Origin of the sequence: Fodinicola feengrottensis (assembly GCF_039530045.1) — a bacterium.
In the GTDB taxonomy this organism is placed as follows: Bacteria; Actinomycetota; Actinomycetes; order Mycobacteriales; family HKI-0501; genus Fodinicola; species Fodinicola feengrottensis.
The window spans coordinates 514,916-571,267 of the sequence record NZ_BAAANY010000008.1 but is presented as its reverse complement, the minus strand read 5'-3'; the positions used below and the strand labels follow the sequence as shown (position 1 = coordinate 571,267).

Genomic DNA, 56,352 nt, shown 5'->3' with positions numbered 1-56,352 from the left:
ACGGTGGGCATCGGCTGGTCTGAAACAAACTCTCGCCCGGCCGTCAAGGGAAGCGACGGCCGGGCGGGTGCTCAGAGTAAGGCCTGACTGCCCATGGAGGCTACTACCCAAACAGCCCAGCGTGTCTCAACTTATCGCCGATGCAGACATTTCACTCCGGCTCGGCGGACCGGGTAGGGTTAGTCGACTTCGCTGGAGGGACAATGGATCTGGGCCTCGCCGGCAAGGCCGCCTTCGTCACCGGCGGCAGCCGCGGGATCGGCCTCGCCATCGCCCGCGGACTGGTCGCCGAGGGTGTCTCGGTGGCGGTGTGCGGCCGAGACCCGGAGAGTTTGCGCAAGTCCGGCGAATTGTTCGGCATCACCGCGGACGTGACAGATCCTGAACAGTTGGCATCGGCCGTACGAGCCGCCGCTGACCACTTTGGACGGTTGGACCTGCTGGTTGCCAACGCCGGCGGGTCCACCGGCGGCGGGCTGCTCGAATCGTCGTACGAGGACTGGGAACACACCTACCGCCTCAATGTTCTGCACGCTGCCCATGCGGTCCGCTGCGCTACCCCGCACCTGGAGAAGGCCGGCGGCTCGGTGCTGATCGTCTCGTCGGTGACCGGCTGGAAACCCGGCCCTTCCTCGTCGTACGCGTCAGCCAAGGCCGCCGAGATCCATCTCGCCGCGACCCTCGGCCAGGAACTCGGCCGGCGCGGCATCCGGGTGAACGCGCTCAGCCCCGGCTCGACGCTGTTTCCGGGCGGTGGCTGGGAAGATTTCGGGCGCCAGCAGCCCGAGCGGATGGCCGCCTTCGCGGACGGCGAGTTCCCGACCGGGCATCTGGTGGAGGTCCAGCAGGTCGCGGACACGGCCTGTTTCCTGTTGTCGCCGCGAGCCGCCGGTATCAATGGCGCGAACATCTGTGTCGACGGCGGCCAAGGCCGCCCGACCGCCGGCCGTTTCTGGTAGTCAGGCAGGGCAAACTCGCACCTGGGCACCACTGAACAAGAGGTCTGGCTGCGGAGTCGTCGGTGTGTCGGCTGGAATAATCCGCGCCTGGGGCGCATGGTGGTGCAGCTCCTCAAGAAACGTCTGCACCGCGATCCGGGCGATCCACTGACCCGGGCAGACATGCTCGCCCTGTCCGAAGGTGAGCGGCTGCGCGCCCCTGCGATCGGGCTGAAAGTCGTTCGGGTCGGCGAAAATCCGCGGGTCCCGGTTGGCCGCCTCGATCATCGTCAGGATCGGCCCACGCGGCAGCTTCGTCCCGCTCTTCAGCGTCACCGATTCGCGGGCACCGGCCTTCCAGCCCACCAAACCCGGATACATTCGCAGGCCCTCACGGCCGATAACCCGCGCTCTGGCCGGATCCCCGAGCTGGTTCCACTGCGTCCGAACCGGATCGGACAACAAGCCATGGACTGTCTTCTCGATCGTACCGCTGACCGTGAAAACCCCGGCCGCCAACGAATTCGCGAGCGCGGCGACCACATATCGCGGCGGAATATCCCTGGCCAGCAGATGACTGGCGAAATCATCAGCCGGCTCACGCATGCGTCGCCGGACAATCCGGTCGCTGACCGTGAAAAGGTTGCCGAGCCCGCTGACTGCCCGCGCCTGCTCCCGGAGGTTCGCGTACGTCCGGCCCAGCAGCCCGGACTGCGCGCGGCTCCAGACCTGCACCAACTCCGCACTCTCAGGCGGCAGCCCGGCCCACTGCGTCATCACCTGGGCGGAGAATTTCGGTGCCACCATCCCAGAAATGTCAATTTCTGCGGCCACGCTGCCGCTGTCAAGCGCCTCGGCGAAGTGCCGCTTCATGTCCGCCTGCGCGGCAGCCGAGTCCGGTACCCGGAAATACCCCTCCGGGCCAGCCATCGCACCCCAAATCCGGCCATGCAGCTCCGGATCGGTGTTGTTCGCGGTCGCCGGCGCCGGCGGCGGGACGAGGTGGCGTACAAACGGTGGGATGGCGAATGGATTCCGCGCGATATTGCCGTAACCGTGCAGCGGATCGAGCGAGTTCTTCTTTGTCAACCCGGAAGTTCTGGCCTCCAGCACCTCCTTCACGTCCTCGTAGCGCCATACGAACGTCAACCCGCTGCGGGAGTGGTAGTAGGTGGATTCCGCCAGCTCATGCAGCCGCTCGTAGCATCTGCTCAGCTCACCGGCCGGCACAGTGTTCGGCGTGGCCTCGGCAAAGGGAAACGGCTCACTCACGGGCTCTCCAGCGTGGGGCGATCACAGATCCCCCAAACTACTGCCTCCACGCCAGCCAAGACCAGTCCCATCGCCGATCGGCCACACCTTCAACGCAACTCGTCCAGGGAATTGGCAGCCCAGACCAGACGACATGCCTCTCGCCGATCGAGCGCGCTCAGCCGAGCGGCAATCAACACAATCCCAGGATCGGCCCCAAAATGCTCCTCCAGCATGGTGACTATCATCTCGGCACGTCCCTCAGCACGTCCCTCAGCACGTACCTTGGCCACTCCCTTCGCCACTCCCTCCGCGTATACATGACGATAGATCTTTCCCTCGCTAAGGGGCCACATCTTCACCGCAGGTCGTCCAGAGATTCGGCTGCCCAGACCAGACGATATGCCTCTCGCCGATCGAGAGCGCTCAGCCGAGCAGCAATCAACACAATCCCAGGATCGCCCCCAAAACGCTCCTCCAGCATGGCGACTATCATCTCGGCGCGTTCCTCGGCACGTCCCTTGTCCTCTCCCTCCGCGTATACATGGCGATAGATCTTGCCCTCGGTCATCGGATACAGCATCGCGCTCTCCTTCCAAGCGACCTCTACCTCTTCAAAGGTGAGATATATTTCCGCCAACGTGGCGGCCATCTCGACGAGAGTTTTCCGCCGTCCCTCGTCATAGTCGAAGTCCCAAATGGCCTTCAAAACCCTGGTGAGCAGAGCCAGCCTTCCGGCGGGCTCAGCGCAGGCAAGCACCGCAAAAGGAGCGGTCGCAGGCCGGGCAAGCAAGGAATCCGGGTCCTGCTCGCGCAGCTTGTGAACCCGATAGCGCACCCGAGCGCCACCCAGCTCCCATTCCTCAGGTGGGTTCCCGTCAGCCAGGACCACTACGAACTGCTCGATGTGGTAACCGCGATGCCGTTCCTGCAATCTACCGAGGTAGCAGAACATCCGGCGGCCAAGGTCAGCAGTCGGTCGACGCTCGAACTCCACGTGCGTCAACTGACGCTTTCCGGTGTGCATTAGGTAGTCCACTCGCAGCGGGTTCGCGGCGAGATCCTCGCTGGCAACTCGCGCCAAGGACGGCACAGTCGCTCCCAACCACCGACACAGCTCTGCCCGCTCATCCGCGCTAAGAAGCTTGGTGGCGTTGTCGTACCGAGATCCGTGGCCTTTCACGTCGTCGAACTTTGGTTTTCCGGTGGTTTCCATGGTCTTCATGGCAAAATCATCTCCTTTCTACTCGCTATGGCCGGCCAATGACAAAATGCGAACGCTGATCGCTCGTCCGATGAACCGGGGTTCTCTCAGGGATGGGAAGGCGGAGAAGCTCTTCCAAGTCGCCGGCAGATTCGATAGCGGCCACCGCGTCGGCCGGAGCCAGCCGGCCGAGGTGGCGCGCTGCCCGCTCAGTTGTCGGGTCATCGGGGAACCGGGACCGCAGCATCGCCTCGAAAATGGTCTCCGCGGCCTCCACGCCACCATCGAATGCGCCGTCGTCGTACATCTGTTCCAGCAAGGTGGGACGGGACGTACGCGCGTCCTTCTCCGTACCCAGGAAATCGTCGAATTTCTCGAACCGCACGAATATCTGCGCGATCCACCGGGTCTCGTCGTCGCGGAAGCGCAGCGCGACACGGCGTGCATACGACTCGATGTCTGGCCTCGCATGAAATCGCGCCCGCACCAGTTCGGTCAGCAGTTCGACTATCCCGTGGGTTCTCCCCTCGGCGAGACCTTCCAGTCGGCCGAGGGCGCGGCCACGGCTGAAAGCCTCATACATTGGGTCTGGACTCTCCCTCACGACCGACATTCCGTCTCCCCTCCCTTGACTAAGGCGATCCCCATTGAGGCACCAGCGTATCCCAATGACGTCTGCCGAACTGCCGGCAGTATCCAAAGTTTCCTGGACTTTCCTGGGAAACTCGGGCATCTATTAAGACCTACTGCTCCTCGGCCAACACCTCGCGCGGCCAGGCCGCCAGACCAGCGACAAATCCAGCCTGATCACGCGGAGAGAGCCTGTCCAAGGCACGCCACAAGGCCGCTGAGCGGAGTGCGACGAAGGCCTGGAACGGTCGGCAATATTCCGGCGCCAAGGAAACCAGGACACGCCGGCGGTTGGCCGGATCCGCGTGTCGTTCGGTCACCCCGGCGCGACTGAGGTCAGAGACCAGCTCGCTCGTGGTCGACGGCGTGCCGCCGAGCCGCTTCGCGAGGTCACCGACACTGAGCGGCTCGATCCGCGTTTTCCAGCGGCGGTCGTCGCGACACAGCCACGGATCGACCGACGGCCCACGGTCGGCCTTGTCCTTCGAAACATTCCGGCCAGATTTGGCAATGACCAGACTTTCCCAGATACAGACCGGCTACATTTTCTCCATTTACATCGTGGGTACGTTTATTCACGAGTCGAAATATGGCGAATAGTCGGTTGGGAAGATCTTGCGCGCTTTGCGTTGCCTGGGTAGCTTTGCTCCCGACCGAGTGATGACGGTCACCTCGGAATTCCGGTCCGCGTCTCCCCTTTCATTTCGGTGGCCACCGCAGGGACTGCAGCCCTTGCGGGTGAGCTCCGCTGACGATGGGAAGTGTTGCGTCATGTCCACTCTCAAAGAAAAATTCGTCAAGGTCGCTGCCGTACTCGCCTTCGCGACCGCGGCCGTCGCGACCGCACCAGCGATGGCCAGCGCGCATACCACGATCGCCGCCTCGGTCATCGCCCCGAACTCCGCTGCCGACGGCACGCCGTCCGGAGCCGTGCAGTGGTATCAGAACCACATCGGCTCCACCGGCTGGGAAGGCTATTGCGAGATGGCGGCCGAAAACTCGTACGGCACCACCGGCGTGTGGGCGTCCGCCAACGCACATTGGTTCGGCGCTCCCGAACATCCCGGCGACTACAGCCCGCCGCTGGGCGCCTTTGTCTACTGGAATGTCGGCTCGTACGGGCACGTCGGCATCTCCGACGGAGCCGGCGGCTTCTACGCGAGCAGCGTGAACGGTGCCATCGGTCATATCACCAAATCCGGTGGCGGCTACGACTACTGGCGCAATGTCGCCGGCTGGAACGCGACCTACCGCGGCTGGACCCCGGGCGCCGTTCCCCACCAGTAGCCAACCCCAAAATCGGGGGACCCGGCCACCACCGGGTCCCCCGACTACTCTGACAAACAAAGTGACTCCAGCCCGATCAGTGCGGCGTCTGGCCGTATTGCCACGCTGCGGGTCTATCACCAGCCTATTTGGCTCGGAGTCCGTCGAAGGCGACCGCGCACAGGTTCTCCGCCAAATGCTCAGCGGTCAGACCGCCGCGCGGGCGATACCACTCGATCAGTGAGTTCACCAGGCCGAAAAGCAACCGCGCGGTGACGGACGGATCGATATCGGGGCGTACGTCCCCTTCCGCGGCGGCCTGCTTCACGAGGTCCGTGACGAGATGATCGAATTCCCGCCGGCGCGCCAGCGCGGCCCGCTCGACCTTCGTGTTTCCTCGTACGCGCAGTAGAAGTGTGACGAAGGGAAGCTGGTCAACCAGCACGGCCACGCTGGCGCGGACCAGTCGTTCGAGTCTCTCAATGGACGGGCCGTTGGAGCCCTCGATATCGGCGGCGGCCGCGAAGAGGCCATCCAGGGCACGGTCAAGCGCGAGCCGCAGCAGCTCCTCTTTACTGGAGACGTGATGATAGATCGCCGATTTGGTGATGCCCAGTTTGCGGGACAAGTCCTCCATGCTGGTGCCGTCATAGCCGCGCTCGTTGAAAACCCGCACGGCTACCCGCAGCAACGACTCCTGGTCGTAGCCGGGCCTTCCGCGTCGCACCGGGATGGTCGTCATGTCAGTCGACTTTACGGCGGTCGACAATGCGCTTCAGCTTGCCGACCGACCGCTCCAGCGTGTCCGGGTCGACGACCGCCACATCGACCGTCACGCCGATCCGGTCCTTGATCTGCCGGACCAGATTTTCGCTGGCTTCGCCCCGAAGGTCGGTGGACGCCTCCGGCCGCGCCTCCACTCGTACGGTCAGGTGGTCCATTCGGGCCTGGCGGCTCAAAACCAACTGGAAATGCGGCGCCAGACCAGCCATCGGAAGCACCAACTCCTCGATCTGGGTGGGAAACAGGTTCACCCCACGCAGGATGATCATGTCGTCCGTACGGCCAGTTATCCGCTCCATACGGCGAAACGAGGGTCGGGCAGTGCCAGGCAGCAGTCGGGTGAGGTCACGCGTACGATAGCGGATCACTGGCATCGCCTGTTTGGTCAGCGAGGTAAAGACCAACTCGCCCTCTTCGGCGATCTCGGCGGTCACCGGATCGATCACCTCGGGGTAGAAGTGGTCCTCCCAAATGTGCGGACCGTCCTTGGTTTCCACGCATTCCTGCGCGACGCCAGGGCCGACCACTTCGGACAGTCCGTAGATATCGGTGGCATCGATGCCGACCCGTTCCTCGATCTCTCTGCGCATCTCGTCGGTCCACGGCTCCGCACCGAAAATCCCCAGCCGCAGCGAGGTTTTCCGCGGATCCAGGCCGGCTCTGACAAACTCGTCGATCATGGTCAACATGTACGTGGGCGTCAGCATGATGATGTCCGGCTGGAAGTCGGTGATCAGCTGCACCTGCCGGGCGGTCATGCCACCGGACATCGGGATCACCGTGCAGCCCAGCTTTTCGGCTCCGTAGTGAGCACCCAGGCCACCGGTGAACAGCCCATACCCATACGCCACGTGGACCCGGTCGCCGGGTCGACCGCCGGCCGCCCGGATCGAGCGGGCCATCACAGTCGCCCACATGTCGATGTCCTGCGCGGTATAGCCAACCACGGTTGGCCGGCCAGTGGTGCCGCTGGACGCGTGCACCCGACTGACTTGTTCCATCGGCACCGCGAACATGCCGAACGGGTAGTTGTCTCGCAGGTCTTGCTTGCTGGTGAAGGGAAAACGCGCGAGGTCAGTGAGATCGCGACAGTCGTCCGGATGGACCCCGGCGGCGTCGAATTTGGCTTTGTACGCTGGCACGTTCTCGTACGCGTGCCGGAGCGTCCACTGTAGACGTTGGAGCTGCACAGCGCGCAACTCGTCGACCGACATCAGCTCAGCGTCATCCCAGGCTTTTGGGTCCGACGGGCTCATTTCACTTCTCCCTCACGCCGGATCGTCCGACTGCGACCACGAAACTCCGCGATAACATCCCCGTCGACACGGACCACGGTGACGTCATAGACGCCACTTCGGCCGTACGTCACCCTTTCCTGCGCGGTCGCGGTGAGCACATCGCCTTCCCGGGCCGGTGCGACGAAAGTGATGTCGGCGCCGGCCGCGACGGCGACCGGCCCGTACGAGTTGCAGGCGCAGGCGAAAGCTGTGTCCGCCAAGGTGAACACGAAGCCGCCGTGCGCGATCCCGTGACCGTTGACCATCGCGCTGGTGATCGTCATCCGGGCCGCGGCCCGGCCGGCGGTGACCTCCACCAGCTCGATGCCCAGGCCTGCCGATGCGCGGTCGTCGGCCAGCATCCGTCGAACGGCGTCGTTCCCGGTTCCCTCCAGCACTCGCCCAGGGTAGCATCAACTGAACGAACGGACGGTCAGTAATTCAGACACGATCGAGGCATGGGAGGCGGGTCGGATGGCGCCGCTGCGCAGCTATGTGGCCGGAAACTGGTACGAACCCACCGAGTCGGGCAGCCCGCTGCACGATGCGGTCACCGGGGAAGAAGTCGCCCGGATCACCTCGGCCGGGATCGACATGGCTGGCGCACTGGACTACGGTCGGCGGGTCGGCGGGCCGGCGCTACGCGAGCTCACGTTCCACCAGCGGGCCGCGCTGCTGAAGGCGCTCGGGTCGCACCTGCGCGAGCACCGCGAGGAGCTTTACGCACTGTCCGCGAAAACCGGCGCCACCGCCTTCGACTCGAAGTTCGATATCGACGGCGGCATCGGCGTTTTGCTTTCGTACGCCAGCAAGGGCCGCCGTGAGTTGCCGAATGACACCGTCTACGTCGACGGCGACGTCGAGCCGCTGAGCAAGGGCGGCACCTTCCTGGGCCAACACATCAGCACTTCGCTACGCGGAGTTTCGGTGCAGGTCAACGCATTCAACTTCCCGGTCTGGGGGCCGCTGGAGAAGTTCGCGCCAGCATTCCTGGCCGGCGTGCCCAGCCTGGTCAAACCTGCCAGCCTGACGGCATATCTGACAGCTCGGATGATCGAGTTGGTGATCACCTCCGGGTTGCTGCCGGAAGGGTCCGTGCAGCTCGTTTCCGGCGGCGTGGGCGACCTCTTCGACCATCTGACCGAACAGGACGTGGTCGGCTTCACCGGCTCGGCGTCGACCGCCGCGCGGTTGCGGTCACATCCCTCGGTGATCCGCAACGCGGTCCGGTTCAACGCCGAGGCCGACTCACTGAACATGTCCATCCTTGGCCCGGACGCGACCCCGGGCACCGCCGAGTTCGACTTGTTCGTCAAGCAGCTCGTCACCGAGATGACCGTCAAGGCAGGGCAGAAATGCACCGCGATCCGCCGGGCGTTCGTGCCGGCCGCGATCGTCGACGACGTGGTCGCCGCGACTTCTGAGCGGCTGGCCAAGATCGTCATCGGCAACCCAGCGAGCAAAGACGTGCGGATGGGCCCGCTCGCCGGCCTGGAGCAACGCGAAGAGGTCCGGCGGTCGCTGAAATCGCTGCTGGAGGCCGGAAAGCTGGTCTTCGGCGATCCGGAGCGGACGGACGTGGTAGACGCCGACTTCGAGCGTGGCGCTTTCCTGTCGCCGCTGCTGGTGCGTTGCGATGACCCGAATGCGGCCGCCCCGCACGAGGTCGAGGCCTTCGGCCCGGTGAGTACGGTGCTGCCGTACGAAAACGTCGAGCAGGTCATCGATCTTGCCGCCCGGGGCAAGGGAAGCCTCGCCGGCTCGATCGTCACCGCCGATTCGGACTTCGCCCGCCAAGTGGTGCTGGGTGCGGCTCCATGGCACGGTCGCCTGCTGGTGCTGGACTCCACCGACGCGGCCGAATCAACCGGTCACGGCTCGCCGATGCCAGCGCTGGTGCACGGCGGACCGGGCCGGGCCGGTGGCGGCGAGGAAATGGGTGGCATCCGCGGAGTCATGCACTACCTGCAGCGCACCGCGGTCCAAGGAAGTCCCGCCCTGCTGGCAAAAATCACCGGACGCTGGGTGGCTGGCAGCGACCGGTCCATCACCGACGTGCATCCCTTCCGCAAGAGCCTCGCACAGTTGCGGGTCGGGGACGCGGTGGTGGCTGGCCCTCGTACGATCACGCTGGCCGACATCGATCATTTCGCCGAATTCACCGGCGACACTTTCTATGCGCACACCGACGAACAAGCCGCCAAGGCCAACCCGTTGTTTGGCGGGATCGTCGCGCACGGCTATCTGATCGTCTCCATCGCCGCCGGACTTTTCGTCTCGCCCGAACCAGGGCCGGTGTTGGCCAACTACGGTCTGGAAAACCTGCGGTTCCTGACGCCGGTCTATCCCGGCGACGAGCTGACTGTGACGCTGACCGCCAAGCAGATCACGCCGCGGGAAAACGCTGACTACGGCGAGGTTCGCTGGGACGCGGACGTGACCAAGCAGGATGGCTCGTCGGTCGCCAAATACGACGTGCTGACTTTGGTGGCCAAGTCATGACTTCCGCGCTGCAGGAGTATTTCGACGCGACCATCGCGAACGAACAGCGGATCGAGCCGCGCGACTGGGTGCCGGACGGCTATCGCAAGACGATGGTCCGCCAGATCGCCCAGCACGCGCACTCCGAGATCATCGGCATGCAGCCGGAGGGAAACTGGATCACCCGGGCGCCTTCGTTGCGGCGCAAGGCGATCCTGCTGGCCAAGGTGCAGGACGAGGCCGGTCACGGCCTCTACTTGTACGCAGCGGCCGAGACGCTCGGCGCGGATCGTACCGAGCTGACCGAAAACCTGATCGCCGGACGGCAGAAATACTCCTCGATCTTCAACTACCCCACGCTGACGTATGCCGATGTCGGAGTGATTGGTTGGCTGGTCGACGGCGCCGCCATCTGCAACCAGGTGCCGCTGTGCCGCAGCTCGTACGGGCCGTACGCGCGGGCCATGATCCGGATCTGCAAAGAGGAGTCTTTCCACCAACGGCAGGGATACGAGCTGCTGATGACGATGATGCGCGGCACCCAAGCGCAGCGGGATATGGTTCAGGAGGCCACTAACCGCTGGTGGTGGCCGGCGCTGATGATGTTCGGGCCACCGGACGCGGATTCCACCAACACCGCGCAGTCCATGGCCTGGAAGATCAAGCGGCACACCAATGACGAGCTGCGGCAGCGGTTCGTGGACATGTCGGTGCCACAGGCGCGGGCCCTTGGCGTCAGCCTGCCGGATCCCCAGCTGCGCTGGAATCCCGAGCGCGAGCATCACGATTTCGGGGATATCGACTGGGTCGAGTTCAAGCGGGTGGTGAGCGGCCACGGGCCGTGCAATGCCGAGCGGGTCGCGATTCGCAAGGCAGCGCATGAAGAGGGCGCCTGGGTCCGCGAGGCGGCCAGCGCGTACGCGGAAAAACACGCTCGTGAGGAAGTGATGACGTGAAGAACGAGTGGCCACTGTGGGAGGTTTTCGTCCGCGGCAAGCGTGGCCTGAACCACGTCCATGTCGGATCGCTGCGCGCTTCGGACGGCGAGATGGCCGTCCGGCACGCCCGCGACCTCTACACCCGGCGCAACGAAGGCGTCAGCATCTGGGTGGTGCCGGCCGCCGCGATCGTCGCCTCCAGCCCAGATGAGAAAGACCCGTTTTTCGCCCCCTCGGCCGACAAGGTCTACCGGCACCCGACTTTCTACGACATCCCCGACAACGTTCCTCACATGTGAGCAGACCAATGGGCTTTGACAACGCGTACGAAGCGATCATCGAGGAGAACGACGAGGCTCGTTGGGCGTACGGCACCGGCTTCACCGACCCGCTCGCCGGGCTGGACACCACCGTGCCGTCCGATGTGGACGGCGGTGACCTCGCGGCGTACTGCCTGATGCTCGGCGACGACGCCCTGATCGCCTCACACCGGCTGCAGGAGTGGTGCACTCACGGCCCGGAGTTGGAGGACGAGGTCGCGCTCGCCAACATCGGGCTCGACCTGCTCGGTCAGGCCAGGTTGTTGTTGACACGCGCCGGAAAAGCCGATGGCACCGATCGCGACGAGGACGCTTTCGCGTACTTCCGGGCCGAAGGCGGCTTCCGCAACACCCGCCTGGTCGAGGCGCCCAACGGTGACTTCGCCTTCTCCATGGCCCGGCTGCTGGTCTTTTCCGCCCACCGCCTGGCACTGCTGGACCGGCTCACGGATTCCCGCGACCCGGTGCTGGCCGCGGTCGCCGCCAAGGGCGTCAAAGAGGTGACCTACCACCGTGACTACGCGGCCGGCTGGGTCGTGCGGCTCGGCGACGGCACTTCCCTTTCCCATCAACGCATGCAGGACGGCCTGGCCGCGCTCTGGCCGCTGGTCGACGAACTTTTCCAGCCGCACCCGGTGGAACACCGGCTCGCCTGCGCTGGTGTCGGTGTCGATCCCAGCACGCTGCGTGCTGAGTTCGATGCCGTTCTCGCGCAGATCCTCGACAAAGCGACGTTGAACCGTCCGACCGTGGACCCGGCGCAAGCCGGTGGCCGCGACGGGCAACACAGCGAGGCACTGGGCACGCTGCTGACCGAAATGCAGAGTGTCGCCCGCGCACATCCGGAGGCGACCTGGTGAAGACCCTCACAGATCCCCGCGCAGTAGCCGAAAAAGTCACCGATCCCGAGCTGCCCATGCTGACGCTCGCCGATCTCGGTGTGCTCCGCGACGTACGAACGGCATCTGATGGCACGATTGTCGTCTCCATTACCCCGACTTATTCCGGCTGTCCGGCTATGGACGCGATGCGCGACGACCTGGTGTTCGCCCTGCACACAGAAGGCTTTACGGAGGTCGACGTGCGGGTCGTGCTGCGGCCGACCTGGAGCAGCGACTGGATCAGCGACGAAGGGCGCCGCAAGCTCTCCGCCGCCGGCATTTCTCCTCCTGGCAAGGCTAATCGGCGGGCAGCCGGCCCGATCCCACTCACTCTCGGCCCGACCGCTCGCATGGTCCGGTGCCCTCTGTGCGGGTCGCCGGACACCGAGCTGATGTCCGCTTTCGGGGCCACCGCTTGTCGGTCGCTGCACCGATGCCGGACCTGCGCCGAGCCTTTCGAGCACGTCAAGGAGATCTGACCGATGACCACAGTGGACAGCCGCCGGCCGGTGTTTCACCGCCTGACGGTGGCGGCCGTGCAAACTGTCTGCGACGATGCGGTGGCGGTGACCTTCGAGGTCCCCGCCGACCTCGCCGGCGCGTACGAGTTCCGGCCCGGTCAGTCACTAACCCTGCGCCGGAAAGTCGAAGGCCGAGAAGAGCGCCGCTCGTACTCGATTTGCTCGCCGGCCGGCAGCGCGCCACGGATCGGCGTTCGCGAAGTGCCCAACGGCCTGTTCTCTCGCTGGCTGGTCCGGGACGTGCGGCCGGGCGACGAGGTGGAAGTGCTGCCGCCGACCGGAAACTTCACCCCCGACCTCGGTGTGGCCGGCCATCACGTGCTGATCGCGGCCGGTTCGGGAATCACCCCCATCCTGTCCATAGCAACGTCGTTGTTGTCTACTGTGGACACTCGGGTGACATTGCTCTACGGCAACCGCCGGACCGACACGGTAATGTTCGCCGACGACCTCGCCGACCTGAAGGACACTCATCCCACCCGGCTGGAGCTCGCGCACGTCCTTTCCCGCGAGCCAAGGGAAGCTGAATTGTTCTCCGGCCGGTTGGACGCTGAGAAGCTGCGTACGCTGCTGCCCCTTTTGTTGGACGTCACGGACGTAGACCATTGGTGGATGTGTGGCCCGTACGCGATGGTGACCGAGGCGCGGGACGTGCTCGCCGAGCTGGGCGTGACCGACGAACGCATTCACCAGGAGCTGTTTTTCGTCGAAGAGGCCCCGCCTGAGCCCGCGCGCCATCACGATCCCACGGTCGAAGGACCTGTCAGCGAGGTCACCGTATTGCTGGACGGGCGGTCGACTGTGGTGCCAGTGGCCCGAGACACACGCCTTCTCGACGGGGCGCAGCGGGTACGACCCGATCTGCCGTTTGCCTGCAAGGGCGGCGTTTGCGGCACCTGTCGAGCCCGGGTGGTCACCGGCGAGGTGGATCTGCGCCGGAACTTCGCGCTTGACCAGTCCGAGCTGGACGCTGGATTCGTGCTGACATGCCAGTCATACCCGGTGTCGGATACGCTCACGGTGGACTACGACGCCTGAGGGGATGCACGGTGACATCAAAGGAAGCGCCTGAGCTCGAGAAGATTCCCCGCAAGGCGTACGAAACCGAGCTTCTACGGCTGCAGATGGAGCTGGTACGCCTGCAGGAATGGGTGCGAACCGAGAATGCCCGGGTGGTCATTCTTTTCGAGGGCCGGGACGCCGCCGGAAAGGGCGGCGCCATCAAGAGGATCACCGAATATCTCAACCCGCGGGTCGCCCGGATCGCCGCGTTGCCGGCGCCCACCGAGCGCCAGCGCGGCCAGTGGTATTTCCAGCGATATGTGGAACATCTGCCGGCCGCCGGCGAAATCGTGCTCTTTGACCGTAGTTGGTATAACCGCGCCGGTGTCGAACACGTCATGGGCTTTTGTACGCCCAGAGAGCACCAGCGGTTCCTACACCAAGCCCCGATTTTCGAGCGAATGCTGGTCGATGACGGGGTGTTGCTGCGCAAATACTGGTTCTCGGTGAGCGAGCAGGAGCAGGAGCGCAGGCTGCGGTCGCGGCTGGACGATCCGATGCGACAGTGGAAACTCTCGCCGATGGACCTCGAATCGGTGTCGAAGTGGGAAGCGTATTCCCGCGCGAAGGACGAGATGTTCGTCCAGACCGACGTGCCGGAGTCGCCGTGGTTCGTGGTGGACAGCGAGGACAAGCGCCGCGCACGGCTCAACATCATCTCGCATCTGCTGTCCACCATTTCGTACACCGACGTTCCGCACCCAAAACTCAAGCTGCCACCGCGACCACCCTCGACGGGCTACCAGCGCCCGCCGCAGGATCTGCAGACGTACGTGCCGGATCACGCCGCTTCGCTACTCAAGTGACCCTCGCGAACTCGACGTTTTCGTCGCCAGTATCGGCGTGTCGGCAACGAAAACGTCGAGTTCGCGATGGGTTAGGCGAGCTTGGCGCCGGTCCAGGTGGGGGTGGTCGATCGCCAGGCTTCGCCGCTGGCGAATGGGTCGTGGTTGGGATTCACGTTCGCGTTGTTCGGGTAGTAGTTGTATGGGTGTGATCGTCAGGTGCTCGCAGGCGGCGTTTGGGCTCGGCCCTCGTCGCCTGGGCTTTAGAGACACTAGGAACCCATCGCTGCCCCACCGTCGACCGGGAGCACCGCACCGGTCACGTAAGCCGCGCCGATCAGATAATGCACGGCGTCGGCGACCTCCGCCGCCTCGCCCGCTCGGCCCGCCGGGATCCGCTCGGTGTATGACGCGAGCCGGACTTGCCGTTGATCATCAGGAACAAATGCCCACCAGGGTGTGTCGATGACACCAGGTGACACGGCATTTACCCGTACCGGCGCCAACTCGGCCGCGAGCGGCGGCACGATCCGTTCAATGGCCCCGTTGACCGCCGCGAGTGCCACGGTGCCAGGCATCGCGGCACGGGCGGACACGGCCGACACCATCGTGATGGATCCGGTCACCTTGGCGCGCTGAATTGCCGACAGGTAGCCGAAAAGCTTTCCTTCGAACGCCAACCGTATGTCCGCGACCCGAGTGTCAGACAGATTTCCCATGCCAACCGCGCCCGGACTGAAGGCCAGCACTAAATGGTCAATCACGCCGGCACGGTCAAAAAACGACGCCACCTCGGATTCGGATGCCCCGTCCACCTGCTCGGCGGCCGCGACCCGATCCCGGACCGCCGCCAAGCGGTCCGGATCGCGACCTGTAACGATCACGTCGGCACCGGCCGCGGTCAGCTTTTCCGCGCTGGCGAGGCCGATTCCGGACGTACCACCCATGATGACTACCCGCATGACAAAACTTCCATTCCAATACGCCCCGTCTCGTTATCAATCCAAGGCTATAGCGAGACCCAGCGTCTTGTAAAGTGGCGGGATGACTGGTGATCGACAGCCCGGACGGCCGCGCAGCGAGGCGGTCCGGCAGGCGATTCTGGCCGCTGCCGCCGACGAGCTGACAGAAAAGGGATATGCCGCGCTGACCGTCGAAGGCATCGCCGCCCGCGCGGGCGCGGGTAAACAGACGATTTACCGGTGGTGGCCGTCCAAGGCGGACGTCGTTCTGGACGCCCTGCTGGAGGCGGCGGCAAGCAGGATTTCGATCCCAGACAACGGCACCCTGCGAGCCGATCTGACGGCATTCCTCGCAGCCACTTTCCGCCAGCGCAGCCAACGTCCCATCCTGGTCGGGCTGATGGCCGAGGCACTGCTGGATCCGGTGTTCGCCCAGCAGTTCCGCGATCGGTTCCTGTTCGGCCGGCGGGCCGCGCTGCGCGGCATTCTGGACCGGGCCGCGCAGCGGGGCGAAATCTCAGCGGATGTACGGATCGAGCTGCTCATCGACGTTGTCTATGGTGTGCTGTGGTATCGGTTGTTGCTCGACCACGCGCCGCTAAGCGAGGCGGCCGGCCGGGAGCTGGCCGCACTGGTCGTACGAGCCGCGGGTCAGCAGGTTTCGTAGCGATAGGCAGGATCCGCCTTCGGTGCCACGTGCCGGTCGCGGAGAATGACAGAGGCGTGCGCTCCATGGTCCTGGCAGGCCGCACGAAAGGGCGACTCACCCTGGTCGCTGTATTCAATATCGATGTAGTTGTTTCCGTACGCGGCCGCGTATTCCCCGCATTCGTGGTAATACGAGCATTCCTCGGCGATCGCGAAGTCGAACCCGACGACCGTTCGGCCGAGCCTGCCGTATTCGTGGTTCGCGTTCTTCTGTCCGACGGCCAGCCCGCGAGAATGCGCATATCGCACGAACGCGACCATGAAATCGCGGTCCGCCGCAAACGGAAAAGTCCCGTGCGAGCGATTGTACGAGTCGAGGTTGTCCGGTTCGATCGCCTGGAAGCCGGACCTTCGGCAGCCGTCTATCCACGGCTTCTCAATCTCCAGGATCTTCGCTCGTTTATCCGCGGTGGACACGTCCAGAACAGCCTCGTTCCACTCCTGGTCGATCACCGGGTGCCCATCCTGGCCTTTCACCACCAAATCCGGATGCTGGTCGGCCCACCACGACAGGGTGCCTTCCGCCGGTGCGCTGGAAGAATCATCGGGATCCGGTTGGCTCTGCAGCGCGTTCAGGTAGCAAATGTTGTATTTTCCGGAAACCGGGCTGACTAGTCGGTCGCGGTCGACGATCGCCACCGACGCGTCCGGCTGGTACGGTCCGCCGATCTGGTAGTCGAACCGGCCATGCACCGGCGGCGCGACCACCGTTGCCCGATCTGTCTGCGGCGCCGTGACTGCCGGACCTGTGGGTGGCGTGGCTGAGCATCCGGCCAGCACAACCACACCGACCAGTGTCACAAGGAGTTTTCTGGTCATGCTTAGCTAAAGACTCCTCAGTGCAGTGAGGCCGCTCTTGAGCTGCTCCAGTGCTGCCGCTATCCAGGGCAACTCTGTCGGGTGGTCGCTGCTCAGCGCGGTCCAGCGCTGCTCGTCGGTCTCACCGTAAAGCAGGCTCGTAGCGACCCGGAACCGGAATGCGCCCGGGTTGTCACCGAAGGCGGCGCCGGACAACACGCCTATTCCGTACTGGTCTAGCAAAAACTCGGCAAGGTCGTCGGAGCCCTTGACCCCGCGAGCGGCAAGAGCCGGCCGGAAACATTCCAGATCCGGATACGAGTAGAAAGCCGCGTTCGGCTTTCGTACGGCCGCCCCTGCAGCGGTCAAGATACCGTAAACAGCAAGGGAAATACGCTCGTGCAGCCGGCGGCTCGCGGCGACCTGGATCATCACCGAGTCGGGATCGTCCAGCACGTACGCGGCAACGTCCTGCATGGGCGCGGCAAGACTGGACCATAGTTCGCTGGCGATGCCGATCACCCGCTCACGAATATCCTCACCGTGTGGGCCAACCGGGAATCGGGCGAAGCCGATCCGCCAGCCGCCCAGTGCCATCGCCTTGGAAAGCCCGTTGGTGACGAAGGTCCGGTCCGGCACGTACGAAGCCGCGCTGACCGCCTCTTGTGGACGGTGGCAGAGATCCCGGTAGATCTCGTCGGAAATAATCGCGAGGTCGTGGTTTTCGGCTATCCGGCATACCTGTTCGACCAGGGCACGGTCAGCCATAGTGCCGGTCGGATTGTCAGGCAGGGTCAGCAACAAAACGCCAGGGCGGCGGCCAGCTTTTCGGGCTTCTCGAAGGGTTTCCTCCAGAAGTGCCGGATCGGGCATGCCACCGGCCGCGGCCGGAGCCGGCACCCCGATGACGTGTTTTCCGGCGAGCGCCGCTTGCGCCGCGTACGTCAGCCATGCTGGTTGTGGCAGCACGACATCGCCAGGCAGAGCCGCGATCAGGGCGTAGAGCAGAGGTTTGCTTCCTGGCGCGAAAGCGATCTGCGCGGCATCCGTTTTGAGCCCCCGCCTAGCGAAATAGCCGGCCGCGGCCGTACGAGCCGAGGGCGACCCGATCACCGGGCCATAGCCGTTGCGGCCAGCGTGCGCGGTCAGCACTTCGGCGATCTCCGGCAGCACCGGCAACCCGGCCTCGCCGAAACCGAGATGCACCACCTGCTGGCCGGCGGCCCGCATGGCCGCGAGCCGCTCGTTGACCGCCAACGTCGCCGAGTGGACAACCACAACCGTCTCCGTTCCTGGACAAATCACGTCACTGCCAGGCTCGCACATCAGGGACGGACAAACGCCTTCTGTGGCCAGCGCCTCTTCACTGGCGGGTCAAGGCAGCACCGGAAGGATCAGGCCGGACGGGCGGTCCGGATCGTGATGGATCTGGAAGCGGGTGGGTCGCATCGCCACCGCGGTGGCGGTCGGCTCGCCGAAGCCGTGGTTTCGGGGATAACGTGGGAAAGAGCCGCCCGCGACCTGCACGCGGAGCCGGTGACCGGTGCGGAAACGGTACGCCGTGGGCCACAACTGGAGGCGGACCGGCTGTTGGCCAGCTGCCATCTCCGGTGTCAGCCGAATGATGCGGTCGCAAACGTTCAGTGAACGGCCGGCCCGGTCCACATCACACAGCCGTACGACCAGATCACCGAAACCGTTGTCCGTCTGGACGAAGACCTCGGCGACGACATCACCCACCACGTCGAGCGGCTGGGTGAGCGCCGGACCGGTGAAGGTCAGCACATCGGACCGACGCTCCACTGTGGACTGGTCCTGCTGCTTCGACTTGCCGGCGAAGACCGCACCGCCCACGTTCGGCGTGGGATCTGCCGGATCGTACGTGAAAACGTCCGGCCCGCTCTGCGCTGGTACGTCCGCACCGAGGCGGCCGGCCGGCAGCAAGTGCAGCCGCCGCTCGGTGACTTCGGCCGGGGGCCATTGCTGGAGGTCGAGCCAGCGTTGTGCGCCCTGTAGGAAAATCCGAATCGGCGCGCGCCGCAGCCCGGTGGTATCCCCTTGCAAGTGAGCGGCGAGGAAGGAGATCTGGTCGTGCACCATCGTCTTGGCGCTGCCCGGATCCCCGTGGTTCCACGGCCCGACGGTCAGTCGCGGCGACCGGCCGGCGGCGGCCAACGTCTTGAAATCCGCCAGCTGCAACGGAAGGAAGATGTCCCACCAGCCCGTCACCATGCTGATCGGCGCGGTGGTGCCGGCGACCGCGGCGGAATGGTCGATGTCCGACCAAAACTCGCTGCCCGGCCCGTTGTGCTCGACGACCTCTCGCCAATAAGGCGACGGTTTTCCCAGCGACACCACGTCAGCTTCGCCCAGTGGCAGCGAACGGAGCCCGGCGTCGATCCGCCGGTTCACCAGGGGTCGGGCCAGCGGCCCCCATTTGTTGGTCTCCTGTAAGCCGGTCTGCACCGTCCACACCAGACTGGTCTGCAGGCCGAGAGTGCCGCCGTCGTACTGAGCGAGGTCGAAATTCGACCCGGTGACGCCGAGGCACATCGCCGCCGGCGGTTCTTCCAAGTACGGCGCGAAAGCCCACTGGGTGTAACCGAGATAGCTCGGGCCCGCGGTGGCGATCCGACCGTCGCACCACGGCTGGGCCCGGATCCATTCAGCGGTGGCCAACCCATCGGCCCGCTCCCGATGGAAGGCCTCAAAACGCCCACCGGAGCCAAAAGTTCCCCGCACGCTCTGCAGGAAGACCTGGAATCCACGGCGCGCCAACACCATCCCGAAGGCCTGCCGGGTCAGCGCACCGCGTCCGTACGGCGTCCGGACGATCACCACCGGCAGTGGTTCGTTGCCGCGCGGGCGAAATCGGTCCGCGAGCAACACGACACCGTCGGGCATCGTGGTCCGCTCCCGATGCGTTTCCACGTCTTGGGTGGTCGCCGCCGGCAGCCCGAGCAGCCGGTCGACAGCGTTATCACGCCAACTCAACGCCTTCGCGGCTACCTGACCGTCAAATCCAGGACCTCGCAACGCCTTCACCCTTGCCTCCCTCGCGGTCTCCCTTTCGAGTCTCGCCGATGAAGATCGCGATGGCGAGTCAGACTGCTAGGACGTGTTTCTGAAGTCCGGGTGGATGAGGGTCGAGATCCAAGCGTCGTCCTGCGAGTGCCGGGCGGTCGCGCTCATACCTTTGTTGTATGGGTGTGATCGTCCGGTGCTCGCAGGCGGCGTTTGGGCTCGGCCCTCGCCGCCTGGGCTTTAGAAGCGCGTCCTAGGACGCGCTCAGCCGCAGGTGGGCGGCCGGGAGCGTACGCCGACGATCGGTGACGACGACCGTGGCGACCACGCCGAGGAACAGCCACCCGAGCAACTCGGTGATGCCGGCCGCGGTGCCGCCGGTGCCGGTGGCGATGGCCCGCAATGCCTCGTTGGCCCCGTGGGTGGGCAGGATCGCCTCCACCGCCGAGAAGACCTCGGGCACGGTGGAGACGATGCCAGTGGCCAGAGTCAGTACCAGCACGGCGATCGCGGCGAATCGGCCTGGGCGCTGGAAGATCGCCACGATCGCTTGATTGATTGCGGTGAAAGTCAGCGCTGACAGCAAAGTGACCAGAAAGAACGACCCTCCGCTGGCTAACCCCAGGCCCAGGACCGGAATGAACACCACGCTCAACACCGCGGCCGCGATGACGGCCACCGCCACGCCGGGCTCCGCGGCGTGCAGAATCGTCCGCCAGGTGGGTTCTCGAGACATCAGTACGCTGGTGGGCACCGCGCGGGTGACGAGGTACGTGGCGAGCGCGCAGCACCACAGCGCGAGCGTGATGAAAAGGGCCGCGGCCGTACGACCAAAGTCGGGTGCGTCGGTGGCCTGGCCGGAAATCGGGGTAGCCGCGACGGCCTTGAGATGCGTCCGCTGTTCCGGGGTGTAGGTGGGCAGCTGGTCGCGACCAGCATCCAGGCCGGTGGCCAGTTTTTGCGCGCCAGCGTTGGCACTCGACACCCCGCCGGCCAGCTGACTGGCTCCACCGCTCAAAGTCGAGCCGCCCTTGGCCAGTTGTCCAGCACCACTGGCGAGCTGGTGGGCGCCGATGTCCAGTTTCCGGGCTCCGCCGGCCGCACTCGCGATGCCACCAGCCAGTTTCCCGGACTGGCCGGCCAACTGGGCCGTGCCGTCGGCGACCTTGCCAGCGCCGGCGGCGAGCGCCTGAATGTTGTTCTTGATCGCCACCGCGGCGGCGCGGATGCTCGTACGGCTGCCATCGATGAGCTTCGCATCACTGGAGAAGCGGTTCGCCACCTGGGAAAGTTGCCCGCAGAACTGCGGGTCACCGCCATCGGCACGGCACCGGGCCGCAAGCTGTTGGAATTGCGCGGCCGCGGTCTGCGCGGACGGCAGCGTGTCGATCGCGTGAATCACCTTGTCAGCCAACGGTACGATGGCCGCGGCGAGTTGTTCGTTGCCGTTCGCGACCTGCCGGGCGCCGGCCGCGAGCTGTTGGGTGAGCGCGGGCAGGTTCGCGGTTTGCTGCTCCGCTTGGGAAAGCCCGGTGGCCAGTGTCGAGGTGCCACCGGCCAGCTGGGATGCGCCGGAAGACAGCTGGTTCGCCGCCGAGCTCAACTGCTGGGCACCGCCGGCCAGCGCATGCGCGCCAGTGGCCAGTTTTGCGGTGCCAGCGGCCAACTGGTCGGCGCCGCCGGCGGCTTCTTCCAGCTGGCTGTGGATCGTCCCGAAGCCTATGTAGATGTTGTCGAGGTATGTCTGGACAATCTGGGTGTTGAGGGTCGCCATGGTGGCTTGCGCGACCTGCCGACTGGCGAGCGGATCCAGCAGTCCGGAGTGCTGCGAGGTTTCGATCCGCAGGGTGGCCTGGGTCGCCTGCAGCGGGTTCTTCTTACTGGTCGAGGTGGCTTGGGCGGAGAAGTTCGGCGGGATGGTGACCGCCGCCGCATACGTACCGTCGCTGAGGCCCTGCCGGGCGTCCGCGGCATCGGTGAGCACCCAGCTGTAGCTGGAATCCTTGCTATGGGTGAGTTTTCCGGCCAGCTCTCGGCCGATGGGGATGATCTGACCATTCACGGTGACCGGTACGTCGGTGTTGACGACGGCGGCTTTGGCCGCGCTGTGGTCGCCGAGCGGATTCCAGAAAGCCCAGGTCAGCAACCCCGCGATCACCACTGGCAGGGCGATCAGGCCGGCCCAGGTCCGCCAGGTCAGTGGGCCCGGAGTGATGGCGCGAACAGCGTACGCGAACGGCGTGTACATCAGGCGACCTCGACTGGCTGCGCCGCGAGCGCGACGGTGGTGAGTTTGTCCGGTGGCAGGATGTCCTGCAACAGCAGCGGATTCTGGCAGGTGAAGACGAAAGTAACCTGACTGGGTTGAGCGAACAGTGCGCGGAAAATCTCCCGCTGTGCGGTGTTCACCACGGTATCGAGATCGTCGAGCAGTACCAGAGTGATGCCGGCGGCCACCGCCGCGCGGGCCTGATCGGCGGCCGCGTCGGTGTCCCGGCAGGAAATCAGTGCGACCTTGGTGCGTACGGCGTGAGCATGCTGCGGAAGGACGTGGCCGAGGACCTTCAGATCACCGTCCACTCTCGACACCCGACCGGCCAGGGTGAACAGCAGCGCGGACTTCCCGGACGGCCCCGGGCCGTGCAGACCGAGCAGCTGCCCGGGTGCCACGTGCAGTTCCACACCACCGAAAACGGTACGGTCGCGGTCATCGCCAACCCGCAGTTCGCGGGCGCTAATAACCTCACCCGACCGCGGCGACGGCCAGTCGGCCAGCCGCAGCTCGTGCACCATCGCGTCGCCTTCCGCGTCGAAGATCGGAAGTTTGCGATCCAGCCAGGTCGGCAGCCACCACGCCCGATGCCCCAGCAACGCCAACACGGCCGGCACCAAAGTCATTCGTACGATAAAAGCGTCCACGAACACGCCGACCGCGAGGCTGAAAGCGATCGGCTTGATGGTCGCGCTGCCTTCGGGTACGAACGCCGCGAAAACCGCGAACATGATGATCGCCGCGCTGACCACCACCCGGGACGCGGAAACGAAACCGGACTCGATGGCGTGCCGTGGATCACGGTGATGGACGTAGTCCTCACGGATCCGGGAAACCAGGAAGACCTCATAGTCCATCGCCAGGCCAAAAAGCACGCCCATCAGGATGATGGGCAGAAAACTGATGACATTGCCGACATGCGACACATTCAGGATCCCAGCCAGATGACCCTGCACGAAAACGAACGAGGTGGCACCAAAAGCCGCACCAACGGACAACAGATAGCCCAAGGTTGCCTTGATCGGCACCGCGATCGATCGGAACACCATGGCCAGCAGGACGAGCGAAAGCCCGACCACCAGCAAGCCGAAGGGCAGCAGCGATCCGCCCAACTTGGCCGACACGTCGATGCCGACCGCGGTCAGGCCGGTGACGGCGGTCGCGGTTCCGTACGCGGCAAGGAAATGCGGCTCCAGCGCCCGCAGCCGGGTGACGAGTTGTTCGGTCTGCGGCGAATCCGGGGCCGTCGTGGGCACCACCTGGATAATCGCGGTGTCGGCCTTCGGGTTGGGCGTGGCCAGCGGGACAGCGGCCACTCCGGGAACCCGCCGGATCTCGTCGGCGATCTTGTTGGTGACTCCGATCGGGTCGGTGCTGGCGATGATATCGACGGTGACCAGCAGCGGACCGTTGAAGCCCTCGCCGAAATGTTTCGCGACCAGGTCATAGGTCGTACGGGAGGGACTGCCCGGTTCCTCGGTTCCGTTGTCCGGCAACGCGAGTCGCAGGCCGAGCGCGGGGATCGTACACAGCGCCAGTAAGGCCACCACGATGACAACCGTCACGGCCGGCGCTCGCGTCACCAGGGAAACCCAGCGATGGCTCCAAGATGGGCGCGTACGGCGTGGCTTCTTGCGACGTTTCGGTGCCCTGGGCCGCAACCGCTCGCCGGCGAAGCCCAACAGCGCCGGAATCAGCGTCACCGCGATGAGAACCGCGAAACACACCGCCACCGCGGCCGCTATCCCCATCGTGGTCAGGAAGGGAATGTCTGCGACGGCGAGTCCCAGCAGCGCGATAACCACGGTCAGACCAGCGAAAATGACCGCGGATCCGGCGGTCGCGGTGGCTCGCGCGATCGACTCCTCGACGTCCAGGCCCTCGGTGAGCTGATCTCGATGGCGGGACAGGATGAACAGTGCATAGTCAATACCCACCGCCAATCCCAGCATCACCGCCAAAAGCGGTGCGGTCGACGAGATCGGAGTCAGGACGGTGGCAGCGAAGATGAGTCCGACCGAGATCCCCACGCCAAGGATCGCGGTGAGCAATGGCATGCCAGCGGCGATGAACGATTTGAAGACCACCAACAACACCAGCAGCGCGACCAGGATGCCGACCGCCTCGGTGGCGCTCACTTTCGGTATATGATTGGAGAAAGCGTCACCGCCGGGATAGACACCGGCGCCTGGACCAAGCCTTTTCTGTAAGTCGGCGGCGATCCCGGACACGGTCGCCTTGGTGGTCGCGGACACGTGCGCGAGATTGACCTTGAGCAGCACCGCGACCAGGGCCGCCTGGTGGTCGCGAGAGACCGCGTTCTTCACGTTTTTCGCGAAAGGATCGACGACGGTCGCGACCTGGTCGACCTTTTTCAAGCGGGCCACCGCATCGGCGACCGCGGCCTCTGCCGCCGGGGTGTCCACCCGCTGGCCGGCTGGTACGAGCACCACCAACTGCGCGGAAGTGCCGCTCACCTCGGGAAAAACGTGCCCGAGATAGTCGAGGGCGTCCTGGGACTCCGAACCGGGGATGGCGAAAGCGTCGTCGGTGCCGCGGTTGGCCAGCAGTGCCGTCCCGCCGACGGCGACCAGCGCGACTACCCACACCACCAGCACCAGGCCACGGGCCCGTGCCGCGGCCCGGCCCAGCCGGTAGAGGAACGACGACATTGTCCACACTCCACACGCTGCATCGATACATTGTGTATGCTGATGCAGAGGGTATCGAATACACCGCGCATCGCGCCACAGGGAGTGACCGACGGCATGCCAGAGCCGAACCGTACGACCAAGCGACGAGCCGAGACCAGACGACGGCTGGTCTCGGTCGCGTACGAAGTCTTCGCCGAACACGGCATCGGGGACGCGCCGGTCGAGCTGATCTGCGAGCGCGCCGGCTTCACCCGCGGCGCCTTCTACTCCAACTTCACCAGCAAGGAAGCGCTTTTCCTGGCGGTGTACGAGGAACAGATGCAAGTACGGCTGGACCGGCTGCGGGCCGCCGTCGACGAGGTCATCGCCGATCCGGCCAGCCGCCACCCGGAGTCACTCCGCGAGACGCTCGGCCGGATCGGCGAGCGTTTCATGGCGCCGCTGATGTCCGACAAAACCTGGTATCTGGTGTGCGCGGAGTTCCGCGTACAGGCGCTGCGCCAGCCGCCGTTGCGGGCCCAAACCGAGGCCGCGCAGGAAAAGTTCCGGCAGGCCACCGCCGAGGTGTTGACCGAGTCGTTGCGGCGACTCGGCATGACGTTGACGGTGAGCGCCCGGGACGCGGTGCTGGTCATGACCGCCACCTACGAAACCGCGCTCGAAAGAGCCATTTTCGAGGAAATGGACTCTCCTTTGGACAACCGGTTCGTCACCGAGGTGCTGCCCATCCAAATGATGGGCCTGATTACCCCGCTATAGCCGCGAGTTGCCGCCATTCCGGCAGCGGAATCCGGCCGGAGCCGGCGGTCAACACCTGCAGGCAGACGTGGTCAGCACCGGCCTCCAGATGCTCTGCTACCCGTTTTTCGATCGCCTCCAACGGATCCCGGCCGGTGTGACCGGCGACCAGAGCGTCGATCAACCGATCGCTGGCGCCGTTGGCGAAATCAGCCTCGGCGAAGCCGAACCGGCGCATGTTGTTCTGGTGGTGCCGGGCGATGGCGAAGTACGGGCCGACGTTCGTACGGGCGATGTCCCGCGCCTTCGCTCGGTCCGGCTCCACCACAACACCCAGCTCGACCCCGAGAAAGGCGTCCGGGCCGACGATTTCTCTTGCGGCGGCGGTGTGTTCCACCGGCACCAAATACGGGTGCGCGCCCCAGCCACGCTCGGCGGCGAGCCGCAGCATGTCCGGTCCGAGGGCGGCCAACACCCTCGGAGGCCGTGCCGGCAGCGAAAAAAGTCTCTCGGCAGCGGATGCGGCCTCATCCATCGCGTCGAGGTAGCCGGCCATCGCCGACACCGGCTTGGGCGTACCAGACCGGTCGATCAGCCGCGGGATCACTTGCTGGTCGCTGGCGATTTTGCCGCCCAGCCCCAGCAAAAACCGGTCTGGGTACGCCTCGGCCAGCGTCAGCTGTGCATGTACGGCCGCGGCCGGCTCACGCCAGAAAACCCGCGCGATCCCGGTCGCGACGACCATCCGCTGGGTCGCGCCCAGCAGCAGAGCGGCCTGAGTGAATGCCTCCCGGCCAGCCGCCTCACCAAACCACAACGCACCAAAACCGAGTTTTTCGATCTCCGCGGCCGATTCTCGTACGAGACCGGCCGGCTGTCCATCAAAGGCAAAGGTCCACAGTCCGACACGTCCGAGGTCCAGGCTCATTCTCCCATCACCGCCGGCGCCAGTTTTTCCAGCTCGGCAAGGGTTTCGGCCGCGAGCACCAGTCGCTCGGTCTCGGCCAGTGCGACGCCGAGCCGGGCGAACACGTCCTTCCCGCCGACTCCCTCGCCGACCCCCAGCGAGCCGTACCCGAGCCGCTCCACCCCCGCGACGAAGTGGCGTTCCTCGGCCACCGGGATCCCGCCCAGTGCCCCAGCGCCGGCACCGAACACGCCGACCGGACCCAACCGGCGCCGGGTCTGCTCGACCAGCGCAGATGCAGTCATAGAGTGCCTTTCCAAAGCGCTAGGGTTAACATGAGGCTGCCTCCGATTAATATACGGAGGCTACCTCCGATTGGCCAGGAGTGCACTCATGGACACCAGGCGGCCGATGCGTGCGGACGCGCGCCGCAATTACGACCACCTGCTGGTCCAGGCCGGGGAGGCGTTCCAGGCGCATGGCGTGGACGCGTCCCTGGAGGACATCGCGCGGGCGGCCGGTGTCGGCATCGGCACGCTCTATCGGCACTTTCCGAACCGCGACGCCCTGTTGCTGGCCCTCACCGAAGAGCGTTTCGACCGGTCCCGGGCCAGCGCCGAGGCCTTGCTGGACGCGGCCGACCCAGTGGCGGCATTGACCAGCTGGCTGCGGAGGTTCATCGCCAACTCGGCCACCTACCGCGGGCTGCCGGAGTCGGTCACCTCGGTGCTGACCAACCCCGACTCCAGTCTTTATGCGACCTGCCACGCAATGCAGGACGCCGGCGGGCGGCTGCTGGCTCGCGCGCAGCAGGCCGGCGCGGTCCGGCCGGACGTGTCGGCGCGGGACGTTTTCCTGATGGCGGCGGCGATCGGCTGGGCCAACTCGCAGGTGCCGGACGACCCGGAGCGGATCGAGCGGCTGCTCAGCCTCCTGATCGACGGACTATCGAGGCCCTACGCCGGGCCGGGCCTGCCGGAAAGGGCACATATTGTCTCCTAGAAGGACACCCGCTGCAGGCTGTCCGTACGCAACACCGACTCCTGCTGGAATGCCTTCTTGTAGTCCGTACGGATGTGCTCGATCTTGCCGTTGGCAGCCCGGTCCGTCACCGGGTAGAGAATGATGATCACGTACGACGTCTCCTTCTCGATCTTGCCGGAGTCGTCCTTCCACTGCCCTCGGCCGGTCAGCAGGGTGAGCCCGTCCGGAAATGCCGGGGTGATGTCCTTGTCGACGAAGCCGTCGAACTGGGCCGGCGTGACCGATCCGCCGTTTGGCTTGCTGGAGCCAAAATAGAGCTCGGTCCTGTCATACAAATTGGTCGCGGTCTGGGCGTTCGCGGCCGGTACGGCGTCCAAAGCACTCGACGCGACCGCGGGAGCCGCCCCGCCGACTCCGAGCAGCACGGCCGCCGCGCCGACTCCCAGCAGGACATTTCTCGACTTCATGACCGGATTTCCTCTCGATGAACAAACATCAAACAGCTGAAGCGTACGTTGCAGAAAATACCGCAAATAGCCATAAAACTGGTGAGGCTAGCCATCTGGAACGATCGGTTACCCGAAAGGGAAATACCCCGCCACCGCCGGCTATGTTGGACAGGCCGCCCAGTGCGCGGCCCACACCGACCGCGCGGGGAGGCGCCGATGCAGGTCCGACTAGTACTGCAGGGCTACTCAAGCGGCGATAGCCGAGCCCAAGTGTCGTCTAGCGGCACGGCGAAACCGCCCACGTGGCGCTGCCACGCAGGGCGGCCCCGCCGCACCGCCAGACGACACTTGGATCTCGACTCTCATCCCCATGAGTAGCCCTGCAGTACTAGTCGGACGCGACGCCGAGATCGCGCTGCTCGCGACCGCCGTACGGGCCAGCGCCGAACGGGTCGGCCGGGTGGTGCTGCTGACCGGCGACCCGGGCATCGGGAAGTCCCGGCTCGCCGCGCATACGCTGCGGTCCGCGGCCGATCAGGGCTTCGCCACTCTGGAAGGCACCGCGCATCCGCTGCACGCCGGCCTCGCGTACGCACCGGTCGTGCAGGCGATTCGGCGCTATCTCAGCGATTTGCCGGCGAACGACTCGGTGCCGCTGCTGTCCGGGCTGGCTGACCTCGGCCGGCTGCTGGACGATCCGCGGCTGCCGCCGGCGCCGCCGCTGGGCGACCCGGAGCTGGAACGTACCCGGATGTTCGAGGCGGTCGCGCAGTTGATCGAGCGGATCGCCGACCGGCGGCCAGTGGTGCTGTTCGTGGACGACCTGCACTGGGCCGATCGCGGCACCATCGAGCTGGTGCACTACCTCGGCCGTGGCGCGCAGGACCGCCGGATCCTGGTGCTCGGCAGCTATCGCAGCGGCGAGCAGAAGTCGCCAGCGCTGCGCGCCTTCGCCGCCGCCGTCCGCCGGCACGACGTGGACACCGAGATCGCGCTCCGTCCGCTCGCCGACAGCGCTGTCGCTGAGCTGGTGAAACAGCTGGTCAACGAGCCGGTACGGGCAGACTTGCTGGCCGGTGTGACGCGTCGCGCCCGAGGCATCCCGCTGTTCGTACGAGCCCTCATGCAGAGCACCACTCGGCTGCAGGGCCCGCCGGCGGTGGTACGGGACGTGGTGCTCGGCCAGCTGGACCGGCTGGATCCACCCGCGCGTGGCCTGCTGAACGTCGTCGCGGTCGCGTCCGAAACCAGCCCGGAAGTGCTTGCCGCGGTCTGGCCGGGTGAGCTGGAGGGACCTCTTCGGGACCTGGTCGGGCACGGGTTGCTGACTGAGCAGGTCACCGGCCGGTCGGTACGCGTACGGGTCGCCCATCCGCTCTACGCCGAGGTCGCGTACGCCGAGCTCACCGCCGCCGACCGGCGCCGGCTGCATGCCCGACTGGCCGACGCGATCGAGAAGCTGACGCCCGCCGACACGCTCGCGCTGGCGCCGCACTACCTGGAGGCCGGCGACGCGATCGACTCCAACCGCGCGCCCGACGTGCTCGGCACCGCGGGCGAGCGTGCGCTCAGCATCCATGCGATCGAGGAGGCTGTACGATATTTCCGTGCCGCGCTCGCTGGCGCCGAGCCGTCCACTGACATCAACCGGCGGATGGAGTTGCTCACCGGCCTGGGCCGCGCGCTGCAGGAGAACGGGAAGCTGACGGACGCGGCCTCGGTGTGGAGTGAGGCGCTCGCGCTGGCGCAGCGGGCCGGGCTGGCCGCACAGCACGCCTCGCTGCGTTATCGGCTCGCGCTGCTGGAAACCGAGCGAGGCAATTTGTCGTTGGCTGAGCAACATTCCCGGGCCGGTGCCGAAGTGGCCCGGCCAGACGCCGGAGACGCGCAGGCTTTGGCTCTACGGCTGGTTTATTCGATGCGTTCGGGCGACGAGTCACGGATGCGCGCGGCCGCCGATCACACCGCCGCGCTGGCCGCCCTCGATCCGTCGCCGACCGTACAAGCCGCGGCACACATCGGCCGCAGCGTGCAGGCCTGGGTGAGCGGCGATTTTCGGTTGGCCCGCGCCGAAAGCGAGGAGGCGCTGGCGTACGCGGACCGGGCCGCCAGCCAGTCGCCGATGGTCGGCGCCACCGCGAACCGGATGCTGATCACCATGTCCACCGCGGCCGGCGACCTCCCAGCCGCCAGCCGGCACGCCCAGAGTGGGCTGGACACGCTCACCGAATACCATTTGCCGGCGGCGATGGCGTCCGCGTACTACAGCGTCGCGATGGTTCACCACCTTGCCGGCGACCTGACTGCCGCACTCGCCGCCGTCGACACCGGCCTGGAGGTGGCTCGGCGGTCCTCTGGGGCCCGCGCGATCGCCCGATTGTTGTTGTGCCGCGCCTTTTTACTGGCCGAGCAGGGTCGCGGCGGCGAGGCCGCCGACTGCATCGCGGACGCCGAGCAGACCCACCCGATCGGCACCGCCGGCGATGTTCCGATGACCTCGATCTGGGAGCTCAGCCGGATGGCCGTCGCCCTGCTGGTTGGCCGCCCGCAGGCCATTTTCACCGTTGTACCACTGGACGAAGACGCGATCGTCATGTGGCAGCGCCCGGTTTTCGCCACGTACGCTCACCTTGCCACCGGTGACTTCGACGCGGCCGCCGCGATGGTCGCGAAACTCCGCGAACACGGCCCGGTCGGCCGCTATATCGACACCCTCGCCGACCGCCTCGACGGCCTGCTCGCCGGCGCCACCCACTCCCCAGACCGCGCCCGCGACCTGCTCGCCCGCGCCGCCAAGGAATTCGCCGCGATGGGCATGCCCCTGTTCGCCAGCCAGGCCCGGCTGGAATGGGCCGAACTCACCCCCGACGACCCAGCATCCGCCGACGCCGTCACCAGCTCCCTGGAAGTTTTCCAGCGCGCCGGCGCCGTCCCCTGGGTCGACCGCTGCCGCCGCATCGGCCGCACCCTGGGCCTGCGGGTCGCCACCACCCGCCGCGCCGGCGACCTCAGCAACCGCGAAACCCAGGTCGTCCACCTCGTCGCCGACGGCCTCAGTAACGGCCAAATAGCCGGCCGCCTGTTTTTGAGCGAGCGTACGGTGGAAACCCACCTGCGCAATGTCTATCTGCGGCTCGGGATCAATTCCCGGGTAGCTCTCGCCCGCTGGGCCGCCGAGAATTTGTGACTCCTTTCCCGACGCTCACCCCGCACCCAGCGTCGAGTGCGGGACTTTAACCCACACTCGACGCCCAGGGCGGAACAAAGTCCCGCACTCGACGAAAATCTCGCCCGCCCCACCCGCGAAGACCCGGCCACCCAAACCGGACAAACGGGACGCCGCCGGAGCCGCTTGCGGCGGCTCGCCTAGTGCCGTGAGATGACAGGTATGACTGTTCTGCAGAGCTTCGACCTGACCGGAAAGCGCGCGTTGGTCACCGGCGCGAACCGCGGCCTCGGCAAGGCCTTCGCGCTGGCACTGGCCGAGGCCGGCGCCAGCGTGGCCATCACCGGCCGGGACAGCGCACGAAATGCGGCCGTACTCAAGGAAATGACCGACGCCGGCCACCAGGCGGTGGCGATCACCGCGGACGTCACCCAACGCGCGGATGTGGAGCGTACGCTCGCCGAAGCCATCGACGGCCTCGGTGCGGTGGACATCCTGGTCAACAACGCCGGCCTGTGTTTTCACCAGGCGGCATTCGACGTGCCGGACGACGAGTTCGACCAGATTTTCGACCTGAACGTGCGCGGACTCTGGCTCTGCAGCACGGTTTTCGGTCGGCACATGGCCGATCGCGACGGCGGTGTCATCGTCAACGTCGGTTCCATCTCCGGGCTCATCGTGAACCGGCCGCAGTTTCAGGCGTCCTACAACGCCTCGAAAGCCGCCGTTCACCAGCTGACCAAGTCGCTTGCGGCCGAGTGGGCGCCGCACCACATCAGGGTGAACGCTTTGGCTCCAGGCTATGTGAAAACCGAGATGGCGCCGGTCGACCGGCCGGAGTTCCGCCGGATGTGGATCGAGGACTCGGCCCAGCAACGCTATGCCACACCAGCCGAAATCGCGCCCAGCGTGGTGTATCTGGCCAGTGACGCATCGGCATTCATGACCGGATCCGTCCTCGTTGTCGATGGTGGCTACACAATTTTCTAAGCTCAGTCTTATCAACGGCGGGCCTGTCTCGACGTACCGTCGGAAAAGGTTGCCTTCGTACGGCTTTCCGGTGGCAGCCGCCGACGATCGACGGGGAGACCTGAATGAAACCCGCAAGCACCGCGCTGGTCCTGGCGATTGCTGGGCTTTTCGTGGCTATGTCCGGATTTTCCCTCGCCGCTTACGCCGCCCCAGCCAGTGGCCCGAACGACCCGGCCCAACAGTCGCTCGGCTCCCCGCCGCCCGACTGCGGTTCGCTGACCGCGCTGAGCCCATCGCCGTCCGCGTCCGTCTCTCCCAGCCCACCCAGCACCCCGGCAACCCCGACGGTGTCGCCATCCACCTCCATCTCCCCAAACGCGACGCCCACCGCCACCCCGACGGCTTGTACGTCTGCGCAGCTGCAGCAGGGCGGCGCGCCACCGGCCGGACTGCCCAAGGCCGCCCCCACCGGCGACGGGCCGGGCGCCACCGTGCAGCAGCCGCCGGCCGCCGCGGCCGACCCGACCACCGCCAGTCCCACTCCTTCGACGACAACCACGACCACCGCGAGTCCCACCGGCACCCCGTCCGCGTCCGACTCGCCCACCGCCAGCCCGACCGCGAATGGCAGCCTCCCGGTCACCGGCTCGCAGAGCCTCGCGGTGGCGAGCACCGGCATCGTGATGCTGGCCGCCGGCGTACTGGCGTTGTTGCTGGTAAGGCGCCGCCGGACCGGCCAGTCCCAGTGACCTCAACCTTGGCTGACGTACGCTGGACGGTGTGACCGAACATCCGCAGATCGCGCGCGAGCTGAGCGTTGGTCAACTGGCCGAGCGCAGCGGTGTGGCCGTGTCGGCGCTGCACTTCTACGAGTCCAAAGGGCTGATCAGCAGCCGCCGGACCAGCGGGAACCAGCGCCGCTACCCGCGTGACACGCTGCGCCGGGTGGCCTTCATCAAGGTCTCGCAGCGGGTGGGGATCCCGTTGAAGACCATCCGGGAGGCGCTCGGGCGGCTGCCGGAGGAGCGCACCCCGACCCGCGCCGACTGGGCCCGGCTGTCCGCCGGCTGGCGGGAGGAGCTGGACACCCGCATCGACCAGCTCACCAAGCTGCGGGACGACCTCAGCGACTGCATCGGCTGCGGCTGCCTGTCCCTGAGTTCGTGCATGCTCCGCAACCCGTACGACGTCTACGCCGAGCAGGGCCCCGGCCCTCGCCGCCTTCTCGGAACCGGCAAAGCCCGCTCTTAAGGTAGTCAAGAGGCCGTTCACAGTCGGGTCACAGCAAGGCCGCCGACACTGTCCTTATGGCAGTTATTCGGAGCCTTGGTCCGTACCGGTGGATCGCCGCTGGGTACGGGCTGGCCGTGGTGGTGTTGATCGTGTGGACCACCGGTCTCGCGATCGACATGCTGAGCCAGTCGCCGCCGGCCCGGCACGTGGTCACCTGGGTGGGCCTGGACATTGGCCTGATCTTCGCCTTCGTGGTCGCCGGTTGGCTCGCTCTTCGGCGCGACCCGCGGCTGGGGCTGGTGGCCGCCGCCTCCGGCACCGCGGTTCTGTTGGACGCGTGGTTCGACGTGACCACCGCCGGCCCGAGCTGGCTGTCCGACTCGATCCTGCTCGCGGCCACCGTCGAAATGCCGTTCGTGCTGGTCAGCGCGGCCGTCGCGGCCTGGGCCTACACCCGCCGCTATCGGTCGTCGAACACCTTCGACGAGTCCACCACCAGTGGCCTCGGCGTCGCGGACGCCAGCAGCGCGGAGGTCGCGGTGGCCAGCTCCGGTCGCGGCTGATCGGCCCCCACCAGCCACAACGGCGTCGGCTTGGGCGCCGCCTCCCGTTGGAACAACGCTCCCGACCGCCGATGGGCCAGGTCCATCGTGCGTACGTGGGTGAACTCCTGACCGACGTAATACCGCCGGAGCCCGTCGTTGGTCTTCCAGGCATCCAGCCGCAGCCACTGGGCGTCGCGCTTGTACGCCTGCTCCTGCGCCCAATCCAGGACCTGCGCGCCGAGCCCGCGACAGCGCCGGTCGATGGCCAACTTGCTCACATAGAGCGCCGGCTCCAAGCACTCGTCCCGAGACCAGAACTCCTTGTCAGGGCTCTCGTCAAGCGTCACGGTCGCGACCGGCGTGCCGTGGTCGACCACCAGATAGGTCGACTGCTGGTCGATCGCCTCCATCAGCCGCTCCGCCGGGAACCGGTCCGGCCACTGGTCCAGGTGCTTGTCCCGGTGCAGCCAGGCGGCAGCGCCCGCGAGCAGGTCAGAGACCGCGGTCACCTCGGCCGGCCCGGCCGGGATCACCCATCTCACGCGGGGACTTCGTACACGATGCGGTGCCGGTCGCCGGGAAAGATCGAGCGGGTCCAGCGGACCGGACCATGGTCGGTGAAGCCGGTACGGTTGTGCGCCAGCACCGGGATGCCCTGGCCGATCTCCAGCCGCTGAACCTCCGGTGGGCGCGGCATCCGTACGGTCAGCTCGTCCACGTAATGCGTCTGGACATGCCCCATCTCAGCCATCAGCTTGATGACCCCCTGCGGGATGTCGCTCGGGCTCAGGATCTGACTGCCCTCCACCAACGCCAGCGGATAGTACGAGTCGGTCGTCGACCACGGCTGGCCGTCAACGTACTGCAGGCGCCTGCGGACGACGACGTTGTCCCCCTTGGAGATCTTCAACGCCGACACGATGTCCTCGTTGGCGATCACGATCTGCACCTCGATCTGCTGCGACGCCCGCCGGTTCTGCTCGGCGACATGCTGCAGGAACGCGTCGGTGTCGCTGACCTCGCGGCTACGTGCGGACTCGGATCGGGACGCGTGGTAGATCAGCGGTTCCACCCGGCGTACCACCCGGCCACGGCCCCGACCGCCGGTGATCAGGCCTTCGTTGGTGAGCGCGCTGAGCGCCAGCCGGACGGTGTTGCGGGAGACCTTGTAGTTCTCCGACAGCTCCTTCTCGGTCGGCACGGTCTGGCCCGGCGAGAGGTCGCCGCGGGTGATGCGAGCCCGCAGGCGAGAGGCGATTTGGCGGTATTTGGGGCCGGTTTCCGGCTCGATTGTCACGTCCCACTCCCAGCCACGGTGCCCTCCTGGATGAACACCATCTAAGAATTGTACCAACAATACCCTCAGTGCCTAAAGGGTAGTGCGCGGCGTGCCGTCGTACTGTACTGTCTGCCTTGTTGGTACATAGAGTACTGACAAGCCACTTAGCACATCGTTCATCAGTTGTTTGGGGGGAGCCCGAGGGCATCGCGGCGTGGCGCGGCGCTCGGCGTGGAGTCGAGGAGAAAGTCGGGGAGGCAGATCATGAAGACCGACAAAGGCTCAGCGTTCATCGGCCGCAAGCGTCCAGTACGCGGCCAACGGGGAATTTTTCTGGTCCCCACCGTGCAACTGAGCATCAGCACCGTGGTGCTGCTGTTCATCGGCCGTGGCTTTCTGAAGCTGCTGGCCGCGATGGCCCGCCGCCCGATCGCGACGATGATCGTCGCCGTTCTGGTGGCCGGCTGGATCGCCTGGGGTCCGGTGACCCTGCTGACCGTCCTGGGCATCACCGCCCTCACCACCGTCGCCGTGGTCATGACCTGGCGTTATGCCGACCCGGTCAGCTATGGCAAGTGGTTCCGGGCACCAGTGCGATCGCGCTGGCGCCGTCGCTGGGTGTACGGCCGGAACTGGCAGCCGGCGATGGTGCTCACCGGTCTCGCCCGGACCGTCAACGACATCGAGTACGCGCCGTACGTACGCCGGGTGCACAGCTCCAACCGTCGTGATCTGGTGCAGATTTCCATGCTGGCCGGCCAACTTCCCGCGGACTACCTGGCAGTCGCCGACCAACTCGCCGCCACCTTCGGCGCGGTGCGGATGACCGTACGACGCGACTCGGACCCGTCCCGCGTCTGGCTGGACTTCCACAAAACGGCCGAACTCGCGGCCCTGCCCCCGCTGGACCACCGCCCGAGGCGATCCAAAAGCTCTGTGGCGTAACTAGCGTCTGGCTATTCCGTCGGAATAACCAGACGCGACCAGGCCCTGTCTCCTTGGTCAGTTTCTATCGGGGGATCAAGGAGACAGGACCTGGTTCTTTTGTTACGAGGCCATTTCGTTAAGAGACTGCACAAAGGCCGATTTCCGGGCCTTCCCAGCGGCGCCGGAACCACCGGTCGTGGGTCGCCACCACAATGGCGCCGGGTGCCGACCGGAGCGCTTCTTCCAGCTCCTCAGCCAATTTCAGGGACAAGTGGTTGGTCGGCTCGTCCAACAGAAGGACGTGCGGCGGCCGCGCGATCAGCAAGGCCAACGCCAACCGGCGCCGTTGTCCGACCGACAGTGCGCCGACCGGACGATCCAGGTCGCGGGGTGCGACCAGGCCGAGTCCAACCAGTCGAGCGCTTTGCTCGTCACTGTTCTTGTCGTAAAGCTCCCGAGGCGTACGATCCGGCTCGGCGAACACCACATCTTGTTCCAACAGGCCAATCCGCATACCCGGTGCCAGCTGGACAATGCCGGCGTCGACCGGCAGCCGACCGGCCAGCACCGCCAACAAGGTGGACTTCCCGGACCCGTTCGGCCCGGTCACCAGCAGCCTGGTGGTGTTGAAGACATCGAGCCGGTCGATTTCCAAGCGGCCGTCCACCCGTACGTCCCGGGCCGCGATCCCCAGCAACTCCCGGCGCACCTTTCCGGTCAGGGTGCCGGAAAACTGCAGTGGCGCCGGCGGTTTCCTGATTTGGTCACGAGTCAGGTCGTCCAGTCGCTGCTGGGCGTTGCGTACGCGCCGGGAAATCTGCTTCTGGACCCGGCCGCCGTGGAAGTCGTATTCCAACTTGCTGGTGTTTCCGCGGGGTTTGTGGTGACTGACGCCTTCCCGGGCCGTCACCGCGACCGAACGGCGAAGTTCTTTCAGCTCCTCCTGCTCGGCCTCGAACTGCTCCTGCCAACGAGCCCGCTCGGCCCGTTTTTCGGCCAGGTAGTCGGTGTACGTGCCGCCGTAGCGCTGCGGCCCACCACGGGCCGGGTCCAAGTCGACGATGTCCGTACAGACGGCGTCGAGAAAAACCCGGTCATGCGACGCGACCACCACCACACCCGGCACCTGGCTGAGCTGTTTTTGCAGGAACTCCAACGCATCATCGTCGAGATGGTTGGTCGGCTCGTCCAGGATCAACGCGCTCGGCTGCCGGATCAGCAAAGCCGCCATGCCGAGCCGCGCGCGCTGGCCACCGGACATCTCGTCGAGCCGGCGGTGATGGCTGAGGTCGTCCACGCCGAGACCGGCCCGGACCAGCTCGGCACGCCGGTCGGCGTCCCACAGGTCGTGTGCCTGCGCCCATTCCAGCACGTCACCATACTCGTCCAGCAGGTCAGGACGGTCCGGTAGCGCGGCCGTCAGCTCATCGAGTTTCGCTTGCGCCGTACGGATTTCCGACAGCGCGTCATCGATGACCGAGGCGACTGTGGACCTCGGATCGTACGGCAGCTCCTGGGCCAGGAAGCCGTGATCCGGCGGTCGCACGACCGTGCCGGAGTCCGGCGTTTCGGCCCCGGCCAGTAGCCGGAGCAGAGTGGATTTGCCGATGCCGTTCTCGCCCACCAGGCCAAGGCGATGACCTGGGGAGGCGGTGACGGAGATACCGTTGAGGATGCGGCGGTCGCCGTACCCCTTGACGAGATCTGTGGCAATAAGGGAACTATGGAACATCGGGACACCACCGAGGAAAGTCGGTTTGGATAGTCCACCGGGCAACAGACGCCTCGGGCGCGGACTGGGTCTCGATGTCAGCTCAGCATGATGCCACGAGTTTAACCACGCACTTACAGGCTTCGTCAAGCCAACTATTGCGCCCGTCACGTGTTCGCCAATGCCGGGTTCGGCTCTCGGCGGTCCATTCGATCAGCGAGGCAGTACTGCAGAGTGTGCGCTCTTTGCAGTCTCTGCATTTCATGCGTACCATGCACTTCATGGCCGCGTAGGCCTGCCCTGAGGAGGAATCATGCGAGAGATTCAGAACTTGTTGGACGAGCTGACCAGTGCTGGCGACGAGATCGGCGTCCAGGTCGCCGCCTGTATCGACGGCGAACTGGTGGTCGACCTATGGTCCGGGGTCGCGGACGTACGCACCAGCCGCCCAGTCGACGGCGACACGGTCTTCGCCTCCGCGTCCGCGCTCAAAGGCGTCGCCGCCGCGGTCGTCGCGGTGCTGGTCGACCGCGGCGTACTCGACTACGACGCGCCGGTCGGGAAATACTGGCCGGAATTCGCACGCAACGGCAAGGAAAACACCACGGTCGGGCAGGTGATGTCGCATTCGGCCGGGTTACCGTGGGTGCCGGACGGCATCGGCGTCGATGACCTTTTCGACGTACCAGCACTGACCAGGTGGCTAGCCGAACAGCCTCCGGCCTGGGAACCGGGCACCGCCAGCGGCTATCACGGCTGGACGTACGGATTCCTGGTCGGCGAGATCGTCCGGCGGGCCAGCGGGCGGACCATCGACGAGGTCCTGCGCGATGAGGTTTGCGCTCCACTCGGAGTCGCACTGTCCTTTGGCACAGCCAGAACCGAGCGCGACGCGGTCATTTATGACGGCGGCTGGGCAGCGTGGATCCGGTCGCTGCCAGCCGAGTTCCCGCTCCTTCGGGCCGTACCAGTGGACCTGCTGGCCGAAATGGCCGAGCGGAGCATGGATTCAGCGCAGGCCAGCATCGCTTCCATCGGCTCGATGACGGCCCGTGGCGGGGCTCTTTTGTACGCTGCACTGGGGAACGGCGGCGAGCTCAACGGCGTCCGGCTGATGTCCGCGCGGACCGTCGCGGCGGCGACGGCCGTACGCACCACCGACCTCGACCGGGTGTTGCTGAGCCCAATCGCCAAGTCGTACGGTTTCTTCCTCGGGCAGCCGGGCGGATACGAGGTGGGCAGCCGAAACACGTGCTTCGGCATGAACGGATCCGGCGGCAGCCTCGCCTTCGCCGATCCGGACCTGCGATTTTCCTTCGCTTTCACGCACAATCGGCTGACTGCCGGATCGGACGACCACGCCGGCCAGCTCGTCGAGCTGGTCCGGGCCGCCCTCGGCGTACCGGATTTCCGATGACCGCGCCGGCCAGCAAAGTGCCCTTGACACTCTGGGGACAGGCGGCGATTCTGCTGCTCGGCGGCTTCGCGTCGATGTTCACGTCGACCGTCGGCACGGTCACGCTGGACACGGTCGCGCACCAGCTGGGCGCCCCGCTGGCCACCGCGCAGTGGACGGTCAGCGGCTACTTGATAGCGATGGCCACGATCGTACCGGCCAGCGGTTGGGCGGCGAAAAGATGCGGCGGGAAGCCGATTTGGCTGGTGGCGATCACACTCTTCGGCATTTTTTCGGCCTTCTGCGCGGTTTCCACCAGCGTTGAAATGCTCATCTTCAGTCGCGTATTGCTGGGACTGACGGCCGGCCTGCTGGTGCCCGTCGGCCAGATGATGATCGCGGTCGCCGCCGGCCCGCACCGGATGGGTCGGCTGATGTCGATCGCCAGCATCCCGCTGGTGCTCGCGCCGGTGCTCGGCAGCACAGCCGGCAGTCTTCTCACTCGCGCGTACGGCTGGCCCTGGCTGTTCTGGATCAATGTGCCGTTCGCAGCTGTCGGCCTGGTCGCCGGCCTGCGTTGGCTGAAGCCCGCGATGAAAACGTCCACCGGACCTTTGGACGTGCTCGGTTTGGCGCTCGTTCTGGTTGGCCTGCCAGCGATTGTCTACGGCGTCGAACAGTGGGCGGCCGGTGGCACCGGTGGTCTGGAGTCCACAGTGGTCGGAGTGGTGCTGCTGATCACTTTCGCCGTACACGAGGTGCGTACGCGCCATCCGCTGCTGAATCTGCGCCTTTTTCTCGACCGAGCGTTTTCCTCGACAGTCGTGGTGATGTTCGGCATGGGGATGGCGTTGTTCGGCGGCATGATCGTGCTGCCGGTGTATTTTCTCCAAGTCCGACACGAGGATCTGGTCACCACCGGTCTGCTGACCGCACCCACCGCGGTCGGGACCGTGCTCGCACTGCCGTTGGTCGGCCGGTTGACCGACCGGATCGGCGGCGCCCGGATCGTCGTGGCGGGCATTGTGGTGACGATCGCGGGAACACTGCCACTCGCGTTCATCGGCACCACCGACAGTTATCTCTGGCTGGCCGCTGTCCAGTTGGTCCGCGGGCTCGGCATCGGGATGACCACCATTCCAGCCATCGCGACCGGGCTGGCCCGGCTGCCGGCCGATCAAGTGCCGGACGCCACTCCGGTCTTCAACATGATCCAGCGGATCGGCAGTTCTTTCGGCATCGCGATCCTGACCGCGTTGCTGAGCTCTCGCCTCGCTGACGGCCCGCACACCGCCGCCGCGGCCACTGGTGCGATCGGATACGTGCACGGCTGGGTTGTCGCGGCGACCGCTGTCGTTCTCATCCCCGCGTTGCTGATGCTGCGCCCCGGAATATCATTGCAACACAAAGAAGCCCCCGAAAGGACCAAGTTGTAACACTAGCATATCCGGCTGAGTAGCGATTTGTTCAGCCTTTTCTTCATTATTTGGTCGATGAGGTGCCTGCCCTGCACCCGCGGGCAATGAAACGGGCGAGCCAGCACAGCGGTCGGTAAGTTCTTCCTGCGAATACATGTCAGGAGGAATTGGTGGAGCCAGAAGTAACGATCGCGCAGGGCCGACTGCGGGGACGCACCGACGGGAATGTCACGGCATTCCTGGGGATCCCGTACGCGGCGGCACCGGTCGGACCGGCCCGGTTCGCGTTGCCGGCGCCGGCGGCGAAATGGGATGGCGTACGCGATGCGACCTCTTTCGGTCCGACCGCGCCACAGGCGCCACTGCCGCCGCCGATGGACGTGATCATCGGCAACCCGCACATCGACGGCGACGACTATCTGAATCTCTGCGTTTGGACACCCGACACCGGCGCCGCCGGACTGCCGGTCATGGTGTGGATCCACGGCGGCGGATATCACCTCGGCTCGAATGCGATGCCGGGGGCCAACGGAACCGCGTTCGCACGTGACGGGATCGTCCTGGTCAGCATCAACTACCGACTGGGGGTGCATGGTTTCGCCGTGCTGCCGGACGTACCGGCCAACCGTGGCATCAGGGACCAGCTGGCCGCTTTGCGGTGGGTGCAGGAAAACATCGCCGCCTTCGGCGGAGACCCTGCAAATGTAACGGTTTTCGGTGAGTCGGCCGGCGCGATGGCCACCTCCACCCTGCTTTCGCTGAAGGCCAGCGACGGCCTTTTCCATCGCGTCATCGCGCAAAGCGGCCACGGCCATTTGGTGGGCACGTACGAAGACACCCATCGCATGCTTGCCGAGTTGAGCGGCAGACTCGGTTCCCCGGCCACCGCCGCATCGCTCGCCAAGGTCGACGACACGGAGATCACCGCGGCACTGGATGCCATCCTGCAGGATCTCGCCGCGGATCCGGACCCGGCTCGCTGGGGCCGGTCAATCACCACCTGGACACTCCCCTTCCCGCCGGTCGTCGACGACCTGATCACCGACCGCCCAGTCGACACGGTCGCCGCCGGCGGCGGACAGCGGGTGCCGCTGATGATCGGTACGAACACCGACGAATGGCGGCTTTTCGTGGTCCCCAGCGGGATCGCCGCGTCACTCACCCGCGAGACCCTGGACGCGACCGCGGCCCAGAACGGCTGGGACCCGGCGATCGTCGACCATTACGCGACGAACCGGCCGGAGGCCCGCCCCGGCGACTTGCTGGCGGCGATCCTGACCGACTCGTACTTCCGCGCGCCCGCCGTCCGGCTCGCCGACGTCCACAGCGCCACCGGTCTTCCCACGTACGTCTACGAATTCGGCTTCGGCCCGGACACCGTGGGCGCCGCCCACGGCCGTGAGATCGGCTACGTCTTTGACAATCTCCCGCCGACCGCGCCAGAACAGGCTCGGCCGGTGGCCGATGCCATGCACAAGGCGTGGATTTCCTTCGCCACCAACGGAAATCCGGGCTGGCAGCCGTACGAGTCAACCAGTCGCCCGATCATGCTCTTCGACGCCCCCGACTCCACTCTCATCCACAACCCGCGCGCCGACGAGCTCGCCCTCTGGAACAGCGCCCTCTAGCCGGACTCCTCGCGTATCATATATGAGACATCAGATGCCAGAGGGAGACGAGATGCCGAGGATGCTCGTACCGCCCGCGTCCAGGACCGAGTTTGTGCTGGTCACGATCCGGCAGCTGATCCTGTCCGGCGAGTTGGTGCCCGGCCAGCAGCTGGTGGAGACCGAGCTGGCCGAGAGCTTCGGAGTGTCCAAGACGCCGGTACGCGAAGCGTTGAAGACGCTGGCCGGCACCGGGCTGGTGACGATGAGCCAGTTCAAGGGTGCGTCCGTACGGATCGTCGACGCCGACATGGCGTATGCCGTCTACGACCTGCGGCTGGCCGTCGAGCCAGCCGCAGTGCACCGGGCCGTACGCGTCGGCGCCGACCTGACCGCCGCCCGGGCTGCCCTGCGAAAGGCCGCGAAAACCCGCTCGAAGGCCGAGCTGAGCCTGGTCAACCGGGATTTCCACCGCGCGCTCTACGCCGGCTGCGGCAACCCGCTGATGGTCCAAGCGCTGGACGACTTGCGCGACCAGGCGGCCCTGATCACCGTCGCCGGCTGGGGCCTGGTGCCCAGCTGGGACGAGGAGGCGAGCGAACACGCCGCGATCCTCGCCGCCGCCGAGAAATCCGACCCGGACCTGGCCGCTTTTCTGCTCCAGCAACACATCCAGACCTTCGTCGACCGGATCGCGGCCGACCTGCCGAAAGGACAGCATGGACGCTGACCAGCTCAGAGCCGCATTGTCCACTGTGGTCGCCATTCCGGTGACGCCGTACGGCGGCGACGGGTGGGTCGACACGCAGGCTTATGCGCGCCTTCTCGAGCGGCTGGTCGACGGCGGGATCGGCGTGGTCACCCCCAATGGGAACACCAGCGAGTTCTACGCACTGACTCACGCGGAGGCCCGGTTGGCCACCGAGCTGACCGTGAAAACCGTTGGGTCCCGCGCAAAAGTGCTGGTCGGCGTCGGCCACGACGTGCCGACCGCGGTCGATGCCGCGCTGCACGCCAGCGAGATGGGCGCCGAGCTGATCATGATCCATCAGCCGGTGCACCCGCACGTGTCGCTGGCCGGTTGGATCGACTACCACGCCGCGATCGCCAACGCTGTCCCGGAAATCGGCGTCGTCCTGTACGTACGCAGCGCCCGGATCGGCGGCGCCGAGCTGCGCGAGCTCGGTGCGCGTTGCCCGAATGTGGTCGGCATCAAATACGCGGTGCCCGATCCGGTCCGGTTCGCCGGCACGGTGGCCGACGCCGGCGCCGACCGGTTCACCTGGATCGCCGGGCTGGCCGAGCCGTACGCACCGAGTGCCTGGAGCGCCGGTGCCCGCGGGTTCACCTCCGGGCTGGCGAACGTGGCCCCGGAGATCTCGTTGCGCATGCTGGCAGCGTTACGGGCCAACGATTTCCCGGCGGCGATGAAGGTGTGGGACTTGATCCGGCCATTCGAACAGCTGCGCGCGGCTTCGGAGAACGCGAACAATGTGAGCATCGTCAAGGAAGCGCTGGCCCAGCTCGGGCTGTGCCGCCGGGACGTACGGGCACCGAGCACGGTTCCCTCGCCGGAAGATGCGGCCGCGGTCACCGACATCCTGAAACGCTGGGCTCTGCGATGAAAAAACGCGAAGACCTGCGCAGCCAGGCGTGGTACGGCGGAGACGGGCTGCGGTCCTTCAGCCACCGGTCGCGCAGTCGCCAGCTCGGCCTCAATCCCGAGGAACACCTGGGAAAACCGGTGATCGGGATCCTCAACACGTACAGCGGGATCAACCCGTGCCACCTGCATTTCCGGGAGCGTGCCGAGGAAGTCGCTCGGGGAGTGTGGCAGGCCGGTGGCTATCCGGTGGAGTTCCCGGTCGCCACTTTGTCGGAGACGTACCAAAAACCAACACCGATGCTCTACAGGAACCTGCTCGCGATGGAGACCGAAGAGCTGCTTCGGTCGTACCCCATCGACGGTGCCGTGCTGATGGGCGGCTGCGACAAAACCACCCCGGCGTTGCTGATGGGCGCCGCGAGTGCCGGCCTGCCGGCTATCTACTTGCCGGCGGGGCCGATGTTGCGCGGAAACTGGCGCGGCGAGGTGCTCGGCAGCGGCACGGACATGTGGAAATACTGGGACGAACGCCGAGCCGGCAACGTCAGCGACTGTGAATGGACCGAGCTGGAATCGGGCATCAACCGGTCCCCCGGCCACTGTATGACGATGGGCACCGCGTCCACGATGACCTCGGCCGCCGAGGTGCTGGGGATGACGCTGCCAGGCGCTGCCTCGATCCCGGCGGTCGACTCCGGACATCACCGGCTGGCTGCCGCGACCGGGCTGCGGATCGTCGACATGGTGTGGGAAGACCTGACGATCAACGAAATTCTGACCGCGGACGCGTACGCCGACGCGGTGGCCACCGTCATCGCGCTCGGCGGCTCGACGAACGCGGTCATCCACCTGATCGCGATGGCCCGGCGCAGCGAGATCGGCCTCAGCCTCGCCGATTTCGACCGCATCGCGCGGCAAACCCCGGTGCTGGCGAACATCCGGCCGGGTGGCGAGTTCCTGATGGAGGATTTCTATTACGCCGGCGGCCTTCCCGCTCTGCTCGGGCAAATCAAGGATCTGCTGCACCTCGACCGAGTGACGGTCACCGGGCGTACGCTCGGAGAGCACCTGGACGGCGCGATCGTGCACCGCCCGGAGGTGATTCGGCCTCGGTCGAACCCATTGTCCACGGACGGCGGTTTGGCCGTGCTTTCCGGAAACCTCGCGCCGGACGGCGCGGTCATCAAACACATCGCCGCGCAGGAGCGGCTGCTGCAGCACACCGGACCGGCGATCGTTTTCCGGGACTACAAAGACATGCAGAACCGGGTGAACGACCCCGACCTGAAGGTGGACGCCGATTCGGTCCTGGTGCTCCAAAACGCCGGCCCACTGGGTGGTCCCGGCATGCCCGAGTACGGGATGCTGCCGATCCCGGACGTACTGCTGAGGCAGGGCATTCGGGACATGGTCCGGATTTCCGATGCCCGGATGAGTGGCACCAGCTATGGTGCCTGCGTGCTGCACGTGGCGCCGGAATCGTTCGTCGGTGGTCCGCTCGCACTCGTACGCACCGGCGACCTGATCACTCTGGACGTGCCGGCGCGCCAGCTCACCCTCGACATCAGCGACCGGGAATGGGCCCAGCGCAAGGCGCAATGGCAGTCACCGCCGGACCGGTACGAACGCGGTTATGGCGCCCTCTACCAAGCACACGTCACCCAGGCCAACCATGGCTGCGACTTCGACTTCCTGGCCCGGCCGGGAAAGAATCCGGACCCTAATCCGCGGTGATGGGAGTGGCCAGCGCCGCCTCCGGGATGGCGAAGCCGTCGACGAGTATCTCGGCGGACGAGCGTAGCTCGGCGCACAACTGATTGATCAGGCGGGTGACCGATTTCGACCGGCTCGGGGTGAGCCGGCCGTGTTCCAGGAACCAGCCGCGATCGGCCTCCACAGTGCACAACACGTGCAGGTCGCAGACCTTTCCCAACAGGGCGGCCACCTCCGGGTCGGGGCAGCTTTCCATGCCGGCCACGAAAGCTTCCAACACGATGCGGTCGATGTGGGCTCGCCCGGTCGCCAACAGGTGATCCTGAGCCGCGTTGAAGACCTCGAAGGCGTTGTCCTTGCCAGCTCGGCGAAGCCGGCGCGCGACCCCGTCCAGGAGGTGGTTTTCGCGGTCCTCAAAGAGCTTCAGCTGGAAGACGCGGTCGGTCAGATCGGCGTCTCGTAAGCCTTCCCACAACGGCCGGGTGGCGGTTGCCTCGATGACGGTTTCCATCACGTGGTCGGCCACGAACCGGACCATGCCGAGCATGTCCAGGTCGCCGAGATGGTCGCGATAGCTGGTCAACAGCCCTTTCGCGGCCAGCTGCAACAAAACGGTGTTGTCGCCCTCGAAGGTGGTGAAGACATCGGTGTCCGCTTTGAGCTGCGGCAACCGGTTCTCGGACAGGTAGCCAGCGCCACCGCAGGCCTGCCGACAGGTCTGAATGGTAGTGGTCGCGTGCTCCGTGGCGACGGCCTTGATGCCGGCCGCCCGCGCTTCCAACTCACGTTGCGCGTGATCGTCGACCCGATCGGCGGCGTGCAGGTCGTGCATGGTCGACACGAGCTGTTCCTGGGCGAAATGCAACGCGTACGTCGTCGCCAGCGCCGGCAGCAGCTTTCGCTGGTGGGCGAGGAAATCCAGGATCGGTGCGTCGAACTGGCGACGCCGCTGGCCGTACCGGATCGCGATCGCCAGCGCCATTTTGGTGGCGCTGCCGGCGGCCCCGGCCACGCTGATCCGGCCGCGGATCAGCGTACCGACCATGGTGAAGAACCGCCGGGACGGGTTCTGGATCGGGCTCCAATAGTCGCCGTCCGGCGAAACATCGCCATAACGGTTGAGAAGTGCCTCGCGGGGCACCCTTACGTGATCAAACTTCAAGCGCCCGTTGTCGACCCCGTTCAACCCGGCTTTTCGACCGCAGTCACCGATCCATACGCCGGGGACCGTCTTGCCAGCGGAATCCCGGATCGGCACCAGGAAGGCGTGTACGCCGTGCCCTTCCCCCTTGGTCGTCAACTGCGCGAAAACCACCGCCATCCGGCCGTGCATGGCAGCATTGCCGATGTAGTCCTTTCGGGCGCTCTCATCAGGTGTGTAAATCACGAATTCCCGCGAAGCGGGATCGTAAAGCGCGGTTGTCCGCAGGTTTTGTACGTCTGAGCCATGCCCCGTCTCGGTCATCGCGAAACAGCCGGGCAGGTCGAGGCTCATCACCGCCGGCAGGTATTCGCGGTGGTGTCGCTCGGTGCCCAGAGCCTGAATGGCGCCACCGAAAAGTCCCCATTGGACGCCGGCCTTCACCATCAGGGACAGGTCACCGTACGCGAGCATTTCGAACGACGCGACCGAACCGCCAAGGTCATCGTCGCCGCCGACCGCGGCCGGAAACGCCAGCCCGGCGTAGCCGCTGGCGGCCAACGACTTCATCCGCCGGAAAACCTGCTCGCGGTGTGCGTCCGTCTCCAGGCCGTCCGTCGGCTCGAACCGGTTGAGATGGTCGCGGGTTTTCGCGCGTACGTCCGCCCAGCGACCGTCCACCAGAGTCCGCAGGCTCCGCACGTCCACCGGCTTCATCGGCCCTCCGAAATGTTCCGCCTCGCGAAATGTGCCGTTTCCCAGCGTAAAACGATCGCACCCGGTCCGCCTGTCGCAGCGCTCACGCATAGGGTGCAGGCATGCATATCGTCAGATTCGTCGACCAGTACGGGGACGTGCGGGTCGGGCTCGCCGAGGCCCTGCAAGCCGACGCTGGACTGCGGGTTTTCCTCGACCAGCTCAAAGTCGGATCGTTGCTGCGGCTGGGCATCGATGACCTGCGCGAGCTGACCGAGCGGACGGCCAGCACCCCGGCGGTCTCCGCGGTCGGCGACGTGCAACTACTGCCGCCGGTGGACGGCCGTACCGAGATCTGGGCAGCCGGCGTGACGTACCAACGGTCCCGCGAGGCGCGCGTCCAGGAGAGCACCGAGCAGTCGGTGTACGAGAAGGTTTACGACGCCCAGCGGCCGGAGTTGTTCTTCAAGGCGCTGCCGTGGCGAGTGGTCACCGAAGGCGAGCCGATCGCCGTACGCACCGATTCCCCGCTCAACGTGCCCGAACCCGAGCTCGCGCTGGTCGCCAACCGGCATGCCGAGATCGTCGGCTACCTGGTCGCCAACGACGTGAGCTCGCGCTCGATCGAGGGCGAGAACCCGCTTTACCTCCCGCAGGCCAAGGTCTATGCGGGCAGCTGTGCCATTTCCGCCGGCATCCGGCCCGCCTGGGAGCTGCCCGCGGTGCCCGACCTGACCATCCGGCTGCAAATCGACCGAGCCGGCAACTGCGTCTTCGACGAGTCGATCACCACCGCGGCCTTTCATCGCAAGCTGCCGGAACTGGTCGACTACCTGTTCCAGTGCCAGCCCTTCCCGGACGGCGCCGTGCTCTCCACCGGCACCGGCATCGTCCCGCCCATCGACTTCACCCTGACGGCCGGCGACCTCGTACGCATCTCGATCGAGGAGGTCGGCACCCTGCGCAACACCGTTGTCGCCGGCATCGACGCCCTCAACTGGCTGGTAGACGCCGCCGCCGACCCCCGCCGGCGGCCGGACATACAGCTTTCCTAAGAGCCGGCCTGCCTCTGGCAGCGGTCAGGCGAGCCCGAATGATCGATGGTGTGACGGACGGTGAGCGGGCACAATCATTCCCGTGGCCGCACCTTTCCCGCCCGCGCCGCTGGCGCCCGATTTCGCGCTGTGGCCGGCCGAGCGGTTCCTTCGCCGCTGGTACGTGTGGGTTGTGGTGGTGATGCTTGTTCTGGTTGGTGCGTACGAAGTCATCCCGATCGGCTTCGACCTGGTCCACTGGGACTGGCTGTTCGTCAGCGGGATGGTCGTGCTGCTGGTGGCTTTGCGGATGGCGCTGGACCTGCCGGACCGGGTGCAGCAGACCCTCAGCCGGCTGGCCAACCGCGGGATTCTGGTCGCCGACCCGGCCGACCCGGACGACTTCGCCGATTTCACGGACACGCTGCACAAATCCGTCCGGCGGGCAAGTGTGGTGCCGGCCGCCGGCATCGCGCTTTGTGTGCTGGGCAGCTGGCTTTTCGCCTACGGCGCGATGATCGTCACCCGACCGGCGGTCATTGTCGCGGAGGTGGCCGGTGCCGCGCTCGCCGGACTTTTCATTGGCAGGGCTGTGGGTTACGGCCGACTGGGCCGCCGGCTGGAGCACAGCGCGCTGACCGTCAAGCCCGAGCCGGACAACTTCGACGGCGCCGCCGGGCTGCGACCGATCGGCAATCTCTACTTCTTCCAGGCCGGGATTCTGGCGCTGCCGGCCAGTTTTCTGGCGATCTGGTGGCTGATCATCCCGGCGCTGGGCAAATACGCGGTGTGGCGCGGCCCGTACGCGGCCTTTCTGGCTTTAGTGTTGTTGCTTGAGGTCCTCGCGTTTGTGGTGCCATTGCTGGCTTTCCACCGGCTGATGGTCCGCGAGAAGGCGGAACTGATGGTGCAGGCGGACCGGCACAGCCAGGAAGCCGCGTCCGTACGAAGGCAGTTGTTGAGCGCGGCGCCGGACCAGCGGCTGACATTGGAGATGCGGCTGGCCTGGCTCGGCGAGCGTTATTCCGTCATCGAGACCATGACGACATGGCCAGTCAGCGCGCCGATCCGGCGCCGGTTCACGATCAACAACGCACTGTTGCTGCTGCCCATCGCCATGCAGGCCTTCGGCGTTTCTCCGAAATGGCAGGAACTACTGGAAAACCTGCACAAAGCGATGAGCTAGTGTCCCGCCGGCGAAAAATGCCGCCCCCGAACTCGAGTCTTCCCGCCGGGTGTGACAGATCCGGCGACCCGCGTACTTCGGTGGATCCTGGTAGGAAGTGATTAGTCGACCTTCACGCCGTCGACCTCGACGGTGACCTTGGAGGTGTCGAAAGCGACCGCGCCGGCGATCGGCAGCGACTCGGCGAGCGGCTGCTCGTAGAGCCACGCCACGTCGTCGATGGCGGCGGTGCGTACGTACGAAGCCGTCCCCTTGTACGGGCAGACAGTCGACGTTCTGGTCGCTGACAACACATCGTTGCGTACGTCGTCGCGCGGGATGTAGTAACGGTTCGGCAGTCCGGTTTCGGACAACACGAACGGGCGGCTGCTCTCGGCCAGCACCACATCGCCGGCCCGCACGACGACTTTGCGGCTGCTCGTACGAATGTCGACGCGGTGGTACGGGTCGCGGAGGTGGCCGAGCACTTCCTCGTCCTCATCCAGCCACTGGTCGATCTTTTCCCAGTAGAGCGCCGCATAGCCCTTCAGCCACGACGCGGTCTCGATGGGCGCCGGATAGTGCCAGACGGCGTTCTCTTCGACGCGATCGCCGACGGTGATGGTGCGGTACGAGGCGTCGCCCTTGAATGGGCAGTGCGTCGTGTGGTCGGTCGGGGTCAGCAGGGCGGCCCGCAGATCCTCTTCCGGCACGTAAAGCGTGGGCAGCAGGTTGCTCTCGTACAACAGCATGCCGCGGTCGGTGTCCACCACCGTCTCGCCGTTCAGCACCGCGCGCACCCGGCGCGGGAACGGGCGGAAGAACAGTTTGTGGGCCGGTCCGTCTATCCGGTAGTTCACCGTGCTCGGTGCGTTGGCGGCCAGTGGCCCGCCGCCCAGTGTCAGACTCACGCCGATCCTCCTCGCGAGAAAAGTGTCTTCCGCGACAACATCATCGGCCGCGAGCCTGTTCCCGGCCACCGCCCATAGGCTGCCGAGTATGAAGGACCTCAGCGGATTCCGGCAGCTGGTCGCCGGCGAGCACGGCCTCGTCACGGTGACCACTCTGCGCAAGGACGGCACAATCCAGGCGTCGGTCGTCAACGCCAGCGTCGTCGACCACCCCTTGACCGGCGAGCCGGTGGTGGCTTTCGTGGCGATCGGCGGGGTGAACAAGCTCAGCAACCTGCGCGAGCGGCCCCGCGCGAACGTGGCGATCCGGGTGGGCTGGAAGTGGGCCGCGGTGGAGGGACCGGTACGGCTGATCGGGCCGGACGACCCCGCCGAAGGCGTGGATGCCGAGCGGCTGCGGCTTCTGCTGCGGGAGATCTTCACCGCGGCCGGCGGCACGCACGACGACTTCGACACGTACGACAAGGTCATGCGCGACGAGCGCCGGGTCGCCGTGTTGGTCACCCCGGAGCGATCCGTCGGGCACGTCTAAAAAGACACCTCTCCCGAACCGTGTTTCGATCACCGGCTGGCTGGGTAATCAGCGGCTGATCAGATCGGGTCGAGAGAGGGAAGGCGCTGACATGCCGAACGTGAAACTCCTGCCAGCAGCCCTGGTGTCCCAGTGGGAGTGGCAGCTGAGTGCGGCCTGCCGCGACATGGACAGCTCACTGTTCTTTCATCCCGACAACGAGCGCGGAGCGGCCCGGGCCAACCGGGCCGCCGAGGCGCAGCAGATCTGCCAAAGCTGCCCTGTCCTTGCCCAGTGCCGCAAACACGCACTGTCGGCCCAGGAGCAGTACGGCATTTGGGGCGGTCAGACCGAGGACGACCGCCGCGCGCTGGTCGCTGGCCGGCTGAACCCCTCGCGAAGGTGACGTTTTCGCCGGTCTCCTCGCCGGATCCATCCGGCGAAAACGTCACCCTCACGGAGGGTTCAGGCCGGTAACCAGCGTACGAACGAGCGGGAGGTCGACCGGCTCGGGCTCGGCGGCGAAGGTGGCCAGGAAGGCGGTCTGCAGGCAGCCGCCGAGCAGCAGCTGAGCGGCGGCCACCGGGTCGGCGTCCGGGTGCAGTCTGCCCAGTGCCTGCTCAGCGGCCAGATAGCCGGCCAATGCGGCTCGCGGGCGGTGCGGCCCAGCGCCCCTTTCCAGCAGCGCCTTACGATGCGCGGCGAGCAGTTGCGGCTCCGAGTAGAGCGAGGCCGCCATCGGGAACGTCTCGCGGTAGTACGCGATGGCCGTACGAGCGACTCGCTCCAGCACCTCGGCCAGCGGCTCGCGACCGACCAGTCCGGCCAAGCCCGCCAGCACCACCCCGAAGTCGCTCGGGACGCGCTCGTTCAGCACGGCCAGGAACAGGTCGGTCTTGTCGCGAAAGTGCTTGTAGAGCGCCGCTTCGGAGAAGCCGGCCTCCTTCGCGATCTCCTTGGTGGTGGCCCGGGCCAGGCCGCGCGTACGCATGACGTACGCCGCCGCGTCGACCATCCGGTCACGCGTACTCATGCGGATCTCCTCGCTTGACAGTTAGTGGGTGCTCACTCACTATAGTGGTTAGTGAATGCTCACTAACCACTATAGGAGACAGCCGTGAAGATCACCGTTTTCGGCGCCACCGGCGGCACCGGCCAGCAGCTCGTACGGCAGGCCTGCGCGGCCGGCCACGACGTGACCGCCGTGGTCCGCGACCCGGCCAAACTGACCGAGACCCACCCGCTGCTCACCGTCGTACGCGCCGACGTGATGGACCCTGAGTCCATCGGCTCGGCCATCGCCGGCCGGGACGCCATCGCGTCCGCGCTCGGCGGCCGCGGCGGCGGCCCGCACCGCGTCTGCACCGACAGCGCGACCAGCATCGCCAAGGCAATGGCAGCGCAAGGCGTTCAGCGGCTGGTCGCGGTCAGCAACAGCGGCATGATCCGCGACGCCGCCGACGGCCCGATCACCCGATTCGTCGCCAAACCCATCCTCAGCCGGCTCCTTCGCGAAGGCTGGGCGGACATGGCCCGGATGGAGGACATCATCCGGGCCACCGACCTGGACTGGACGCTGATGCGGCCGCCAATGCTCACCGACGGCCCGCGCACCGGCACCTACCGCACCGCGGTCGACCACACCATCCGCGGCGGCAACCGAATCTCCCGCGCGGACCTCGCCGACGGCATCCTGCGCGTCCTGGCCGACCCCGCGTCCGTACGCACCGCGGTCGCTCTCGCGAACTAGGCCCTGTCTGGTTATTGCGACGGGCGATAGCCGAGCCCAGGAGCCGCCTGGCGGCACCGCGGAAAAGCCCCCATAGCGCTGCTATGAAGGCTTCCCCGCGGCACCACCAGCCAGCTCCTGAATCTCGACTCTCATCCCACCGCAATAACCAGACAGGACCTAGGACGACCAGAGCGCGCGTGCGGTTGCCGTACGGGAGAAGATGTGCCGATGAGGCGCAGGTTCATGCTGGTCGCCATCGCCGTCACCGCGATGATGGCCGTGGTGTTCCTGGTGCCGTTGGCGTCGCTGCTGGTCGCCACGGCGGAGCGGGCGGCCCGGTCGGAGGCCGAGCGCCAGGCGTACCTGATCGGCAGCGCGCTGCTGGTGACGACGGACCGTGGCACCCTCAACCGGGCCATCGCACAGACCGCGGCGGGCCGAGACCATCGGGTGGCTGTCTCGATGACGGACGGCTCGGTGCTGGGCGCCAACCTGGCCCCGGCGGCGGCCGCCGCGCTGCCGCGAGTACGAGCCGCCGGTACGCCGCTGACGGTGCCGACCGACGGCGGCGAGATCCTGCTCAGCCCCGTCTCGATGCCGCAGGGTGGGACCGCGGTGGTGGCCGTCTACGTGACCGACGCCCAGCTGCACCAGAGCCTGCCACTGGCGCTGGCGATCTGCGCGGTCAGCACGGTGTTGCTGGTCGCGGTGGCGGTCTTCGTCGCGGACCGGCTGGCCACCGGTACGGTCCGGCCGACCAAGCGGCTGGCGGCGGCCGCCCACGCGCTGGGCACCGGCGCGCTGGACACCCGGGTCCGGCCCGCCGGGCCACCGGAGATCATGGCCGCTGGTCAGGCGCTGAACGAGCTGGCGGACCGGATCGTGGCGCTGCTCGCGGCCGAGCGGGAGATGGTCGCGGACCTCTCCCACCGGCTCCGGACCCCGCTGACCGCGCTCCGGTTCAGCGCCGAGGCGCTGCCGGCGGGACCCGATCGCGAGCAGATCCTGGACGCGGCCGTGTCGTTGGAACGCGAGGTGGACGCGTTGATTGCGGAGAGCCGGCGGGCCCGTACGCCCCGGCCGCCGGCCCGTACGGACGTGGCCTCAGCGGTCGCCGACCGGACCCGGTTCTGGTCGGCGCTGGCCGAGGAACAGGGCCGGCACTGGGCGTTTCACCGTACGTCCGACCAGCCGGCGATCGTGGCGGTGGCGGAGAAGGACCTGGACGCGGCGCTGGACGCGCTGCTGGGCAACGTCATTCGGCACACCCCGCCGGGCGCCGCCGCGCACATCCAGGTGATCCAGGCCGCGGCCGGCGTGTCGGTGGTGGTCGACGACGCCGGCCCGGGCATCGCGGCGCCGGCCCGGGCACTGCGCCGCGGGACCAGCGCGACCGGCTCGACCGGGCTCGGGTTGGACATCGCCCGGCGGACCGTGGAGTCAGCCGGCGGCCGGCTGGAGATCGGCCGCAGCCCGGCCGGTGGCACTCGCGTGCGGCTGGTTTTCCCGTACGCGCAGAAGCCCGGTCAGCCGGTGGCCTGAGGTGGCTCCAGTTTGATGCCGACACCGCGGACGGTGTGCAGGTAGCGCGGCGCCTGCGCGGTCTCGCCGAGCTTACGGCGCAGCCACGACAAATGCACGTCGATGGTCTGATCGTCGTCGCCGCTGGGCAGATGCCAGACCTCGCGCAGCAGCTCCCGCCGGGACACCACCTGACCGGCCCGCCGGGCCAGGTGCGCCAGCAGGTCGAACTCCTTGCGGGACAGGCTGAGCGGCTCGCCGGCCAGGCTCGCCACCCGACTGGCCAGGTCCACCTCCAGAGCGCCGACCGCGAGCGGCGCGCTCGGCGTGGACATCCCGGCCCTGCGCAGCACCGCCTCCACCCGGGCGCCCAGGTGCGGCGGCGAAAATGGCTTGATCAGGTAGTCGTCCGCGCCGGCGTGCAGCAGCCGGATCGTGGTCTCCTCGTCCGCGTGCGCTGTCACGATCAGCACCGGCGCCGAGTAGATCGCCCGGATCATCCGCAGCAGAGACTCGCCGTCCAGGTCTGGCAGGCCCAGATCCAGCACGATCAGGTCAGGTCGCCAGGACACCGTCTCGGACAGACCGGCCGATCCGGTGGCCACCGACCGTACGTCGTACTTACTGCTCCTCAGGTAGTCGGTGAGTAGGCGACGTACGTTCGGGTCGTCTTCGACGAGGAGGAGCTTCATGGCGGGGATGATTCCAGCAATGTTGGCGAACAGGGTGCGTTGGTCAAGTATTGTGCTGTCGTGAGCAGCGCGCGGCACTTGGGCTTGGTTTGGGTCATTTTCACCCTCCTCGCGACCGCTGCTGTCTGCTACGCAGTTAACCAGGTTCTCGGCCCGCGACCAGTCGACCGGACAATTTCCGTCACCAGCCCGGCGAGCGGCCCCGCGGGAGCGTCCGATCTGTCCCATCAGCTGGCCAATCGGGCATCCGGTGGGGTGGGCACACCGGCCGGCGGCAGCACCGGCGGGGCGGCCGCCGATCCGCCGGCCGCACCCCACCCGACCAGCGGCAAGCCGGCCGCGGCCCATCCGGGAGTGGACGACCGTACGCTCACCGGCGCGCCGGCCACCGGACCGGACGTCACCTTGGGCAACTCGCCGACCTCCGCGCCCTCGTCGCCGGCCCCGGACCCACCGCCGTCCCAGTACGTGACCCAGCCGACCCGGCATGTGGACGCCCGGCACGGCAGCGTCACGTTCACGTACCAGAACGGCCAGATGGGTGTGCAGGACCCGCAGCCGGAGTCGGGCTACTCGGCCACCATCACCAAGCTGCAGGCGCGCAAAGCGATCGTGCAGTTCACCAACCCGGACACCGACACCACCGAGACCGTGCTCGCGCAGGTCAGCGACACCGGCAGCTGGGTCGTCGACCTCACCGAGGCGTCCTGACCGCGGCTGGGATCGTGTTGGCCGGGGGCCGGTCGGCGCGGATGGGCCGGTCGAAAGCCGACCTGCCCTGGCACGGCTCGACACTGCTGCGGCGGACCGTGGGTGTCCTCGCGCGAGCCGTCGATGGGCCGGTGGTGGTCGTACGAGCGGCCGGCCAGTCGCTGCCGTCCCTGCCGGCCGGCGTCGAGGTCAGAGACGACGACGCGGAGGGCCTCGGTCCGCTACAAGGGCTCGCGGTCGGGTTGGCGGCCGCCGGCACGGACGTGGCGTATGTGTCGTCGACGGACTTGCCGTTCCTGCATGTCGCGTTCGTACGCCGAGTGCTCGCCGCCTTCGACGCCGACACCGCTGGGGAGGCTGGCCCTGACGTCGTTCTGCCGATCATCGGCGGGTTCCGGCAGCCGCTCGCGGCCGGCTATCGCACCTCGCTGGCGCCGCTGGTCGCCGGCCTGGTGGCTGAGCGGCAGCTGCGGCCGGCATTCCTGTTCGAGCGCTGTCGGGTCGTACGCCTGGACGAGCCGGCGCTGCTCGCCGATCCGGTGCTCGCGGCCACCGACCCGGAGCTGGCCTCGGTGGTCAACGTCAACGAGCCGGCCGACTACCGGGCAGCGCTGGCCCAGCCGGCGCCGCTGGTCACCGTTCAACCCGGCGGTGCGCTCGTACCCGCCGCCACCCTCGCCGAGGCCGGCTTCCCGCTCGCCGACCACTTCGCCACCGTCAACGACTCGCCGCCCATTGACGACCCTTCATATCCCCTCGTCACCGGCGACACCGTCCACTTCCACCCCCGTCACTCTCCGTCCCGGCCGTGACGTCCGCATCGACGCGATGC

The 56,352-nt window shown here is 66.6% G+C and carries 56 protein-coding genes (1 of these 56 running past the window's edge); 33 read left to right on the top strand and 23 right to left on the bottom strand.

Going from position 1 to position 56,352, the window contains the following annotated elements:
• Together ABD301_RS12345 and ABD301_RS12340 are read left to right on the top strand one after the other, a co-directional pair.
• On the top strand, positions 1–23 hold the final stretch of the coding sequence (locus ABD301_RS12345; protein ID WP_344309942.1) for an SDR family oxidoreductase. 688 nt of this gene lie to the left of the window's left edge; only the last 23 of its 711 coding nucleotides appear in the window; the start codon falls outside the window, past its left edge; it ends in the stop codon at positions 21–23.
• A 180-nt stretch (positions 24–203) separates the two neighbouring features.
• Entirely contained in the window at positions 204–959 is a 756-nt protein-coding gene (locus tag ABD301_RS12340) for an SDR family NAD(P)-dependent oxidoreductase (RefSeq protein ID WP_344309940.1), read from the top strand.
• Here the strand turns inward: ABD301_RS12340 and ABD301_RS12335 are convergent, their stop codons facing one another.
• The 4 genes from ABD301_RS12335 to ABD301_RS42420 form a co-directional block, all read right to left on the bottom strand.
• Complete coding sequence (locus tag ABD301_RS12335) at positions 960–2,210, bottom strand: cytochrome P450 (RefSeq protein ID WP_344309938.1); 1,251 nt, start codon at positions 2,208–2,210, stop codon at positions 960–962.
• A gap of 337 nt (positions 2,211–2,547) precedes the next feature.
• Complete coding sequence (locus ABD301_RS12330) at positions 2,548–3,405, bottom strand: RpnC/YadD family protein (RefSeq protein ID WP_344309936.1); 858 nt, start codon at positions 3,403–3,405, stop codon at positions 2,548–2,550.
• A gap of 34 nt (positions 3,406–3,439) precedes the next feature.
• Positions 3,440–4,006, bottom strand: a complete 567-nt coding sequence (locus ABD301_RS12325) for a hypothetical protein (RefSeq protein ID WP_344309934.1) — start codon at positions 4,004–4,006, stop codon at positions 3,440–3,442.
• A gap of 130 nt (positions 4,007–4,136) precedes the next feature.
• A complete protein-coding gene (locus tag ABD301_RS42420) occupies positions 4,137–4,436 on the bottom strand; it encodes a MarR family winged helix-turn-helix transcriptional regulator (protein ID WP_425551932.1) in 300 nt (99 codons plus the stop codon).
• Positions 4,437–4,794: 358 nt separating this feature from the next.
• Here ABD301_RS42420 and ABD301_RS12320 point away from each other — a divergent pair, with 358 nt between their 5' ends.
• Positions 4,795–5,310 (top strand): CHAP domain-containing protein, encoded by a 516-nt coding sequence (locus tag ABD301_RS12320; RefSeq protein WP_163571383.1) that lies wholly within the window; start codon positions 4,795–4,797, stop codon positions 5,308–5,310.
• A 124-nt stretch (positions 5,311–5,434) separates the two neighbouring features.
• On the opposite strand, the gene ABD301_RS12315 is transcribed toward ABD301_RS12320, so the two are convergent.
• From ABD301_RS12315 to paaI, 3 genes are read right to left on the bottom strand one after another with little or no spacing between them, the layout of a single operon-like run.
• On the bottom strand, positions 5,435–6,031 hold the full coding sequence (locus tag ABD301_RS12315; protein WP_163571381.1) for a TetR/AcrR family transcriptional regulator: 597 nt from the start codon (positions 6,029–6,031) through the stop codon (positions 5,435–5,437).
• 1 nt (position 6,032) lies between these two features.
• Positions 6,033–7,328 (bottom strand): phenylacetate--CoA ligase PaaK, encoded by a 1,296-nt coding sequence (paaK, locus tag ABD301_RS12310; RefSeq protein WP_425551927.1) that lies wholly within the window; start codon positions 7,326–7,328, stop codon positions 6,033–6,035.
• Positions 7,325–7,711 (bottom strand): hydroxyphenylacetyl-CoA thioesterase PaaI, encoded by a 387-nt coding sequence (gene paaI / locus ABD301_RS12305; protein ID WP_344310031.1) that lies wholly within the window; start codon positions 7,709–7,711, stop codon positions 7,325–7,327. The genes paaK and paaI overlap by 4 nt, the downstream gene beginning before the upstream one ends.
• A gap of 112 nt (positions 7,712–7,823) precedes the next feature.
• Here paaI and paaZ point away from each other — a divergent pair, with 112 nt between their 5' ends.
• The 7 genes from paaZ to ppk2 are packed head-to-tail and all read left to right on the top strand — an operon-like array spanning position 7,824 to position 14,358.
• Positions 7,824–9,851 carry a phenylacetic acid degradation bifunctional protein PaaZ gene (paaZ, locus tag ABD301_RS12300; RefSeq protein WP_344309931.1) on the top strand — a complete coding sequence of 676 codons (2,028 nt, stop codon included), beginning with the start codon at positions 7,824–7,826 and terminating at the stop codon, positions 9,849–9,851.
• Positions 9,848–10,786: a 1,2-phenylacetyl-CoA epoxidase subunit PaaA gene (paaA, locus tag ABD301_RS12295; protein ID WP_163571377.1), complete on the top strand. Its 939-nt coding sequence runs from the start codon at positions 9,848–9,850 to the stop codon at positions 10,784–10,786. Before paaZ ends, paaA begins: the two co-directional genes overlap by 4 nt.
• Positions 10,783–11,067, top strand: coding sequence for a 1,2-phenylacetyl-CoA epoxidase subunit PaaB (paaB, locus tag ABD301_RS12290; RefSeq protein WP_163571375.1), 285 nt, complete (start codon positions 10,783–10,785; stop codon positions 11,065–11,067). Before paaA ends, paaB begins: the two co-directional genes overlap by 4 nt.
• Positions 11,068–11,075: 8 nt before the next feature.
• Entirely contained in the window at positions 11,076–11,948 is an 873-nt protein-coding gene (gene paaC / locus ABD301_RS12285) for a 1,2-phenylacetyl-CoA epoxidase subunit PaaC (RefSeq protein ID WP_344310029.1), read from the top strand.
• The gene (paaD, locus tag ABD301_RS12280; RefSeq protein WP_344309926.1) at positions 11,945–12,448 is read left to right on the top strand and encodes a 1,2-phenylacetyl-CoA epoxidase subunit PaaD; all 504 of its coding nucleotides are present in this window, start codon (positions 11,945–11,947) and stop codon (positions 12,446–12,448) included. Before paaC ends, paaD begins: the two co-directional genes overlap by 4 nt.
• A gap of 3 nt (positions 12,449–12,451) precedes the next feature.
• Positions 12,452–13,528, top strand: a complete 1,077-nt coding sequence (paaE, locus tag ABD301_RS12275) for a 1,2-phenylacetyl-CoA epoxidase subunit PaaE (RefSeq protein WP_344309924.1) — start codon at positions 12,452–12,454, stop codon at positions 13,526–13,528.
• A gap of 11 nt (positions 13,529–13,539) precedes the next feature.
• Positions 13,540–14,358 carry a polyphosphate kinase 2 gene (gene ppk2, locus ABD301_RS12270; RefSeq protein WP_344309922.1) on the top strand — a complete coding sequence of 273 codons (819 nt, stop codon included), beginning with the start codon at positions 13,540–13,542 and terminating at the stop codon, positions 14,356–14,358.
• Between the two features lie 251 nt (positions 14,359–14,609).
• Here ppk2 and ABD301_RS12265 read toward each other — a convergent pair whose 3' ends face one another.
• A complete protein-coding gene (locus ABD301_RS12265) occupies positions 14,610–15,299 on the bottom strand; it encodes an SDR family oxidoreductase (RefSeq protein WP_344309920.1) in 690 nt (229 codons plus the stop codon).
• 82 nt (positions 15,300–15,381) lie between these two features.
• Here ABD301_RS12265 and ABD301_RS12260 point away from each other — a divergent pair, with 82 nt between their 5' ends.
• Positions 15,382–15,966 (top strand): TetR/AcrR family transcriptional regulator, encoded by a 585-nt coding sequence (locus tag ABD301_RS12260; RefSeq protein WP_344309918.1) that lies wholly within the window; start codon positions 15,382–15,384, stop codon positions 15,964–15,966.
• Here the strand turns inward: ABD301_RS12260 and ABD301_RS12255 are convergent.
• The 5 genes from ABD301_RS12255 to ABD301_RS12235 all read right to left on the bottom strand — a co-directional run bounded on the left by ABD301_RS12255 (position 15,951) and on the right by ABD301_RS12235 (position 24,773).
• Complete coding sequence (locus ABD301_RS12255; RefSeq protein WP_344309916.1) at positions 15,951–16,826, bottom strand: endo alpha-1,4 polygalactosaminidase; 876 nt, start codon at positions 16,824–16,826, stop codon at positions 15,951–15,953. The two genes, ABD301_RS12260 and ABD301_RS12255, sit on opposite strands and share 16 nt — an antisense overlap.
• Positions 16,827–16,832: 6 nt before the next feature.
• Positions 16,833–18,083: a pyridoxal phosphate-dependent aminotransferase gene (locus ABD301_RS12250; protein ID WP_344309914.1), complete on the bottom strand. Its 1,251-nt coding sequence runs from the start codon at positions 18,081–18,083 to the stop codon at positions 16,833–16,835.
• Positions 18,084–18,179: 96 nt separating this feature from the next.
• Positions 18,180–19,850 (bottom strand): CocE/NonD family hydrolase, encoded by a 1,671-nt coding sequence (locus ABD301_RS12245; protein ID WP_344309912.1) that lies wholly within the window; start codon positions 19,848–19,850, stop codon positions 18,180–18,182.
• 232 nt (positions 19,851–20,082) lie between these two features.
• Positions 20,083–22,077, bottom strand: a complete 1,995-nt coding sequence (locus tag ABD301_RS12240; protein ID WP_344309910.1) for a YhgE/Pip domain-containing protein — start codon at positions 22,075–22,077, stop codon at positions 20,083–20,085.
• Complete coding sequence (locus ABD301_RS12235; protein ID WP_344309908.1) at positions 22,077–24,773, bottom strand: MMPL family transporter; 2,697 nt, start codon at positions 24,771–24,773, stop codon at positions 22,077–22,079. Before ABD301_RS12235 ends, ABD301_RS12240 begins: the two co-directional genes overlap by 1 nt.
• Positions 24,774–24,869: 96 nt before the next feature.
• On the opposite strand from ABD301_RS12235, the gene ABD301_RS12230 reads away from it, so the two are divergent.
• Positions 24,870–25,514, top strand: a complete 645-nt coding sequence (locus ABD301_RS12230) for a TetR/AcrR family transcriptional regulator (RefSeq protein WP_344309906.1) — start codon at positions 24,870–24,872, stop codon at positions 25,512–25,514.
• On the opposite strand, the gene ABD301_RS12225 is transcribed toward ABD301_RS12230, so the two are convergent.
• A complete protein-coding gene (locus ABD301_RS12225) occupies positions 25,501–26,421 on the bottom strand; it encodes a TIGR03620 family F420-dependent LLM class oxidoreductase (protein ID WP_344309904.1) in 921 nt (306 codons plus the stop codon). The genes ABD301_RS12230 and ABD301_RS12225 overlap by 14 nt on opposite strands.
• Positions 26,418–26,705: a hypothetical protein gene (locus ABD301_RS12220; protein WP_344309902.1), complete on the bottom strand. Its 288-nt coding sequence runs from the start codon at positions 26,703–26,705 to the stop codon at positions 26,418–26,420. The genes ABD301_RS12225 and ABD301_RS12220 overlap by 4 nt, the downstream gene beginning before the upstream one ends.
• A gap of 88 nt (positions 26,706–26,793) precedes the next feature.
• Here ABD301_RS12220 and ABD301_RS12215 point away from each other — a divergent pair, with 88 nt between their 5' ends.
• Positions 26,794–27,402: a TetR/AcrR family transcriptional regulator gene (locus tag ABD301_RS12215; RefSeq protein WP_163571365.1), complete on the top strand. Its 609-nt coding sequence runs from the start codon at positions 26,794–26,796 to the stop codon at positions 27,400–27,402.
• On the opposite strand, the gene ABD301_RS12210 is transcribed toward ABD301_RS12215, so the two are convergent.
• The gene (locus tag ABD301_RS12210) at positions 27,399–27,851 is read right to left on the bottom strand and encodes a DUF3574 domain-containing protein (protein ID WP_163571363.1); all 453 of its coding nucleotides are present in this window, start codon (positions 27,849–27,851) and stop codon (positions 27,399–27,401) included. The two genes, ABD301_RS12215 and ABD301_RS12210, sit on opposite strands and share 4 nt — an antisense overlap.
• A gap of 352 nt (positions 27,852–28,203) precedes the next feature.
• Between ABD301_RS12210 and ABD301_RS12205 the strand changes: the two genes are divergently transcribed.
• From ABD301_RS12205 to ABD301_RS12185, 5 genes are all read left to right on the top strand, one after another.
• Positions 28,204–31,020, top strand: coding sequence for an ATP-binding protein (locus tag ABD301_RS12205; RefSeq protein ID WP_344309899.1), 2,817 nt, complete (start codon positions 28,204–28,206; stop codon positions 31,018–31,020).
• Between the two features lie 201 nt (positions 31,021–31,221).
• Complete coding sequence (locus ABD301_RS12200; protein ID WP_163571355.1) at positions 31,222–31,989, top strand: SDR family NAD(P)-dependent oxidoreductase; 768 nt, start codon at positions 31,222–31,224, stop codon at positions 31,987–31,989.
• 104 nt (positions 31,990–32,093) lie between these two features.
• A complete protein-coding gene (locus ABD301_RS12195) occupies positions 32,094–32,720 on the top strand; it encodes an LPXTG cell wall anchor domain-containing protein (RefSeq protein WP_163571353.1) in 627 nt (208 codons plus the stop codon).
• A gap of 31 nt (positions 32,721–32,751) precedes the next feature.
• Entirely contained in the window at positions 32,752–33,222 is a 471-nt protein-coding gene (gene soxR, locus ABD301_RS12190) for a redox-sensitive transcriptional activator SoxR (RefSeq protein WP_344309895.1), read from the top strand.
• 56 nt (positions 33,223–33,278) lie between these two features.
• Positions 33,279–33,767 (top strand): hypothetical protein, encoded by a 489-nt coding sequence (locus tag ABD301_RS12185; RefSeq protein ID WP_344309893.1) that lies wholly within the window; start codon positions 33,279–33,281, stop codon positions 33,765–33,767.
• Here the strand turns inward: ABD301_RS12185 and ABD301_RS12180 are convergent.
• Together ABD301_RS12180 and ABD301_RS12175 are read right to left on the bottom strand one after the other, a co-directional pair.
• On the bottom strand, positions 33,665–34,291 hold the full coding sequence (locus ABD301_RS12180) for a GNAT family N-acetyltransferase (RefSeq protein ID WP_344309891.1): 627 nt from the start codon (positions 34,289–34,291) through the stop codon (positions 33,665–33,667). The two genes, ABD301_RS12185 and ABD301_RS12180, sit on opposite strands and share 103 nt — an antisense overlap.
• On the bottom strand, positions 34,288–35,046 hold the full coding sequence (locus ABD301_RS12175) for a GntR family transcriptional regulator (protein ID WP_344309889.1): 759 nt from the start codon (positions 35,044–35,046) through the stop codon (positions 34,288–34,290). The genes ABD301_RS12180 and ABD301_RS12175 overlap by 4 nt, the downstream gene beginning before the upstream one ends.
• Before the next feature lie 246 nt (positions 35,047–35,292).
• On the opposite strand from ABD301_RS12175, the gene ABD301_RS12170 reads away from it, so the two are divergent.
• Positions 35,293–35,973 carry a hypothetical protein gene (locus tag ABD301_RS12170; RefSeq protein WP_344309887.1) on the top strand — a complete coding sequence of 227 codons (681 nt, stop codon included), beginning with the start codon at positions 35,293–35,295 and terminating at the stop codon, positions 35,971–35,973.
• A gap of 118 nt (positions 35,974–36,091) precedes the next feature.
• On the opposite strand, the gene ABD301_RS12165 is transcribed toward ABD301_RS12170, so the two are convergent.
• Entirely contained in the window at positions 36,092–37,687 is a 1,596-nt protein-coding gene (locus ABD301_RS12165) for an ABC-F family ATP-binding cassette domain-containing protein (protein WP_344309886.1), read from the bottom strand.
• A 292-nt stretch (positions 37,688–37,979) separates the two neighbouring features.
• Here ABD301_RS12165 and ABD301_RS12160 point away from each other — a divergent pair, with 292 nt between their 5' ends.
• The 6 genes from ABD301_RS12160 to araD all read left to right on the top strand — a co-directional run bounded on the left by ABD301_RS12160 (position 37,980) and on the right by araD (position 45,427).
• The gene (locus tag ABD301_RS12160) at positions 37,980–39,083 is read left to right on the top strand and encodes a serine hydrolase domain-containing protein (protein WP_344309885.1); all 1,104 of its coding nucleotides are present in this window, start codon (positions 37,980–37,982) and stop codon (positions 39,081–39,083) included.
• The gene (locus ABD301_RS12155; protein WP_344309884.1) at positions 39,080–40,498 is read left to right on the top strand and encodes a DHA2 family efflux MFS transporter permease subunit; all 1,419 of its coding nucleotides are present in this window, start codon (positions 39,080–39,082) and stop codon (positions 40,496–40,498) included. Before ABD301_RS12160 ends, ABD301_RS12155 begins: the two co-directional genes overlap by 4 nt.
• A gap of 152 nt (positions 40,499–40,650) precedes the next feature.
• Positions 40,651–42,108, top strand: a complete 1,458-nt coding sequence (locus tag ABD301_RS12150) for a carboxylesterase/lipase family protein (protein ID WP_344309882.1) — start codon at positions 40,651–40,653, stop codon at positions 42,106–42,108.
• Between the two features lie 52 nt (positions 42,109–42,160).
• Positions 42,161–42,817, top strand: a complete 657-nt coding sequence (locus ABD301_RS12145; RefSeq protein WP_344309880.1) for a GntR family transcriptional regulator — start codon at positions 42,161–42,163, stop codon at positions 42,815–42,817.
• On the top strand, positions 42,807–43,712 hold the full coding sequence (locus tag ABD301_RS12140; protein ID WP_344309878.1) for a dihydrodipicolinate synthase family protein: 906 nt from the start codon (positions 42,807–42,809) through the stop codon (positions 43,710–43,712). Before ABD301_RS12145 ends, ABD301_RS12140 begins: the two co-directional genes overlap by 11 nt.
• Positions 43,709–45,427, top strand: a complete 1,719-nt coding sequence (gene araD / locus ABD301_RS12135) for an L-arabinonate dehydratase (RefSeq protein WP_344309876.1) — start codon at positions 43,709–43,711, stop codon at positions 45,425–45,427. Before ABD301_RS12140 ends, araD begins: the two co-directional genes overlap by 4 nt.
• Here the strand turns inward: araD and ABD301_RS12130 are convergent.
• The gene (locus tag ABD301_RS12130) at positions 45,414–47,264 is read right to left on the bottom strand and encodes an acyl-CoA dehydrogenase family protein (protein WP_344309874.1); all 1,851 of its coding nucleotides are present in this window, start codon (positions 47,262–47,264) and stop codon (positions 45,414–45,416) included. The two genes, araD and ABD301_RS12130, sit on opposite strands and share 14 nt — an antisense overlap.
• A gap of 101 nt (positions 47,265–47,365) precedes the next feature.
• Here ABD301_RS12130 and ABD301_RS12125 point away from each other — a divergent pair, with 101 nt between their 5' ends.
• Together ABD301_RS12125 and ABD301_RS12120 are read left to right on the top strand one after the other, a co-directional pair.
• On the top strand, positions 47,366–48,298 hold the full coding sequence (locus ABD301_RS12125) for a fumarylacetoacetate hydrolase family protein (RefSeq protein ID WP_344309872.1): 933 nt from the start codon (positions 47,366–47,368) through the stop codon (positions 48,296–48,298).
• Positions 48,299–48,380: 82 nt separating this feature from the next.
• Complete coding sequence (locus ABD301_RS12120; RefSeq protein ID WP_344309870.1) at positions 48,381–49,463, top strand: hypothetical protein; 1,083 nt, start codon at positions 48,381–48,383, stop codon at positions 49,461–49,463.
• 101 nt (positions 49,464–49,564) lie between these two features.
• On the opposite strand, the gene ABD301_RS12115 is transcribed toward ABD301_RS12120, so the two are convergent.
• Positions 49,565–50,353: a DUF427 domain-containing protein gene (locus ABD301_RS12115; RefSeq protein WP_344309868.1), complete on the bottom strand. Its 789-nt coding sequence runs from the start codon at positions 50,351–50,353 to the stop codon at positions 49,565–49,567.
• Positions 50,354–50,441: 88 nt separating this feature from the next.
• Here ABD301_RS12115 and ABD301_RS12110 point away from each other — a divergent pair, with 88 nt between their 5' ends.
• Positions 50,442–50,885: a pyridoxamine 5'-phosphate oxidase family protein gene (locus tag ABD301_RS12110; protein ID WP_163571336.1), complete on the top strand. Its 444-nt coding sequence runs from the start codon at positions 50,442–50,444 to the stop codon at positions 50,883–50,885.
• Between the two features lie 91 nt (positions 50,886–50,976).
• Positions 50,977–51,270 carry a WhiB family transcriptional regulator gene (locus ABD301_RS12105; RefSeq protein ID WP_163571334.1) on the top strand — a complete coding sequence of 98 codons (294 nt, stop codon included), beginning with the start codon at positions 50,977–50,979 and terminating at the stop codon, positions 51,268–51,270.
• A 48-nt stretch (positions 51,271–51,318) separates the two neighbouring features.
• On the opposite strand, the gene ABD301_RS12100 is transcribed toward ABD301_RS12105, so the two are convergent.
• Positions 51,319–51,897, bottom strand: a complete 579-nt coding sequence (locus ABD301_RS12100) for a TetR/AcrR family transcriptional regulator (RefSeq protein WP_163571332.1) — start codon at positions 51,895–51,897, stop codon at positions 51,319–51,321.
• A gap of 84 nt (positions 51,898–51,981) precedes the next feature.
• Here ABD301_RS12100 and ABD301_RS12095 point away from each other — a divergent pair, with 84 nt between their 5' ends.
• Together ABD301_RS12095 and ABD301_RS12090 are read left to right on the top strand one after the other, a co-directional pair.
• Entirely contained in the window at positions 51,982–52,614 is a 633-nt protein-coding gene (locus ABD301_RS12095) for an NAD(P)-dependent oxidoreductase (protein WP_344309865.1), read from the top strand.
• A 210-nt stretch (positions 52,615–52,824) separates the two neighbouring features.
• Positions 52,825–54,138: a HAMP domain-containing sensor histidine kinase gene (locus ABD301_RS12090; protein WP_344309863.1), complete on the top strand. Its 1,314-nt coding sequence runs from the start codon at positions 52,825–52,827 to the stop codon at positions 54,136–54,138.
• On the opposite strand, the gene ABD301_RS12085 is transcribed toward ABD301_RS12090, so the two are convergent.
• Positions 54,123–54,809: a response regulator transcription factor gene (locus ABD301_RS12085; protein ID WP_344309861.1), complete on the bottom strand. Its 687-nt coding sequence runs from the start codon at positions 54,807–54,809 to the stop codon at positions 54,123–54,125. The two genes, ABD301_RS12090 and ABD301_RS12085, sit on opposite strands and share 16 nt — an antisense overlap.
• A gap of 60 nt (positions 54,810–54,869) precedes the next feature.
• Here ABD301_RS12085 and ABD301_RS12080 point away from each other — a divergent pair, with 60 nt between their 5' ends.
• Positions 54,870–55,520, top strand: a complete 651-nt coding sequence (locus tag ABD301_RS12080) for a hypothetical protein (RefSeq protein ID WP_344309859.1) — start codon at positions 54,870–54,872, stop codon at positions 55,518–55,520.
• Positions 55,521–55,534: 14 nt separating this feature from the next.
• Entirely contained in the window at positions 55,535–56,332 is a 798-nt protein-coding gene (mobA, locus tag ABD301_RS12075) for a molybdenum cofactor guanylyltransferase (protein WP_344309857.1), read from the top strand.
• Positions 56,333–56,352 lie beyond the last annotated feature (20 nt).

Coding starts and splice junctions, on each gene's coding strand:
- ABD301_RS12340 (WP_344309940.1), top strand. CDS start 204: ATGGATCTGGGCCTCGCCGGCAAGGCCGCCTTCGTCACCGGCGGCAGC.
- ABD301_RS12330 (WP_344309936.1), bottom strand. CDS start 3,405: ATGGAAACCACCGGAAAACCAAAGTTCGACGACGTGAAAGGCCACGGA.
- ABD301_RS12325 (WP_344309934.1), bottom strand. CDS start 4,006: ATGTCGGTCGTGAGGGAGAGTCCAGACCCAATGTATGAGGCTTTCAGC.
- ABD301_RS12320 (WP_163571383.1), top strand. CDS start 4,795: ATGTCCACTCTCAAAGAAAAATTCGTCAAGGTCGCTGCCGTACTCGCC.
- ABD301_RS12315 (WP_163571381.1), bottom strand. CDS start 6,031: ATGACGACCATCCCGGTGCGACGCGGAAGGCCCGGCTACGACCAGGAG.
- paaK (WP_425551927.1), bottom strand. CDS start 7,328: ATGAGCCCGTCGGACCCAAAAGCCTGGGATGACGCTGAGCTGATGTCG.
- paaI (WP_344310031.1), bottom strand. CDS start 7,711: ATGCTGGCCGACGACCGCGCATCGGCAGGCCTGGGCATCGAGCTGGTG.
- paaZ (WP_344309931.1), top strand. CDS start 7,824: ATGGCGCCGCTGCGCAGCTATGTGGCCGGAAACTGGTACGAACCCACC.
- paaA (WP_163571377.1), top strand. CDS start 9,848: ATGACTTCCGCGCTGCAGGAGTATTTCGACGCGACCATCGCGAACGAA.
- paaC (WP_344310029.1), top strand. CDS start 11,076: ATGGGCTTTGACAACGCGTACGAAGCGATCATCGAGGAGAACGACGAG.
- paaE (WP_344309924.1), top strand. CDS start 12,452: ATGACCACAGTGGACAGCCGCCGGCCGGTGTTTCACCGCCTGACGGTG.
- ABD301_RS12265 (WP_344309920.1), bottom strand. CDS start 15,299: ATGCGGGTAGTCATCATGGGTGGTACGTCCGGAATCGGCCTCGCCAGC.
- ABD301_RS12260 (WP_344309918.1), top strand. CDS start 15,382: ATGACTGGTGATCGACAGCCCGGACGGCCGCGCAGCGAGGCGGTCCGG.
- ABD301_RS12255 (WP_344309916.1), bottom strand. CDS start 16,826: ATGACCAGAAAACTCCTTGTGACACTGGTCGGTGTGGTTGTGCTGGCC.
- ABD301_RS12240 (WP_344309910.1), bottom strand. CDS start 22,077: ATGTACACGCCGTTCGCGTACGCTGTTCGCGCCATCACTCCGGGCCCA.
- ABD301_RS12235 (WP_344309908.1), bottom strand. CDS start 24,773: ATGTCGTCGTTCCTCTACCGGCTGGGCCGGGCCGCGGCACGGGCCCGT.
- ABD301_RS12230 (WP_344309906.1), top strand. CDS start 24,870: ATGCCAGAGCCGAACCGTACGACCAAGCGACGAGCCGAGACCAGACGA.
- ABD301_RS12225 (WP_344309904.1), bottom strand. CDS start 26,421: ATGAGCCTGGACCTCGGACGTGTCGGACTGTGGACCTTTGCCTTTGAT.
- ABD301_RS12220 (WP_344309902.1), bottom strand. CDS start 26,705: ATGACTGCATCTGCGCTGGTCGAGCAGACCCGGCGCCGGTTGGGTCCG.
- ABD301_RS12215 (WP_163571365.1), top strand. CDS start 26,794: ATGGACACCAGGCGGCCGATGCGTGCGGACGCGCGCCGCAATTACGAC.
- ABD301_RS12210 (WP_163571363.1), bottom strand. CDS start 27,851: ATGAAGTCGAGAAATGTCCTGCTGGGAGTCGGCGCGGCGGCCGTGCTG.
- ABD301_RS12205 (WP_344309899.1), top strand. CDS start 28,204: ATGAGTAGCCCTGCAGTACTAGTCGGACGCGACGCCGAGATCGCGCTG.
- ABD301_RS12200 (WP_163571355.1), top strand. CDS start 31,222: ATGACTGTTCTGCAGAGCTTCGACCTGACCGGAAAGCGCGCGTTGGTC.
- ABD301_RS12195 (WP_163571353.1), top strand. CDS start 32,094: ATGAAACCCGCAAGCACCGCGCTGGTCCTGGCGATTGCTGGGCTTTTC.
- ABD301_RS12185 (WP_344309893.1), top strand. CDS start 33,279: ATGGCAGTTATTCGGAGCCTTGGTCCGTACCGGTGGATCGCCGCTGGG.
- ABD301_RS12170 (WP_344309887.1), top strand. CDS start 35,293: ATGAAGACCGACAAAGGCTCAGCGTTCATCGGCCGCAAGCGTCCAGTA.
- ABD301_RS12165 (WP_344309886.1), bottom strand. CDS start 37,687: ATGTTCCATAGTTCCCTTATTGCCACAGATCTCGTCAAGGGGTACGGC.
- ABD301_RS12160 (WP_344309885.1), top strand. CDS start 37,980: ATGCGAGAGATTCAGAACTTGTTGGACGAGCTGACCAGTGCTGGCGAC.
- ABD301_RS12155 (WP_344309884.1), top strand. CDS start 39,080: ATGACCGCGCCGGCCAGCAAAGTGCCCTTGACACTCTGGGGACAGGCG.
- ABD301_RS12145 (WP_344309880.1), top strand. CDS start 42,161: ATGCCGAGGATGCTCGTACCGCCCGCGTCCAGGACCGAGTTTGTGCTG.
- ABD301_RS12140 (WP_344309878.1), top strand. CDS start 42,807: ATGGACGCTGACCAGCTCAGAGCCGCATTGTCCACTGTGGTCGCCATT.
- araD (WP_344309876.1), top strand. CDS start 43,709: ATGAAAAAACGCGAAGACCTGCGCAGCCAGGCGTGGTACGGCGGAGAC.
- ABD301_RS12130 (WP_344309874.1), bottom strand. CDS start 47,264: ATGAAGCCGGTGGACGTGCGGAGCCTGCGGACTCTGGTGGACGGTCGC.
- ABD301_RS12125 (WP_344309872.1), top strand. CDS start 47,366: ATGCATATCGTCAGATTCGTCGACCAGTACGGGGACGTGCGGGTCGGG.
- ABD301_RS12110 (WP_163571336.1), top strand. CDS start 50,442: ATGAAGGACCTCAGCGGATTCCGGCAGCTGGTCGCCGGCGAGCACGGC.
- ABD301_RS12105 (WP_163571334.1), top strand. CDS start 50,977: ATGCCGAACGTGAAACTCCTGCCAGCAGCCCTGGTGTCCCAGTGGGAG.
- ABD301_RS12100 (WP_163571332.1), bottom strand. CDS start 51,897: ATGAGTACGCGTGACCGGATGGTCGACGCGGCGGCGTACGTCATGCGT.
- ABD301_RS12090 (WP_344309863.1), top strand. CDS start 52,825: ATGAGGCGCAGGTTCATGCTGGTCGCCATCGCCGTCACCGCGATGATG.
- ABD301_RS12085 (WP_344309861.1), bottom strand. CDS start 54,809: ATGAAGCTCCTCCTCGTCGAAGACGACCCGAACGTACGTCGCCTACTC.